The 57,671-nt window shown below is 40.3% G+C and carries 52 protein-coding genes and 1 pseudogene (2 of these 53 only partly in view); 24 read left to right on the plus strand and 29 right to left on the minus strand.

The annotated features are described in order from the left end of the window. On the plus strand, nt 1–593 hold the 3' end of the coding sequence (locus tag FXZ76_RS04200; RefSeq protein WP_079535913.1) for an APC family permease. It extends 994 nt beyond the left edge of the window; the window shows 593 of its 1,587 coding nt (coding positions 995–1,587); the start codon falls outside the window, past its left edge; its stop codon occupies nt 591–593. Nucleotides 594–1,495: 902 nt separating this feature from the next. Here FXZ76_RS04200 and FXZ76_RS04205 read toward each other — a convergent pair. Further along, nucleotides 1,496–2,053, minus strand: a complete 558-nt coding sequence (locus FXZ76_RS04205; RefSeq protein ID WP_157887294.1) for a TetR/AcrR family transcriptional regulator — start codon at nt 2,051–2,053, stop codon at nt 1,496–1,498. Between the two features lie 294 nt (nt 2,054–2,347). Beyond that, nucleotides 2,348–2,980: an MATE family efflux transporter gene (locus FXZ76_RS04210; protein ID WP_197682103.1), complete on the minus strand. Its 633-nt coding sequence runs from the start codon at nt 2,978–2,980 to the stop codon at nt 2,348–2,350. A gap of 735 nt (nt 2,981–3,715) precedes the next feature. On the opposite strand from FXZ76_RS04210, the gene FXZ76_RS04215 reads away from it, so the two are divergent. From FXZ76_RS04215 to FXZ76_RS04235, 5 genes are all read left to right on the plus strand, one after another. Further along, nucleotides 3,716–4,750 (plus strand): hypothetical protein, encoded by a 1,035-nt coding sequence (locus tag FXZ76_RS04215; protein ID WP_147571538.1) that lies wholly within the window; start codon nt 3,716–3,718, stop codon nt 4,748–4,750. 765 nt (nt 4,751–5,515) lie between these two features. After that, nucleotides 5,516–6,028: an FmdE family protein gene (locus FXZ76_RS04220; RefSeq protein WP_197682104.1), complete on the plus strand. Its 513-nt coding sequence runs from the start codon at nt 5,516–5,518 to the stop codon at nt 6,026–6,028. A 679-nt stretch (nt 6,029–6,707) separates the two neighbouring features. Beyond that, a complete protein-coding gene (locus FXZ76_RS04225) occupies nt 6,708–7,118 on the plus strand; it encodes a hypothetical protein (RefSeq protein ID WP_079535916.1) in 411 nt (136 codons plus the stop codon). Beyond that, nucleotides 7,119–7,424: a hypothetical protein gene (locus FXZ76_RS04230; protein WP_079535917.1), complete on the plus strand. Its 306-nt coding sequence runs from the start codon at nt 7,119–7,121 to the stop codon at nt 7,422–7,424. Between the two features lie 1,107 nt (nt 7,425–8,531). Next, nucleotides 8,532–9,302 carry a transposase gene (locus tag FXZ76_RS04235; protein ID WP_079535918.1) on the plus strand — a complete coding sequence of 257 codons (771 nt, stop codon included), beginning with the start codon at nt 8,532–8,534 and terminating at the stop codon, nt 9,300–9,302. 613 nt (nt 9,303–9,915) lie between these two features. Here the strand turns inward: FXZ76_RS04235 and FXZ76_RS04240 are convergent. After that, on the minus strand, nt 9,916–10,098 hold the full coding sequence (locus tag FXZ76_RS04240) for a hypothetical protein (protein ID WP_147571540.1): 183 nt from the start codon (nt 10,096–10,098) through the stop codon (nt 9,916–9,918). Nucleotides 10,099–10,460: 362 nt separating this feature from the next. Next, nucleotides 10,461–11,915: a response regulator transcription factor gene (locus FXZ76_RS04245; protein WP_147571542.1), complete on the minus strand. Its 1,455-nt coding sequence runs from the start codon at nt 11,913–11,915 to the stop codon at nt 10,461–10,463. Nucleotides 11,916–12,438: 523 nt separating this feature from the next. Here FXZ76_RS04245 and FXZ76_RS04250 point away from each other — a divergent pair. The 6 genes from FXZ76_RS04250 to FXZ76_RS04280 all read left to right on the plus strand — a co-directional run bounded on the left by FXZ76_RS04250 (nt 12,439) and on the right by FXZ76_RS04280 (nt 18,280). Further along, nucleotides 12,439–13,473, plus strand: coding sequence for an MBL fold metallo-hydrolase (locus tag FXZ76_RS04250; protein ID WP_079536915.1), 1,035 nt, complete (start codon nt 12,439–12,441; stop codon nt 13,471–13,473). A gap of 512 nt (nt 13,474–13,985) precedes the next feature. Beyond that, nucleotides 13,986–14,444, plus strand: coding sequence for a hypothetical protein (locus FXZ76_RS04255; protein ID WP_079535920.1), 459 nt, complete (start codon nt 13,986–13,988; stop codon nt 14,442–14,444). Nucleotides 14,445–14,603: 159 nt separating this feature from the next. Next, entirely contained in the window at nt 14,604–15,281 is a 678-nt protein-coding gene (locus FXZ76_RS04260) for a TIGR00266 family protein (protein ID WP_079535922.1), read from the plus strand. A 21-nt stretch (nt 15,282–15,302) separates the two neighbouring features. Continuing rightward, the gene (locus tag FXZ76_RS04265) at nt 15,303–15,842 is read left to right on the plus strand and encodes a DUF5067 domain-containing protein (RefSeq protein ID WP_079535925.1); all 540 of its coding nucleotides are present in this window, start codon (nt 15,303–15,305) and stop codon (nt 15,840–15,842) included. A gap of 523 nt (nt 15,843–16,365) precedes the next feature. After that, nucleotides 16,366–16,908: a GNAT family N-acetyltransferase gene (locus FXZ76_RS04275; protein ID WP_079535931.1), complete on the plus strand. Its 543-nt coding sequence runs from the start codon at nt 16,366–16,368 to the stop codon at nt 16,906–16,908. 655 nt (nt 16,909–17,563) lie between these two features. Beyond that, nucleotides 17,564–18,280, plus strand: coding sequence for a DUF5714 domain-containing protein (locus FXZ76_RS04280; protein ID WP_079536917.1), 717 nt, complete (start codon nt 17,564–17,566; stop codon nt 18,278–18,280). Nucleotides 18,281–18,711: 431 nt separating this feature from the next. On the opposite strand, the gene FXZ76_RS04285 is transcribed toward FXZ76_RS04280, so the two are convergent. Beyond that, nucleotides 18,712–19,851 (minus strand): sensor histidine kinase, encoded by a 1,140-nt coding sequence (locus tag FXZ76_RS04285; RefSeq protein ID WP_231961746.1) that lies wholly within the window; start codon nt 19,849–19,851, stop codon nt 18,712–18,714. Between the two features lie 198 nt (nt 19,852–20,049). Then, nucleotides 20,050–20,724 (minus strand): response regulator transcription factor, encoded by a 675-nt coding sequence (locus FXZ76_RS04290; RefSeq protein WP_079535933.1) that lies wholly within the window; start codon nt 20,722–20,724, stop codon nt 20,050–20,052. Nucleotides 20,725–21,072: 348 nt separating this feature from the next. Between FXZ76_RS04290 and FXZ76_RS04295 the strand changes: the two genes are divergently transcribed. From FXZ76_RS04295 to FXZ76_RS04340, 9 genes and pseudogenes are all read left to right on the plus strand, one after another. Further along, entirely contained in the window at nt 21,073–21,225 is a 153-nt protein-coding gene (locus FXZ76_RS04295) for a CD1871A family CXXC motif-containing protein (RefSeq protein WP_231961747.1), read from the plus strand. Then, on the plus strand, nt 21,218–22,171 hold the full coding sequence (locus FXZ76_RS04300; RefSeq protein ID WP_079535936.1) for a 4Fe-4S binding protein: 954 nt from the start codon (nt 21,218–21,220) through the stop codon (nt 22,169–22,171). The genes FXZ76_RS04295 and FXZ76_RS04300 overlap by 8 nt, the downstream gene beginning before the upstream one ends. Before the next feature lie 260 nt (nt 22,172–22,431). Continuing rightward, nucleotides 22,432–23,355: a TlpA disulfide reductase family protein gene (locus tag FXZ76_RS04305; protein WP_231961748.1), complete on the plus strand. Its 924-nt coding sequence runs from the start codon at nt 22,432–22,434 to the stop codon at nt 23,353–23,355. A gap of 702 nt (nt 23,356–24,057) precedes the next feature. Continuing rightward, nucleotides 24,058–25,032 (plus strand): peptide-methionine (S)-S-oxide reductase MsrA, encoded by a 975-nt coding sequence (gene msrA / locus FXZ76_RS04310; RefSeq protein ID WP_079535939.1) that lies wholly within the window; start codon nt 24,058–24,060, stop codon nt 25,030–25,032. A gap of 270 nt (nt 25,033–25,302) precedes the next feature. Continuing rightward, nucleotides 25,303–28,356 carry a VaFE repeat-containing surface-anchored protein gene (locus FXZ76_RS04315; RefSeq protein WP_079535941.1) on the plus strand — a complete coding sequence of 1,018 codons (3,054 nt, stop codon included), beginning with the start codon at nt 25,303–25,305 and terminating at the stop codon, nt 28,354–28,356. Between the two features lie 177 nt (nt 28,357–28,533). After that, nucleotides 28,534–28,857 carry a YdcP family protein gene (locus FXZ76_RS04320; RefSeq protein WP_008704175.1) on the plus strand — a complete coding sequence of 108 codons (324 nt, stop codon included), beginning with the start codon at nt 28,534–28,536 and terminating at the stop codon, nt 28,855–28,857. A 15-nt stretch (nt 28,858–28,872) separates the two neighbouring features. Beyond that, nucleotides 28,873–29,256 carry a YdcP family protein gene (locus tag FXZ76_RS04325; protein WP_079535944.1) on the plus strand — a complete coding sequence of 128 codons (384 nt, stop codon included), beginning with the start codon at nt 28,873–28,875 and terminating at the stop codon, nt 29,254–29,256. 478 nt (nt 29,257–29,734) lie between these two features. Next, nucleotides 29,735–30,135: pseudogene (locus FXZ76_RS04335) on the plus strand (lysozyme family protein). A gap of 53 nt (nt 30,136–30,188) precedes the next feature. Next, on the plus strand, nt 30,189–30,407 hold the full coding sequence (locus tag FXZ76_RS04340) for a (2Fe-2S)-binding protein (protein WP_004843921.1): 219 nt from the start codon (nt 30,189–30,191) through the stop codon (nt 30,405–30,407). A gap of 7 nt (nt 30,408–30,414) precedes the next feature. Here the strand turns inward: FXZ76_RS04340 and FXZ76_RS04345 are convergent, their stop codons facing one another. Beyond that, nucleotides 30,415–30,750 (minus strand): lactate/malate family dehydrogenase, encoded by a 336-nt coding sequence (locus FXZ76_RS04345; RefSeq protein WP_079535947.1) that lies wholly within the window; start codon nt 30,748–30,750, stop codon nt 30,415–30,417. 422 nt (nt 30,751–31,172) lie between these two features. Beyond that, nucleotides 31,173–31,889: an HAD family hydrolase gene (locus FXZ76_RS04350; RefSeq protein ID WP_147571546.1), complete on the minus strand. Its 717-nt coding sequence runs from the start codon at nt 31,887–31,889 to the stop codon at nt 31,173–31,175. Nucleotides 31,890–32,195: 306 nt separating this feature from the next. Between FXZ76_RS04350 and FXZ76_RS04355 the strand changes: the two genes are divergently transcribed. Beyond that, nucleotides 32,196–32,936: a transposase gene (locus FXZ76_RS04355; protein ID WP_231961749.1), complete on the plus strand. Its 741-nt coding sequence runs from the start codon at nt 32,196–32,198 to the stop codon at nt 32,934–32,936. Between the two features lie 456 nt (nt 32,937–33,392). Continuing rightward, nucleotides 33,393–33,866 carry a methylated-DNA--[protein]-cysteine S-methyltransferase gene (locus FXZ76_RS04360; RefSeq protein ID WP_079535954.1) on the plus strand — a complete coding sequence of 158 codons (474 nt, stop codon included), beginning with the start codon at nt 33,393–33,395 and terminating at the stop codon, nt 33,864–33,866. Between the two features lie 685 nt (nt 33,867–34,551). Here FXZ76_RS04360 and FXZ76_RS04365 read toward each other — a convergent pair. Then, nucleotides 34,552–35,010 carry an S-ribosylhomocysteine lyase gene (locus FXZ76_RS04365; RefSeq protein WP_079535956.1) on the minus strand — a complete coding sequence of 153 codons (459 nt, stop codon included), beginning with the start codon at nt 35,008–35,010 and terminating at the stop codon, nt 34,552–34,554. Between the two features lie 85 nt (nt 35,011–35,095). Between FXZ76_RS04365 and FXZ76_RS04370 the strand changes: the two genes are divergently transcribed. Next, the gene (locus FXZ76_RS04370) at nt 35,096–35,470 is read left to right on the plus strand and encodes a VOC family protein (protein ID WP_079535959.1); all 375 of its coding nucleotides are present in this window, start codon (nt 35,096–35,098) and stop codon (nt 35,468–35,470) included. A gap of 153 nt (nt 35,471–35,623) precedes the next feature. Here FXZ76_RS04370 and FXZ76_RS06520 read toward each other — a convergent pair whose 3' ends face one another. The 20 genes from FXZ76_RS06520 to FXZ76_RS04470 all read right to left on the minus strand — a co-directional run. Beyond that, nucleotides 35,624–35,761 (minus strand): hypothetical protein, encoded by a 138-nt coding sequence (locus tag FXZ76_RS06520; protein ID WP_079535962.1) that lies wholly within the window; start codon nt 35,759–35,761, stop codon nt 35,624–35,626. A gap of 645 nt (nt 35,762–36,406) precedes the next feature. After that, nucleotides 36,407–36,847 (minus strand): dUTP diphosphatase, encoded by a 441-nt coding sequence (gene dut / locus FXZ76_RS04380; RefSeq protein WP_079535964.1) that lies wholly within the window; start codon nt 36,845–36,847, stop codon nt 36,407–36,409. Beyond that, complete coding sequence (gene nrdR / locus FXZ76_RS04385; RefSeq protein ID WP_079535966.1) at nt 36,848–37,303, minus strand: transcriptional regulator NrdR; 456 nt, start codon at nt 37,301–37,303, stop codon at nt 36,848–36,850. Nucleotides 37,304–37,403: 100 nt separating this feature from the next. Next, entirely contained in the window at nt 37,404–38,330 is a 927-nt protein-coding gene (gene miaA, locus FXZ76_RS04390) for a tRNA (adenosine(37)-N6)-dimethylallyltransferase MiaA (protein WP_079536925.1), read from the minus strand. A gap of 28 nt (nt 38,331–38,358) precedes the next feature. Next, nucleotides 38,359–39,723 carry a tRNA (N6-isopentenyl adenosine(37)-C2)-methylthiotransferase MiaB gene (gene miaB, locus FXZ76_RS04395; protein WP_079535969.1) on the minus strand — a complete coding sequence of 455 codons (1,365 nt, stop codon included), beginning with the start codon at nt 39,721–39,723 and terminating at the stop codon, nt 38,359–38,361. 1 nt (nt 39,724) lies between these two features. Then, nucleotides 39,725–40,006 carry a stage V sporulation protein S gene (locus FXZ76_RS04400; protein ID WP_079535972.1) on the minus strand — a complete coding sequence of 94 codons (282 nt, stop codon included), beginning with the start codon at nt 40,004–40,006 and terminating at the stop codon, nt 39,725–39,727. A gap of 211 nt (nt 40,007–40,217) precedes the next feature. Then, nucleotides 40,218–41,780 carry a ribonuclease Y gene (gene rny, locus FXZ76_RS04405; RefSeq protein WP_147571548.1) on the minus strand — a complete coding sequence of 521 codons (1,563 nt, stop codon included), beginning with the start codon at nt 41,778–41,780 and terminating at the stop codon, nt 40,218–40,220. Nucleotides 41,781–42,180: 400 nt separating this feature from the next. Further along, the gene (gene recA / locus FXZ76_RS04410) at nt 42,181–43,254 is read right to left on the minus strand and encodes a recombinase RecA (RefSeq protein WP_079535977.1); all 1,074 of its coding nucleotides are present in this window, start codon (nt 43,252–43,254) and stop codon (nt 42,181–42,183) included. 323 nt (nt 43,255–43,577) lie between these two features. Next, nucleotides 43,578–44,726 carry a CDP-diacylglycerol--glycerol-3-phosphate 3-phosphatidyltransferase gene (pgsA, locus tag FXZ76_RS04415; RefSeq protein WP_079535979.1) on the minus strand — a complete coding sequence of 383 codons (1,149 nt, stop codon included), beginning with the start codon at nt 44,724–44,726 and terminating at the stop codon, nt 43,578–43,580. A gap of 8 nt (nt 44,727–44,734) precedes the next feature. Further along, on the minus strand, nt 44,735–46,018 hold the full coding sequence (gene rimO / locus FXZ76_RS04420) for a 30S ribosomal protein S12 methylthiotransferase RimO (protein WP_079535981.1): 1,284 nt from the start codon (nt 46,016–46,018) through the stop codon (nt 44,735–44,737). A gap of 15 nt (nt 46,019–46,033) precedes the next feature. After that, nucleotides 46,034–46,531, minus strand: coding sequence for a YajQ family cyclic di-GMP-binding protein (locus tag FXZ76_RS04425; RefSeq protein WP_079535984.1), 498 nt, complete (start codon nt 46,529–46,531; stop codon nt 46,034–46,036). 42 nt (nt 46,532–46,573) lie between these two features. Continuing rightward, nucleotides 46,574–47,755, minus strand: a complete 1,182-nt coding sequence (locus FXZ76_RS04430) for a helix-turn-helix domain-containing protein (RefSeq protein ID WP_079535986.1) — start codon at nt 47,753–47,755, stop codon at nt 46,574–46,576. A gap of 18 nt (nt 47,756–47,773) precedes the next feature. Then, on the minus strand, nt 47,774–50,239 hold the full coding sequence (locus FXZ76_RS04435) for an FtsK/SpoIIIE family DNA translocase (protein ID WP_079535988.1): 2,466 nt from the start codon (nt 50,237–50,239) through the stop codon (nt 47,774–47,776). Between the two features lie 33 nt (nt 50,240–50,272). After that, the gene (locus FXZ76_RS04440) at nt 50,273–52,153 is read right to left on the minus strand and encodes a ribonuclease J (protein ID WP_079535991.1); all 1,881 of its coding nucleotides are present in this window, start codon (nt 52,151–52,153) and stop codon (nt 50,273–50,275) included. A 28-nt stretch (nt 52,154–52,181) separates the two neighbouring features. Then, nucleotides 52,182–54,356 carry a polyribonucleotide nucleotidyltransferase gene (locus tag FXZ76_RS04445; RefSeq protein ID WP_079535993.1) on the minus strand — a complete coding sequence of 725 codons (2,175 nt, stop codon included), beginning with the start codon at nt 54,354–54,356 and terminating at the stop codon, nt 52,182–52,184. A 110-nt stretch (nt 54,357–54,466) separates the two neighbouring features. Next, a complete protein-coding gene (gene rpsO / locus FXZ76_RS04450) occupies nt 54,467–54,754 on the minus strand; it encodes a 30S ribosomal protein S15 (RefSeq protein ID WP_079535996.1) in 288 nt (95 codons plus the stop codon). A gap of 173 nt (nt 54,755–54,927) precedes the next feature. Then, nucleotides 54,928–55,683 (minus strand): phosphate ABC transporter ATP-binding protein PstB, encoded by a 756-nt coding sequence (pstB, locus tag FXZ76_RS04455; RefSeq protein WP_079535998.1) that lies wholly within the window; start codon nt 55,681–55,683, stop codon nt 54,928–54,930. Then, nucleotides 55,684–56,619 carry a phosphate ABC transporter permease PstA gene (pstA, locus tag FXZ76_RS04460; protein ID WP_231961751.1) on the minus strand — a complete coding sequence of 312 codons (936 nt, stop codon included), beginning with the start codon at nt 56,617–56,619 and terminating at the stop codon, nt 55,684–55,686. Then, nucleotides 56,619–57,485, minus strand: a complete 867-nt coding sequence (pstC, locus tag FXZ76_RS04465) for a phosphate ABC transporter permease subunit PstC (protein WP_079536000.1) — start codon at nt 57,483–57,485, stop codon at nt 56,619–56,621. Before pstC ends, pstA begins: the two co-directional genes overlap by 1 nt. Before the next feature lie 48 nt (nt 57,486–57,533). After that, nucleotides 57,534–57,671: the final stretch of a phosphate ABC transporter substrate-binding protein gene (locus tag FXZ76_RS04470; RefSeq protein WP_079536003.1), read on the minus strand. It continues 711 nt past the right edge of the window; the window shows 138 of its 849 coding nt (coding positions 712–849); its start codon lies beyond the right edge, outside the window; the stop codon is at nt 57,534–57,536.

Below are 57,671 nucleotides of genomic sequence, written 5' to 3' on the forward strand. Positions count from 1 at the left end.
GGACAATCATGGCCTGCATGGCATCTGCTAATGGTTGCATTAATGATGCGAGCACCGCATGGAGCGCGATGTCTAAAGACGGTCTCATACCTTCAGTTTTTGCGAAAAAACATCCTAAATATAAATCGCCTTACCGAGCAATCGTGTTTTTACTCCCAATTTCAATGGCATTTGCATTCACAGGTTTGCTCGACCAAGTTGTAACATTCTCTATTTTTTCAGCATTAATGGTCTATGTTATTACCGTTGTAATGTTTTTCCGCTTTAGAAAAATGTATCCACTCGGGAAAATTAAACGCGGATATGTTGCACCTTTGTTCCCATTGCCAGCTATTATTGCAGCTGTTCTAATTGGAATGACTTTGCTTGGTGTTTACCTCGGCTATTGGGTCAACATTCTTGGCGGCGTTGCTTTCTATTTCCTTGCTTCTGTGTGGTTTTTGGTGCGCAGAAACAAATTTGTTGACAAAAAGACATTCCTTTTGCCTGGCAGAAAACAATGGCCAAAGCCAATTTTGGGAAAGCAAGAGTCTGAAGCAGCTGCTGCTGCCGTTTCAGCAAAAACTGCAGAGCCTGCAACAAGCGAGTCGTAGCTAATTATCGTTGGAGCTTCAACTCGACCTTTGTCGCACTGGTGGCACTGGTGGGACTGGTGCCAGTCATGGAATTGCAACGGTCGACAATGGTGCCAGTCATGAATACCTTCGACATTGGTGTCAGACATGAATTTAGACTGTTAACAATGGTGCCAGAGATGAATTAAGGCTAAGCTGTTGATTGTGCAACACGACATTGATATTATGCCCCTCCGCGACTAACTTTTAGATTAGTCCCTCTCTTTTGCGCGACTGCAACTAAGCGGTCGCCCCTTTAACATAAAAATCCCGTGACTGAGATACGGCCACGGGATTTTTTAGCACTGGTGACAGACATGAATTACATTCCGTCGACATTGGTGCCAGACGTAAATTACATTCCGCCATCATTGGTGTCAGACATGAATTACAACGGTCTACTAAGGTGCCAGACATAAATTACATTCCGTTGACACTGGTGACAGACATGAAATGTAAGCACTGGTGCCAGACATAATTTGAGACTATTGGCACTGGTGACAGACATGAATGCTTTGAGACTATTGGCAATGGTGACAGACGTAAATTGCATTTAGCATCTGAGCCAGTCATCACGCAATGGTGCCAGACATAAATTACATTCCGTTGACACTGGTGACAGACATGAAATGTAAGCAATGGTGCCAGACATAATTTGAGACTATTGACACTGGTGACAGACATGAATGCTTTGAGACTATTGGCAATGGTGCCAGACGTAAATTGCATTTAGCATCTGAGCCAGTCATCACGCAATGGTGCCAGACGTAAATTACATTCCGTCGACATTGGTGACAGACATTAAATGTAAGCACTGGTGACAGACATGAATTCGCAGTAAAAGCATCGCCGTTCCAGACATGAGGTTCTCTCACGTCATTTTAATTTTTCTGATTGTTGATCTCTTGCTGTTGTTTATACTTTTCGCGCATCATCTCTGTGGTTTCTGCTATGAATTCAATTTCTTTCATAAAGTGTTCAGAATCTTCAAAAAGGGTGTAATATAGGCACGCGTTTGCATATGTGAAAAATAGAGGCTGAACTACCTCGTGAGGAAGCCCAATCTTCGACTCGACCGATTTTGTGTAATTGTCATAACGCTCGTCAGTTCGTTTAAATAACTTAAGGCATGAATCGTGGTACTTAGGCGATATATATACGTTCATTACAAATCGATATTTTTTACTATTTCGTTTTAGCTTTGAATAGTCTACATTTAACAGTTCTTCCTTTAGATTTTCAAAATTGTTAGGAAGGATCTTTAAGAAATCGTCGTCAATTAATTGTGCGCAGTAGTTTGTTGTTTCGATGATCAAATCGTCTACGCTATCAAAATAGGTGTATATATTCCCAGCTGAAATTCCAGCGGCTTTAGCAAGTTTACGCACACTCGTTTCCGCCAGGCCTTTTTCACTTAAACAGTCAAAGCATTTTTTCATTATTTCGATTTTTCGCTCACGATGCTGCTCCTCGGTGCGCATATTGTTTTATTCCCTTTACTCGAATTTTCATTTAAAACGCCATCAATAGGATACTCAGAAACGTAACTTCATCGAACCTAAATCGCAAATATTATAAACAGTTATAAGTTAGAAGAACCTTTATTTAATGCTTTAAGCAATAACGCTAACATAGTTGAAATAATTCTTGCAAATACAGTGCTCCACCAGATTGTGATCTGTCCTCCAAACAGCGGTGGCAAAACTAGCATTAATCCAAGCATGAGGACAGGTTCAATAAATGTCAAAACATAGGACAATGCTGCTTTTTCTGTTGCATAAAATCCAGCAGTGGAAATTCTTGTAATTGCTAAAAAATGAAACCGAAACTAGAAAAATTGGGATGATTTTAGCAATCTCAGAATTTACTGTATCTGAAGAACTTAACAATGTTCCTACATGCCATCTGCCAAAATACATGATGGCGCATCCGATAAAAGCAAGATTAACAGGAAAAATGTATGCCATACGTTTTACTTCTGCTAACTCATTTGCTTTTCGTTCACCATAATATTTGCTCATAAGTGGCTGACTACCATCAACTACGCCTTGCAAAACCAAATAGATAATGCAGATGATATAAGAGATGCCTGCATAGGTAGCAATCGCTTCTTCTCCGTCATAGAATGCAGAAAATCGATTGATGATTACCAGTGAAATATTAGGAGTCAGAGCGAGTCCAAAAGGAGCAAGTCCAACTCTGAAAATTGATTTGCAAAGATTCCGAAATTCACCTGAATTTATGCAAATACACAATTTCTTCTTTGACACAGAATACAAAAGAGCAATGAGAAAGGTGACTCCCTGACCAATAATCGAGGCAAGAGCTGCCCTGCCCATTCTTTGATCAAAAACCCATACCAGCAAATAATCAAGAATGATATTTGCAACAAAACCGCCTATTTACACTGGTGCCAGTCATGAATTTCTTTGCGAATAAACTTCTGTGCTCGAGTTGTATTTACACTGGTGCCAGACATGAATGTGTGTCATCAGCATTAGTGCCAGACATGATTTTCTTTAAGTTTGCACTGGTGCCAGACATGAATTTCTTTACGAATAAACTCCTGTGCTCGAGTTGTATTTACACTGGTGCCAGTCATGAATTTCTTTACGTATGTTCTTCCGTGTTTGAATTAAGTTTGCACTGGTGCCAGACATGAATTTCTTTGCGTATGGATTTCAGTGTTATAGCTGTATTCACACTAATTACAGACATTGATGTCATCCATCAGTATTAGTGCCAGACATTAGTTTTATTGCGTATGAATTTCCTTCTTAGATCTGTATTCACACTGGTGCCAGTCATGAATGTGTGTCATCAGCACTGGTGCCAGTCATGAAATTCTTTGCGCATGGACTTCCGTGTTTGATTAAGTTTGCACTGGTGCCAGACATGAATTTCTTTACGAATAAACTCCTGTGTTCTCCTATATTTACATTGGTGCCAGACATGAATTTCTTTGCGCATGGACTTCCGTGTTTGAATTAAGTTTGCACTGGTGTCAGACGTAAACTTCATAGATACAACAAGTCCCTTTAATAGGACGTTTCGTTATTGAGATTGTGTTCAAATATTATTTGAATAGTAAAATTTAGAAATTGATATCTGTCGTATTGAGCGTGAGCATTTTTATGAATGGTGTTTTCGGAAATACTTTCGATTTTAATCGGAATGGAAACATTGACCCTTTTGAGCGCGCTGCAGAATATTCGCTTGTAAATCACATTCTGGATGGAAATGACAAGTTTACCAGGCTGAGTGATAAGCATGAGCATTCTTACAATTCCAGTTTTGAAGGAGAATCCAACACAACCACTGATTTTCCTAGCTCGTCTAGTGACATTGACGAGGACGATACTTGGCTCAATGATTCTGACGATGATGATTTCTGTTTAGATGATTCTGACAATGATAACTGGTTAGATGATTTGGACGATGACGATTGGCCCATTGATACTGATGAGGATGGTTCTTTAGCTGGGAATTACGACTTCAGCGAGGCTACTGACTTTATCTTTAACAAAAAAGAATGCGAGAGTGCGGACAATACTTCAGCTGAGAAGCGCAGCTCGCAAGAAGATGATTTTGGGTATACAGAACCCGATTTTTTAAAAAAATCATGTGCGAGTGACGTATCTTCTGACAGTAAAGTCGCGAATGTCTGCGACGAATCAACTTCAAATGAGTTCGATTCCTTTTGCCTAGATTATGTTAGTTCTGGTATTTCACCGGGTTATTCAAGCTCTTCAAATATTGACAATCAGCCTCCTTCCGATTCTAGTGATTTAGACATTGATGCTTATAACATCGAGAAATATCCCCTTGGATCGAAACTGGGATATTTTAAAGAACCGATAGAAAAAGGCTCAATTGTGCATCCAGACGTAAAGGTTAACTTACTGACGTCTTTGATGTATGGGGTAAAAAAGATTCCGTATGAGGCTCATAAAAAAATGCAAAAAGCAGGTGCTCTTTGTTTTAAGGATCGGATTAAGCTTTGGGAAGAACGCAGAGATTATCTTCTAGAACATCACTTTGATTTTGATAGGCTATCAAAAATGAGTAAAAAGGATGCACTTGATATGATTAAACAAGCTGGCTTAAACCCCTATGACTATTGGGATATGTTCTAGATAGCTAAGTGATTAATCAAAGATTACACATTAAGACAATTTTTACTGGTGCCAGTCATAAAAGAGGGCAGAGTTTTGTACTCTTAGGTTGTTAAGACAATTTTAATTGGTGTCAGTCATGAATCATTGGTGCCAGACGTGTCTCGCTGGCGCTAATCATAAATTAAACAAATTTATATAAGTCTTTTCTTGCTTTATTTGTTTTTTATAAAATGTGTCGTTCATTAAACAATGGTGCCAGTCATAAAAGAGGGTAGAGTTTTGTACTCTTAGGTTGTTAGGACAATTTTCGTTGGTGCCAGTCATGAAACATTGTTGTCAGACGTTTCTCGCTGGCGCTATGCAAAAATTAAGCAAATTTACATAAGTCTTTTCTAGCTTTTTTTGTTTTTTATAAGATGTGTCGGTCATTGAACAATGGTGCCAGTCATAAAAGAGGGTAGAGTTTTGTACTCTTAGCTTATTTCTTGTAGCTGTAAACAAACCTTAGCCGCATCTTTGTTCTGCATAGTTTTAATTAGTACACATAACGGATTTGTTCTTTTTAAGTAAAAATTTTTAACTATACTTTCTTGTTCAATCTGACGCATCAAAAACTTTAACGAACCAGAGTAAATGCCATTTCTTTATGGTGACAGTCATGAATTACAGTCATGAATCGTTGGTGCCAGACATAATATTTAAAGATACCGACAACGACCGATGTATTACATCGTCGTGTTACGATTGTTCAATAAGTATTATTTAGAGTTGAGAGGTGCCAAAATGTTGTCAAGAGAATTGTGGAATCAGGCTGCCAAGTTCCACGGTCATCAATGTCCAGGACTAGCAATCGGTTTTAAAGCGGTTGAGGGTGCAGTTTCCGAGCTTGGGTTAGACATCGATGACCTTTTAGCAACTGACGAAGAATTAGTTTGTGTTACAGAAAATGATGCTTGCGGCGTTGATGCTGTCCAGGCACTTTTAGGTTGTACAGTTGGTAAAGGCAATTTAGTTTTCAGAATTCGCGGCAAGATGGCGTTCTCGTTTTTTTGCAGAGAAACAGGTCAAAGTGTTCGTCTGTGCTTGAAGTCTTCGATTGGAAATGGGCTCTCCCGTGAAGAACATCAAGAGTACATTATCTCTCATTCTTACGACGACTTGTTTGAAGTTTCTAAGCCAAAATATCCTCTTCCTGAAAAGGCACGCAGGTTTCCTTCTCAGAACTGTTCTATCTGTGAGGAGTCCACTGCGGAGTGTTTTTTTGCGAATTCAAAGTGGCAATTTGGTTTGCACTGACTGCTACGATGCCTACGATCGTGAAGGTTTTTAAATTCACATTTGCTGCAATTCACTGCGCTGTGATTTTAATTAGTGTCAGACGTTTTTCGCTATAGCCAAAACAAGTCTCAATGGTTCGACGGTGGTGTCAGTCGTGCATCATTGGTGTCAGACATAATTTTTGTTCTTTTGGGATATTCTCCTAAGGCTTTCGTCTTATTCAGAACTCAGCTGTAAATGGTGACAGTCTTGAATCACTGGTGCCAGACTTGATTTGAAATCTGCAAAACGCTGCAAGTAAGTAGTTTAATTTGCCTAACAGATTCTTATGAAATTAGTTAAGGTTTTAAAAATTGTGATTGAACCAAAAGCTTTTCCCTTCGCTTAGAACATCAACTCAGTACATGAGTGCAAGGGATAATGAAGCAATTTTACATTAGTGCCAGACATGCATCATTGGTGTCAGACATAAACTTTTGACATAAACTTTTTACCTGTGAAAATATGACCTAGATTTTTCTTTGTTATGGACATCCCGAGTGGAGTCAGACATGAGGCATTGGTGCCAGTCATAAGTGACTAACTTGACAAAAGTGCAAAACGTAACTCTTCGTTCACACAAAAAATCAATTTAGTAACACGAAGTTGTGATATTGTTACGAATAGTAAATTTGTAACACGAATTAAGGAGAAGAATATGGCTTGCTTTATCGTTGGTGGGGCTGAGGCTGTTGTTGTTACTGCTGTTCGTTCGGCAGTTAAAAAATCCGAAGAAAGAAGGGGGATAGTTGATGAGTCGGGAAAGCAGATTTCAGATCCAGCTGAACACGGAATTTGCTGGACCAGGAAAATTTCTTGGCTTATGAACATGCTCTGGGGCGGTGTAATCCTGCTTTGCGTTGAACATATGTGGCACGGTGAGGTCGTTCCGTTTACTCCTTTTTTAACGGCTATGTCTGATCCCGCTGAAATTCCCGTAATGCTTCACGAAATGGCGACTGTTGGAGTAGCTATGTGCGTGATGGTCACTGTTGTTTGGTTTGTTGCGACAGTTGTCGCCGACATGGCAGTAAAGCGTTCTATCCATTTCGCGGAAAAGGAGGTCTAGATGACACTTTTTATTACTTTATGTGCAGCCTCGATTGCAACATTAGTTTGGTATTGCACTGCTCCTAGTTCGGGACTAAAAACAGGCGTATTGGCTCTTATGTATTGGGGCGCGGCACTCATGTGGACGGTCGATGGAATAGCTAACCTTATCGAAGGTGAGGCTTTTGTTGAGATAGCCGACACAGCGGTTATGCTTGAAGATGCAATGCTTGGATTTTTTGTAGTCGTTTCTGGGTTAGTTGCTTGGACAATATATCTATGCATTAAAGATCCAAAGAAGGTTTTTCGGAAAGCACTTTCATAGGTTTCCTACAGAATTACGGCACAAGTTTTACATAGGTGCCAGACATCAGTCCCTGGTGCCAGTCATGTTTTACAGTTGCAGGTCAGTCACAGGTGCCAGTCATGTCGCACTAGTGCCAGACATGAATTTAGTGTCAAAGAAAAATCAACTGCAATTAGCAAAAGAGTCAGTCGAACCACATTTGTGCCAGACATGATTTTTAAATTGTTTAATTTACTTATTTCATGGCGTTGACATTATTGGTCAGCGCCTTTTAAGTTATTGCGAAAAGCGTTGTGGCTAGCTTATAGCGTTGGTGTCAGACATGACGCATTGCATCATGGGTTACCAGCTCCAGCTGAATATACTGTTCAAATATCAAATTGATTCAATTCGAAAGGTGCCAGCCGTTAGCCACTGGTGCCAGACATATATTTGGTTCAAACGAATCAGGCTGATCTAAAGTCGCAAAAGTGACAAACGTGTTATATTGTTGACAGACATGAATTCAAGATTGCATGTGCCAGTGCTGCCATTGATGACAGTCTTCAAGCGCTGGTGCCAGACATGAATTCGGGATTAGATAAAAGTCTTTAGTCTTGGTGCCAGGCATGTCTCATTGGTGTCAGTCATGTCGTACCGTTGATCTTGCACTGGTGGCAGGCGTAACACATCGTTCGCAGATGTAATGATTAGTAACTACAGTTGACTTGATTCGTTCAATTATTTTGTGATGTATCGGTAATTTACTGTTGGATTTATCGGGAAATTACCTGTATAAAGGTGTTTTTATTAATTGTTCATTTGTCGCAAAAATTCGTTTTTAATAATTATCTGGATTTTTTTGACTCAATTTTCACAGCTCTGCCTATATATTTCACTGGTGACAGACATGAATGCAGAAATCGTCGGTTGAGCCAGCAATGGTGACAGACATCAATTTCTACTGAAATTTTCTTAGAGATTACCCAGCATAGACTTATTTTTTACAAAATCATCATCTTGACGTTCACTTATTCAACACTTAAATCATCAGTTTTGGATAACCATTTCTTTCTTATTTTTCTTCACTTTTATGACTAGGCTTATTTATCAACAATTAAGACTTCGCGAGAAAGAGGAGACAAGATGTCAAGACCGCCAAGATGCAACTCTCCGATTGGGGTTCTAAATATCGGGCAAAAAGGGCACAATGATCAGGTGATTTTTTATTCTGATGAGGACCGTGGGTATTACATTGAATGCCTGCAAAATGCATGCGATAAGTTTGGGATAGTGTTGCTCGCCTACGTGCTGATGTCGAACCACATTCATGCGCTGTTTTATGGGGACATTAAAAAGTGCGACAAGGTTTTTAGGTCCATTGGGTCGCGGTACGTTAAGTGGTTTAATCGAAAATATGGCCGGTCGGGCACCCTGTGGAATTCGCGTTTTTATTCGAAACCTGTGCAGGATGAGCTGCAATTTTTGCAAACCGCCGCATACATTTTCAACAACCCCGTCAAGGCGGGAATGGTCAAACGCGCAGAAAATTACAAGTGGTCTTCATTCAAGGATTTAGACTCTGAAGAATTCGATGCTAAAGCTAAGGAAATCCTAGACACTACGCTTTCGATTTCGTATCTCAAGCAGTACACACATGACGTTGCCGAGAGTCAAATGAGCCCCGATGACGGGAAAGAATTTGAAGTGATTCCAAGCAGCACACCATCTGATATGTTGGTGATTGATGCGGTGAAAAGAATTGTGAAAGAGAAAAATCTTGGCAGAATATCTGCTCTGTCCAGTTCACTTTTAAGAAAACTTGTGAAGTCGCTTCTAAAACTTGGATCTAATATAAATCAAATTTTTCGGGTCACGGGTCTGACTAGGCATCAAGTTAGTATTCTTGCTACGTAAGGACGTCTTTATAACTTTAGCATTTTTTAAACTAAAAGTTCTGAGCAGGGTATTTCGTTTTGTCATATAAGTTTTTGTGCTGCTGCGTTGCGAGAACACGACCTCTGATACTTACAGTTGACCTAACTCTGTACTAGACGAAAGTTCACTCTAATTGAAGCGTTGTCATTAATTTCACTTGAACTTTTTGGCTAGTTCATGGCTTGTTTTGTTTTGTGGCATTTTCCACCCCTTAAATAATCCTTGCGAGTTCGCTTATTTTGTATTTACTGGCGTTTTTCTCGTGATTTCTGCTTATTCTTTTCGTAATTTGCTATCTCCCTCGCAAAAGTGCCAGTCATGAAACACAAGTGTCAGTCGTGTCTCGCTGGTTTGGTTACGCTGCAAGTGCCAGTCATGAAACAGTTATTGTGAACTTAACGCCAGTGATGAATCTATGCTCATGCTTCATTAGTGCCAGTCATGTATTTTTACGCTAGAAAAACACATGCAGCAATCGTAACAAATACAAATCATTAGTGCCAGTCATGAATTCCCAGCACTGGTGACAGACGCAAAGCATTAGTGCCAGTCATGGATTTCAAAGCATTAGTGCCAGTCATGAATTTCAACGCTAGTAACAGGCATGCAGCACTGACAGACGTGATGCAATGGTGCCAGACATAAACTGAATGTTGTTATATGTGACAGTGCTTGCACGAATCAATTCTAGATAGGTGGTCTCATTTGGTGGGTATGAGTTTGGTTTAATTGAAATGAGTTGAATGCGGAAGTCTGCCACATATAACACCGCCATTATAGAATTCGAATAGGAACCGAGTATATAAGGGAACACCGCCATTCTTGCAAAAGTGACTTTGGCGGAAATCCGCCAAATAACAAATACCAGCTAGAAGCAATTTTCCTTCTAATGTTCAAGAATACGGCTTAATACAGTAGTTGAGTCTGATAGACAAAAAATTAAGCTTAATGCTATCTAAAATTTAGTCGTTTCGTTTAAGAAGCATCCTTTTGATCAGGATGTGTTTACAAATATTTTCCGACTTAATCAATGGTCAGCATGGCTATTGAGCCAACCATCTCTTTTACTCCTAGTTAATATGCTATTCGTCTTAAAAGGTGATTTGATATTAATTCTTGTGCAGTAACAATCACTTTTCACTGTCGCATGTTGTAAAGATTAGCAAGTCCAATTCGAGATTTAATGTTTGTTTTCTCGTATATTGAAGTTATGTGGCGCTCAAGCGTCCTTCTTGAAATAAACAAATTTTCAGCTATCGTTTGAATGCTATCTTCTGTGCTCACAAGTTGCAATAATACTTCCGCTTCGCGATCGGTCAGGGAGTATTTCGCGGTAATTACTTTGAGTTTCTTTTCTTCTGATTTATCTTCGTCAATCTTTTTCTTGATTTCTCGCAATAACGCTATTTTTCTCGTTGTGCAAACAGCTGTAATAACGCTCACGGCAATAAATAAAAGCAACATGAGAATTAACGAAGCAAGGTAGTTATCCGAGGAAAGAATCCACAGAATTGGGTTTGCAATGATGGCAGCTGTTATGTTGTTTAGAGCGCGCCCCATGCCTGCCCAAAGTTCCGGCATTTTCATGTATTGAGAGAGATCCATGAATGTCGTGGTGAAGAACACCGCAAAAAATCCTGTTGAGAGATAGAACACGATCAAGCTCGCTAAGATCGGACCCGAAAGTTTCATTAACAAGATGCAAATTGTTGAAAAAACCATTACGCAGTACATTACTATCCCCATGTACTTGCGTTTTTTGAGGTCAAAAATGAAGCCAGCCCCGAGCCCGCTCAAAGCAAGCAATATTCTTGGCCATTGCCCAACATCCACAACTCCAGTGGCATGTTTTAGAGTGACAGCATTGTCAAGAGAGCTAAAGATGCAGGTCATCAAAGATATGAGCAGGACGGTCATTGCTATGAGCACGTTTTTTGTCTTTTCAAAACTTGCGTTTATGGAGATTGTTTGTTCAAGATGTGTTGAATAAGTTGCATTATTGGAACGGAGCTTTTTATCCGCTTTGATGAGAATGTAAACTAGTAGCACCAAAAATGCGCAATAGACGAATGCTTCGGCGATTTCTTCATGCGCCAAATTATTGTTAGCAAATTGAAGAAGAATGCCAATGGCATAGGATATGCCAGTTATTCTTGCGAGATATTTGTTTGAGTTGAGCATTCGAGCAGAAATGTAGAAAACTGCGCTACCAAGAAATCCCAACAACAAGAAAAGTGCAAATCCAATGACAGATGTCATGGTGTAATCAAGATTTGCGCACAGGAAAGCAATGTATGCAATAGAAACAGCCCCAACTGCGGTATAGACGGCGGAAATGGTTTTTCCATTTCTAAACCTTTTTAATAATGGGAAAAGTAGGAATCCAATGGCACTAATCCCCAGCGTATAGTTTTGCGCCAGAACAACTTCGTTTCCTAGTGCGAGTCTTGATAGCACGTCAACACATAAATATTCGGTTCCCAAAAAAAGGAATGTGAAAATTCCCATTAGGGCAATTGAATATACATATGGCGCAGAATTTTCGTTTAGCAACTTTTTGTTCATTGATATTTCTGGTTTATTAGTTTTCAATCAGGAAATCTTCAGTTTTCCTTATAGCCACTTTCTATTTATAACGCAGTTAGTAACTCAACTGAAAGAATCGTTCGTCATTGGATTTTGGCAATTGGCGGTTGCGACACTGGTGCCAGTCATGAATGTGAAGCTTTTACAACGGTGCCAGACATGAATGTATGTTATCAGCACTGGTGCCAGTCATGAATGTCGAATTCAATTGCTCTTTCATTGGTGTTTTTACACTGGTGTCAGACATGAATTTTACACAGATGACAGACATGAATGTGTGTCATCGGCACTGGTGCCAGACATGATTTGTGATTCCGGACTTATTTGAGCAAACATACGTTCAGAAAACGAGAATTAATTAGACACAATTATTATTCATGAAGGAGTACAATTGCAGTTAGATTCTGTGTGACTATTCTGTAGAGCAATTAACTGCCCAATTTATCATGATTATATCAAGAGATTTTTGCGCTTTTTTTGCGCTGTGAATTGTCATGCAAATAGTGTCGTTTTTAAGGAAAGGATTTAAATGGACACACCAAAAATATCTAGGAGAGGGTTTTTAGGTGGAAGTGCTGCTGCAGTTGCTTCATTGGCATTGGCTGCTTGCTCTTCGAATTCGGGAGAAGAGAAGAAAGAGGGGGAGGAAAAACCATTTACGCCTCAGACTGACTTCAGCGAGACTACTGGGGATAAATTAAAGATTACGACTCTCTCAGAGAACACTAACACGGGCCATGAGTCGCTTTCTGCTGAGTTCGGTTTCTGCGCATTAATCGAACTCGGAGATTCTAAAGTTCTCTTTGATACTGCTAAAAAAGGCGATTTCATCGAGCATGCTCAGGAGTTGCATGCTGATATCGCCAACACAAAGATGATTGTATTAAGCCATGCGCACTACGATCACTGTGGTGGTTTGATGAAATACCTGAATATGTTCGATGGCAAGGGCAGGACTCTCTATCTGAAAGATTGCTTCTTTGATGGTGCAGCAGAGAAGTATTATGACGATATCGCAGGGCAGAAGCTTGATTTTACTGATGGCACGCCTGGCTATTTTAACATCGGTATCAAGTTCGATCAAAAAGATGTAGAGGCTACTGGTGCTAAGGTTGAATATATGACAGGTGATTCAATGGAGCTTGCACCTGGAATTACGCTTTATGGCAACTTTGTTCGCAATCCTCTAGATCCAAAAATGCTAATTAAGAATGACAAGGGTGAATATATTATCGATAATTTCGATGAAGAAGTTGCTATTTCAGTTGAGACTAGCAAAGGAATCATCGTAGTTTCCGGTTGTTCGCACACTGGTATTGAAAACATCGTCAAAGCAATTAAGGACCGCACCGGGAAAGATGTTTATGCTGTAATTGGTGGGTTCCATTTGCTGGACGCTACTGAGAAGCAAATTCAGAATAGTATTGACACATTTAGCGGTCTTGGTGTTTCGCATATGGGAGTTTCGCATTGTATCGGTGAGAAAGCGAAGAAAATGTTCTGTGAACAACTTCCAGATATCGCATTTGTGAACACAACAGGCAGTGTTTTTGAGATGAAATAAACTCCCGTTCTCGTTTTTAAGTTTATATTTTTTTAAACTCGCCTCGCTCCTTTGCGGGGCGGGTTTTTTTATGTTCGTACAACTGTGCCAGACATGAACAAATGGCTTTTTTCACTGGTGCCAGTCATAAATGTACATCATTAGCAACAGTGCCAGACATGAATATAACTGAAGTTTTAATTGCTATTCTTTGCCTGCATATCGATGCTTTTACACTGGTGCCAGACATGAATTAAAGTTGCTTTTACAACAGCGTCAGTCATGAATTTGATGCATTTACAACGGTGCCAGACATGAATTATTGGTCGCATGGCTCATTATTCCGCCAAAAATTTGGCCATGTGTGTCTTCCTCATTTTTGTGATTTCAAATAAAGTCTTCTTAATGGGAAGTCTGAATTTGTTGGTGTCAACTCTACGGAGAATTTTTGTTTACAAATTTCCAATTTTTTCTTAAAAAATGTAATGCCAGCAGACTAGACAACCAAAAGTTTAAACGGAAGGAGGACTCATATGGATTTGAAATTATTGAGGTTCGGGCGTTTTGCAGTTGTTTCGATTTGTGCTTTATTGCTAGCTCTACTTGTTTCACTTTCCGGATGCTCAGGTTCTGAAAATCAGGATTCCGATAAGCAGGAACAATCAAGCGAGCAAACAGAAAACAAAGGTAGTGAGGATTCGAAAAAAGATGGTGAGAAAGAAGCTGATGAGTCAGAAAACCATCCTATGGTTCAAACATACGAAAAAATAAGAAAGCTACCAAAGGAAGAAATCACTTCATTGACCTATGACGACATTGTCGCAACTTATTTTGACGGCGTTGAGGGAACGCTTGCAGGAGAAAAAGATAACGGGGAAGTTGTGTATAAGTGGAAGTCCGATGATGGTAAAGCTTCGATACAGATAACATTCGAAAACGTTGATGGTGTGCTATATTGCACTCGCTATCACAGTCTTTACCAGTACAAGTAATTAATTTAAGTAAGCTTTGCGAAGATTTTGTCGCATTGGTTAATCTTTCCTCGACTTCAAATCTTGTTTTTAACTAAAGTAGACATTCATTACTCAGCTTTTAAACGCCAATTTTAAAGTTTAGCTTCATTTATTTGATTTGTTTAGAAAGGAGAAATTATGAAATACGAAATCGTAGGAGCACCTTTTTCAGTCGTTGTCTGCGAATTGGAAGCGGGAGAGAAAGTAAAAACAGAGATGGGTTCGATGGCCTGGATGGATCCAGTTTTTCAAATGGAGACATCAGGCGGCGGCATGAAAAAGATGTTTGGCAAAATGATGTCAGGCGAGGGACTTTTTGAGAACATTTACACTGCTACCAGCGCAGGTAAAATTGCTTTTGGATCAAGTTTTCCTGGTTCAATCATGCCTGTTGACATTTCACCCGGAAATGAAGTGATAGTACAGAAGAGTTCATTTCTCGCGTCAGATATGGGTGTTGACATTTCAATTTTCTTTAATCGGAAACTTGGGGCAGGCTTTTTTGGCGGTGAAGGTTTCGTTATGCAAAAGCTTTCAGGTAATGGCAAAGCGTTCCTTGAAATAGACGGCAGCTTCATTGAATATGAGTTAGCAGCGGGTCAACAACTGATAGTCGACACAGGCAATGTTATGGGATTCACAGGCGGCGTCACGATGGACATTCAACAAGTAAAGGGCATTAAGAACAAACTTCTCGGTGGCGAGGGTATTTTCAACACGCGTTTGACTGGCCCTGGCACTGTATGGATCCAAACGATGCCAATGGCTTCATTCGTTGAATCTATCATGCCATTCATTCAACCAGGTAATAAATAGAGTTAAAGATTGGAGATTACTATGAGTTTAAAAAGGTTTTCAGTTCTCATTAGCGGAACAATTTGTTTGTTGATTGCATGCACGCTTTTTGGATGTTCAGGAGGGGAGTCCGCTGACAGTGGTTCATCTTCTAACGCAACGACAGAAAATGCCAAAGAGGCCAATAACGTTTTTAATATCGGAGATTATACGGCTGAGTTTACAAAAGCTGAAATTGGTGAGGATGCTGGTGGCGAACCTGCGCTCCTTGTGCATTATAAATTTACTAACAACAGTAAAGATTCCCAGTCGTTTATCTGGGCGTTTACCAACAAGGCATTTCAAAACGGAGTTCAGCTTGACACCGCAACTGTTTGGAAGAGCGAGGGTTCTTTTGACACTGTATCAGATTCAACATTCTCAGATATTCAACCTGGAATTTCTCTCGATGTTTGTGAAACATATGTTCTTCAAGACACTACAACACCAGTGACAGTTGAAGTAACAGGTCTTTTATCGGATAAGAAAAAAAGTTTTGAAATTAATCCTGCCGAGCTCGATGAATTTACACCGGGGGCATAAGTGAACTCTCAAATTTAAAAAGAATACTAGTATTGCAATTAAAAAAGGTGCCGGAATTATCCCCCTCGGCACCTTTATATTTTTTTCTTAACAAATGATTACAAGTGAAATGCACTGTTTACAATGGTGCCAGTCATGAATGTAAACGAGTCATAATTTTTAATCTCTTGCCTGTATATCGATGCTATTACACTGGTGCCAGTCATGAATGTACATTGTTAGCAACAGTGCCAGACATGAATTCAAAAGAAACATTAGCATCAAAAATTTGCCTGCCTATCGAGGTTTTACCCTGGTGTCAGTCATGAATGCGAAGCATTTACAACGGTGCCAGACATGAATTTGAAAGAAACATTAGCATCAGAAATTTGCCTGTATAAAGTTACTATTTACAACGGTGCCAGACATGAATTAAAGTTGCCATTTACATTGGTGCCAGACATATTATTGCTTCATGTAATATATAAAGCAGTAAAGTGTAAAAAAGCTATGAAGCCATTTGAAAACGTTGGCAGTTCTGTTTATGAAGCTTAGAGTTAAAAACATTAAGTGCATTGCAGGGCAGTGTGCAGAAGTGAAAGAGTTGTTCAACTCTGCTTTTCCGCAGTGTGAGCGCATCCCTTATTGGCTCTTGTGTCTGTTCACGCTGCGCAAAAAAGTTCATCTTTTAGCTTTTTATGACGATGAAGCATTCGTAGGGCTAATGCTTACGTATGACCATTGCAGTTATTTTTACATTGCCTACCTCGCGGTCAATCCAAAGATTCGCTCTAAGGGTTATGGAGGGGCGATTCTAAATTTCGCTTTTGAAATAGCAGATAGCAAAACTTTGGTGCTTGAAGTTGAGCTGCCTGAGCCAAATTCCGAGAATCTAGAGCAGCGTAATCGCAGAATTTCTTTCTACAAAAAGCATGGCATTTGCGATTCGGGTTTTAGATATTCCGACAAAGGCGTCACTTACGCAATATTGACTTCAGATCCAGTCAATTTCAGCGCTACAAAATTCAAGAAGCTTCTGCGTGATTTTTATCTTGGTTGTTTCAAAAAGAAGCTGGAGAAGTTTTAAAAGCCCAATCTCTCTTTAACATTTGTGCCGAAATGAATGCGAACAGGCCTCAGACATTCGTCACTATTGCGATACATGAATGTAGACGAGTAATACATTTAGTTATAAATTAAAGTTGTTCTTACATTGGTGTCAGACATGAATACAAATGGAATAATCCTTGCGTATGCACACTTTTACAAAGGTGCCAGGGCACAATGAAAACGCTATTTACAATGGTGCCAGGCTTCAGGTTTGAGTAATAAATTTGAGATCTTAACGGTTTGGTTTCAATGGTATCAGCCCAAATTTTAACAGCGCACGAATTTACGAATAAGCCCTGCGTATGCACACTTTTACAAAGGTGCCAGGGCAAAATGAAAACGCTATTTACAATGGTGCCAGGCTTCAGGTTTGAGTAATAAATTTAAGATCTTAACGGTTTGGTTTCAATGGTGCCAGCCCAAATTTTAACAGCGCACGAATTTACGAATAAGCCCTGCGTATGCACACTTTTACAAAGGTGCCAGGGCAAAATGAAAACGCTATTTACAATGGAGCCAGACATAAATTGAAATCCCTTGAACATGGTGTCTGGCTTAAATTTGTTTCTCATCTTTCCGCACTTAAACTGTGATAATTAAAAAAAGGAGTTGTTGAGGTGGTGGAGTTGCCTATGGCTGACGAGTGTTTGATTTGCGGTGCGCCTTTGAAATATCTTGAGGCGGACGAAAACATACAGTGTTCGCTGTGTTACAAGTGGGAAACCAGCAAGACGTGCTGCGTGAACGGGCATTATGTTTGCAATGAGTGCCACACCAAGGGGATGGGTGCGATAATGAGCATTTGTTTGCGCTCGACCTCGAAGAATCCGATAGAAATTGTGCAGCAAATGATGGACGAACCATGGTGCCACATGCATGGGCCTGAGCATCATGTGATGGTAGGTGCGGCTCTTTTGGCAGCCTATCGAAATGCTGGCGGCGATATTGACCTTGAGACGGCGTTGCATGAAATGATGTCAAGAGGCAAAAAAGTGCCTGGCGGCACTTGCGGCTTTTGGGGTGCGTGCGGTGCAGGCATCAGCACAGGCATGTTCGTAGCGATTGTGACAAAGTCGAACCCTCTCGCGCAAAAACAATGGGCGCTTTCAAATGAGGTGACATCGCAGTCACTCGCATGCATTGCTGAGCATGGCGGACCGCGGTGCTGTAAGCGAGACTCGTTTCATGCTATTCTTAGCGCGATTGATTTTGTAGCTGAAAACCTTGGCGTGCAGATGGAAAAACCAAACATCATCTGCAAATATTTCTCAAAAAACAATCAATGCTTGGGTGAAAACTGCGTGTTCAATCCTAAAGCTGTTAAAGCAAAACAAATAAATTCAAGGTAAAAAAACAAGACGTTTAAAATTAGCTTTGCTCTGTTGATTTCGCATGTTCATCAATTCGGGCTTTCACGTCTTTGAATGCTTTCAACTGTGAGCATTTGTGAATCCTTTTTTGTCACCATAACTTCCAAATTGCTTTTACCTGTTTTAACGGGTGAATTTATTTACGCTTAAAAGAGAGTTCAACTCAACATTCTAATAGGAAATATTCATTATCCATTTACAATGGTCCCAGGGCAAAATGTAAATGCGATTTACAATGGTGCCAGGCTTCAGTTTTTAGCAATAAATTTGAGATCTCGTCGGTCTGGCCTTAAAAGTGTCACCCTAATTTCAACAGAGCATGAATTTGCGAAGAACCCCTGTGTATGTACACTTTTACAAGGGTGCCAGGGCAAAATGTAAATGCGATTTACAATGGTGCCAGCCCTTAGTTATACGGGCAATTCAACCGCAATTGTTGTGCCGTTCTCATCACTTTCTTTTACAAAAACACGGCCACCGTGAAGGCTCACTATCTCCCAGACAAGAGACATCCCCAGACCAACACCACCATTTTCTCGGCTGCGCGATTTATCAACACGAAAGAAGGGCTGAAAGATGCTTCTCTGAAATTCTTTTGGGATGCCGAATCCGCAGTCTTCAACCTCAATTGTCAATCTCTGATCACTTTTTTTATATTCGCGCATTGAGTCAGTTTTCGCTTTAAGGGTTTCATCCTCAATTACTCTTACAAAAACTCCTCCATTTGGTCTATTAAACTTGATAGCATTTTCGCAAAGGTTGTAAATCATGCGGTAGATTAGAGTATCGCTTCCTTTAATTTCTGCATCGCCTTCGAGGCTAAAGGCTATGTCCTTTTTGCTTGCCTCAGGGGATAAATCGGCAAAAATCTCTTCCACTAACGGGGCAATTTGCACCACATCATTTCGCGCTACGCTCTGCATGCTGCTCATGTCAAGCAAAGTTTTTATCGTTTGCGTCAGTCGTTCAGTTTGTTCTTTGATTTGTGTTGTAAATTCACGATATTCTTTCGGAATATCTGGATGTTCCGCCTCAAACAACTCAACTTGAGCCTGCATCAGTGCAACTGGCGTGCGAAGCTCATGAGCCGCATTTCCCGTAAATTGTTTTTGAGCGGAAAATGCATTATTCAGGCGTTCGAGCATCGCATTGAATGACTGTCCAAGTTGTCGAAATTCAGGAACAGTGTTTTCGTTAATTCTAATTTCGGCGATGTTGTGAAGTTGCACAGTTTCAACTTGATTTGTGAATTTGCGAAGTGGACGAAGCGCACGTCCGCTCACGAACCATGCAAGGATCCCGCTCACAATCGTAACAATTGCGGTAATATACCAGTTAGTCATGCAAAACTCTTCTTGGGCATTGCTAATTACAATTGAAAGGCCTCTTTTGTCACTAATTGTGTTGGGATTAAAAAAGCCTGGGCTATCACTTGCAATGGGTGCTGAATCAATAACAGAATTGCCAATTGCGTCCATGTAGTGAATGCCCGAAGAGCATAACAGCACTTTCATCAAGACGCAAGTAATTCCGATTAGCAATGTTGTCATTATCGTTATTCGCCATTGCAGAGAAAGTTTGTTCACTATTTTCCTTCGCTCCTGTAACCTAGCCGAACTGTATAGATTTTGCCCTGGCACCTTTGTAAATAGTTGTTCTACCAATTTCATATTTGCCCTGGCACCTTTGTAAATAGCTGTTCTACCAGGGAACATTTCCATTAAGATTTGCCCTGGCACCTTTGTAAATCAGAACTTTTCTTCTATAACATAGCCTTCGCCAATGCGATTTTTAATCGGGTCATGCTCTAACGTCGCACGCAATTTTTTCCGCAATGCTGAAATGTGCACTCTGATCGAATTACTGAAAGCGTCAACGCTATTGTCCCAAACATGTTCTATCAGTTCTTCTTGGCTGACGGGACGACCTTGGTGAGCCATGAGATACTCCAAAATCCCTGTCTCTTTTCGCGTGAGTGAAAGCTCAATTCCATTAGCAATAGCCTTGCGAGTGCGCGTGTCGAATTCAACTTCACCGCAGGTTAACAGCACATCTTTTTGAGTAAATTGACGCAAAGTGAGACTGCGAATTCTCGCTTCCAGCTCTGCTAGATGGAATGGCTTTGACAAATAGTCATTTGCCCCTGAATCCAAGCCCTCGACTTTGTCAGCGACTTCACTTCTCGCGGAGAGGATGAGAACTTTTGTTTCTTTGTCAAAACTCCGCAACCTTCGAAGAACACTAATTCCATCGATTTTTGGCAAGTTCAAATCAAGAACAACAAGATCAAAAGTTTCATTTCGCAGCATATCTAGCGCACGCTCACCATCATGGCAAAAGTCCACACTATAAGCTTTTCTTCGCAGGCTTCGCACAATTGTATCGCATAACACTCGCTCGTCTTCTACTACTAAAAGGTGCACATTTCTCCTTTTCTCACACTTATTTACTACTTTTACAAAGGTGCCAGGGCAAAATGTAAACGACATTTACAATGGTGCCAGGGTTCACGTTTTAATCCAAATTCATAAGAGGCTTTTTTAAGCTTCTTTTTATCTTTCTAACAGCAATATTTTCTACCTAACACCAGCACTGGTGCCTTTTAACAAAGGTGCCAGGGCAAAATGTAAATGGCATTTACAAAGGTGCCAGGCTTGAATTTTTCTTCTTTAATTATTCCAAACAAGCATAAAGTTCGTGTTAATTTTCGGCTCTTAACGGGGACTTTATTCCGCGCTTGATAAAGTGTTCGCAAGACAGCGGAAAGGAGTGTGAGTTTGAGTCATAAAGTCAAAACTACCGTACAAGTGTTGATGCTGGCAGCGGCAATCGCCATGCTGCTAGCCGGAAGTTTGCAAGGTGAAGTGCAGGTTGTTTTAAGTAAAGCCATCAAATTGTGTTTGGAGTGTGTAGGAATTGGATAGTAAAAAAACTACCGTTTCGAAGTTATTAAGCCGAAGGCGCGGGTGGGTTCAAGCAGGGGCCACTGTTGTGACCAACATCCATTTGCCGAATTTCATCGACGGCAGCCTCTACAAAGGGGCAGGGAAGTCGGTGTGCGTTCCTGGCTTGAACTGCTATTCTTGCCCCGCTGCAACGGGCGCTTGTCCGATTGGGGCGTTTCAGTCGGTGGTTGGTAATTCCAAATTCAGCTTTTCCTACTACGTTACTGGAACACTTATTCTGCTTGGTGTGCTACTTGGGCGATTTATCTGCGGTTTCCTTTGTCCTTTCGGGTGGTTTCAAGACCTACTTCATAAAATTCCCTCAAAGAAGATCTCAACGACAAAACTGAAACCATTACGTCTCCTAAAATATGCAGTTCTCCTATTCTCGGTTGTATTGCTGCCGGCTCTACTTGTAAACGACGTTGGCTTAGGCGAGCCTATCTTCTGTAAATACATATGCCCTCAAGGTGTATTGGAAGGTGCCATTCCGCTGTCAATTGTAGATTCGGGAATTCGCGCAACACTTGGTTTGTTGTTTGAGTGGAAATTTACGATTCTCGTTGTTTTAATTTTGCTTAGTGTTTTTATTTACCGTCCTTTTTGTAAATGGATTTGCCCGCTTGGGGCAATATATGGGCTCATGAATCGCGTTTCTATGACCCAAATGAATGTAGATAAAAACAAATGCGTTTCTTGCGGAAAATGTGCCAGAGCTTGCAAAATGGACGTTGATGTTACCAAGACGCCGAATCATTTTGAGTGCATTAGATGCGGAATGTGCGTGACGGCATGCCCAACTGATGCTGTGAGCATCCGCTTCGGCTTAGGCGACGCAAAAACACCTTCGACAAAGGTGCCAGGGCAAAAAATAAAACATAAAAACGCTATTGACAATGCTGTCGACAAAGGTGCCAGGGCATAGTAAAAATCGCAGGTAGAAGGGCTTTTTACAAAGGTGCCAGGCTTTAATTTAGACGTAATGAAACTTCAGTCTTTTTAATCGGTTCTAGACTTGCATAAAAGTTCTTTGCAATGCTGTCAATTTACAAAGGTGCCAGGGCAAAAAATAAGCAATAAAGAAACGCTGTCGACAAAAGTACCAGGGCATAGTAAAAACCGCAGGAAGAAGACCTCTTTATAAAGGTGACAGGGCAAAATTTTAAATATTTGAAAGGTAAACAAATGAAAATTATGAACAAGCTATCAATCGGACTTGCAGCATTGTTTGCTGCAGTTCTTCTAATAACTCTTTCCGCGTGTGGAAAGCAGCAGGAGAAAATGGGGGGCTCGTCCATGGATTCCATGAGCTATGAAGAAGCTGCAAAAATGTACGATGAACTAACTGAAGAAGAGAACCAGATTCTGACCGAAAACAAGGAGCTTTGGGAAAAAGTCTTCATGGCTGGCACCAAAGACATGGCCAAGATTCAGGAGACTAAAAATTACGGCGATTTTCTGCTGAACACAATAGAAGCTGCGAAAGATGAATTTAGTGACGATGAATACCAAATGATTACTGGTGAAGCGGAAAAAATTAAGGAAATTGAGAACAAACTAATCATGCTGACCGAAAAGTTTCCTGAGCTTGCAAAAAGAAAAACGGATGGAGGAACGAGTGTTCCCGCCGAAAATGGTGAAGTGAAGAAATTCCCAACTTTTGAAGGCAAAGATCTTGATGGAAATCAAGTAAAAAGCGACGAACTTTTTGGTAATAGTAAGGTTTCAGTCATGAATTTTTGGTTTACCACATGCAACCCTTGTGTGCGTGAACTGCCTGACCTAGAGAGTCTCAATGGTGAACTTAAGTCAAAAGGAGGCCAAGTCGTCGGAGTTAATTCATTCACTTTAGATGGAGATCAGCAGGCAATTAACGAAGCTAAGGACGTATTAAACAAGAAGGACGTGACATACAAGAACGTCTATTTTGATAGCAACAGTGAGGCAGGTAAGTTCACTAACAAGATTAATGGTTTTCCAACAACAATTGTGGTTGACAGGAACGGAAATATTGTTGGAGACCCAATCGTGGGACCAATTACGGAACAAAAACAGAAAGACGCGTTAATGAAACTGGTTGATCAAGCTATAGCAAATGACAAAATGTAGCTGGATGAATGACTGTTTTTAAAGGTGCCAGGCTTGAGTTTGAATCGAATTTAATATCGATTAACTCCTTACGAAGAAGATATTTACAAAGGTGCCAGGGCAAAATGAAAATGAGAAAAAAGCAGATCAAACCTATATTTACAATGGTGCCAGGGCAAAATTACAGTTTTAAATCATTAGATTCCCTGGCGCCTGTCCTAACATCGATTTGATAATCGAAAGATTAGTACCTACACAAGTTTTAACTAGCGAAAGGAGCAAAACTATGAGTTTGAAAATATTGGCAATTGCATTTGCAGTCTTGCTTCTTCTTTGTACAGTGGCATTTCTTACTTACGAATTATCTAGTCGCGTATCCTTGGGTGGCGACACTTCTCCTACCATTAAACAGGCTGAAGAGAAAAACCCCCTCCTTGGCTGTTGAATTTTAAAAACTAAAAGAGGATGAGTTCATCCTCGTTAGATTAAATGCAAGCGATTTACAATGGTGCCAGGGCAAATTGAAAGGACAAATAGAAAATAAGAAAAATTAGTTCAAACCTATATTTACAATGGTGCCAGGGGAAACTAAAGGACAAATAATCGTAGTTACTGCCACATTCCAAATGGTGCCAGGCTTCAGTAAATCAGCTCCAGTAAATCGCATTGTCAGCCTGTCTGGTTAATAGTTAAAAATCTACTAACAGGAAGGAGGAGAGAAAAGTGAAACTTAAACACATTCCAATTCTGCTCTCCTTGGGTTTTCTTTTAGGTGGGTGTTCGTTCGTTCAGTCTAATGATTGTTTGAGTGAAACTTTAGGTGATGCTGATTTTAATAGCAAAACAACAGAGGAGGCAAGTGAGGAAAAGATGAAGACTCCAGAATCAACGAATGAAATATATTTAGCAGGGGGATGCTTTTGGGGCATGGAGCTTTTGATGGAGTCGATTCCGGGCGTAGTTGATGCGCAAAGTGGCTACGCGAATGGGAACAGTGCCGAGGCTGCCAACTATAAGTCAGTATGTAGTGGGGATACGGGTTTTCGCGAAACAGTGCGAGTAAAATATGATCCAGGTCAGGTGTCTCTTGATGGAATTTTGCTTGCCTATTTTTATGTCATTGACCCAACGGTCGAAAACAGACAAGGAAATGATCGTGGTTCGCAATATCAAACTGGCATATACTACGTTGACGATGAGTCGAAGGAAACCGTCGAGCGCATCGCCGAAATCGAACGCTGGCGCCATGACAAATTTGTAGTTGAGATTTGCCCATTAAAGAATTACTATCCAGCTGAGGATTATCATCAAGACTATTTAAAGAAAAACCCTCGTGGTTACTGCCACATTCCACGTAAGGAAATTGAGCTGTTTTCAAAGCTGAAAATTGATCCAGGAGACTATCAAAAACCAGCTGAGGAGTCCATTCGAGAAAAGCTTACGAATGAACAGTATCGTGTGACGCAAAACGGCGGAACTGAGACAGCATTTAAGAATGCTTTTTGGAACCAGTTTGAGCAAGGGATTTATGTTGATGTGGTGACAGGCGAACCCTTATTCTCATCTACAGACAAATTCCACAGCGGTTGCGGATGGCCTGCTTTTTCAAAACCAATTGAGACTCCGGCTGTTGTCGAAAAAGAGGATCTTAGGAGTTCCCTGTGGCGGTTAGTATACAGTGGTTCGATTATCCCGTAAGGGACGTTTAACACCCAAAAAAGCAGGAAAAGGGCTTGCACAATGGCTCTGTTAATAAACTCTAATATTCAGTTATATCCTTTAGAGTGTTAGCAGGCTGTTAGCAAACCAACTACTTTTTCGGGAATTACGGACAATACGTACAACCGTATTTTAAATATCATTTATCACAAAGAAACAAGATACCCGTTAGGTTAAATTAGTTTACCAAAGGCGTTCAGAAATGAGCGTCTATTTTTTTACCCAAAATCGAAAGGAGAAAGAGAAAATATGAATAAGCTAGTAAAGCGATTGCTGACAGGAACTCTTGCTTTTGCAACCATTCTCACGGCATTACCAGTGACGGCGGTTCATGCTTCCGGCAATCAATACTGGACAGAATCAGCAGAACGTGTCGGCTACATCGAACACGTTATGAATGATGGTTCTATCAAATCTACATTCAATGAGGGACACATGAAAGTTGAGGGCGAAACTGCCTACTGCGTGGACATCAACACCAATTTCAAGAATGGATATAAAACACGCTCTGACGCAAGTACCCGTATGAGTAGCGATCAGATTGCGGACGTTGCTCTTTCCTTAGAGTACGTCAAGCAATACACCGCTTCTCATACAAACTTGAATTATAAACAAGGTTATCTGTTGGAACAGTGTGTTGTCTGGCAGAGATTGAGTGAACAACTCGGCTGGCAGTGCGACAACGTCAGAGCTTCCTATAATGAAATCTCACAGGCGGTACAGAATGAAGTGTACGCTGGTGCGAAAGCATTTGTGAAAGCAAACAAAGGACGCTATGAATGTGGCGGTTACATCTACACTGGCGAAGGACAGGACATCGGACAGTTCTGGGCGAAGCTAAATGTGGGAAATGCAAAGGTCAAAAAGACTTCTTCCAATCCCACGGTCACAGATGGCAATGCCAACTATTCCTTTGAGGGTGCGACATTTGGTGTCTATTCTGATAAGAGCTGTAACAGCCAGCTTGCCACACTTACTGCCGATGGAAACGGCGATACCAAAGAAGTTGAGGTAAAAGCCGGAACAGTTTACATCAAAGAGCTTTCTGCTCCAAAGGGCTACAAGCTGGATTCTACTGTCCATGCCTTAAATGTGGAAGTTGGAAAAACAGCGACTTTGACTGTTGCTGACACTCCAAAAGTCACAGAAACTTTGATTGATTTATTAAAAATCGACATGGAAACAGGAAAATCCACTCCACAGGGAACTGCTTCTTTAGAGGGTGCAGAGTTCACATGGAGCTATTATGACGGTTACTACAATACAGACAATCTTCCTGCAAAGGCTACCCGTACATGGACAACCAAAACCGTTGCCGAAAAAGAAAGTGACGGAACTATCTATTATGTATCCAGACTTGCTGACAACTACAAAGTATCCGGCGACAGCTTCTATACACAGGACGGTAAAAATGTACTGCCACTTGGTACACTCACTGTCACAGAATCCAAAGCACCAAACGGTTACTTATTAGATGGTGCATATATGCAGGCTGACGAAAGTTCCGAACAGATTAAGGGAACATACCTTACACAGATTTCCGAAGATGGCGAACTTGCCGTACTCTCTGGAAGCAACCAGTATTCCGTATCCGACAAGGTTATCCGTGGAGGTGTAAAAATCCAGAAACGTGACCTTGAAACAAAGGATACCAAAGCACAGGGAAGTGCAACCTTACAGTACACAGAGTTCAATATCATTTCTTTAAATGACAGTCCTGTACTGGTTGAGGGAAAATTATACAACAAGAATGAAACAGTAAAGAAGATTCAGACAGGAATTAACGGAATCGCTTCTACTTCTGCTGACTTGCTCCCTTACGGAAATTACAGATTAGAAGAAAGCAAAGCACCAGAGGGCTACTTAACAGACGGTGCAAAAGCAATCGACTTTTCTATCACGGAAGATGGAAAAATCGTGGACTTGACCGACAAATCCCATTCTGTCTACAACCAGATTAAGCGTGGCGATATTGAGGGTGTAAAAATCGGTGCAGGTACACACAAACGTCTTGCAGGTGTTCCATTCAGAATCACAAGCAAGACAACGGGAGAATCCCATATTGTAGTTACTGACAACAACGGTCAGTTCTCCACTGCTTCAAGCTGGGCTTCCCACAAGGTCAATACCAATGCCGGAAAATCCAGTGAGGACGGTGTATGGTTTGGTACATCTGAACCAGACGACAGCAAAGGTGCATTGCTTTATGATACCTATGTGATTGAGGAATTAAAGTGTGATTCCAACGCCGGATTCAAGCTGATTCCAGCTTTTGAGGTGGTCGTATCCAGAAATAAAGTGACCGTAGATTTAGGGACACTGACTGATGAATACGAAAAAGAAATCACAATCCATACCACAGCTACCGATAAGAAAACAGGCGAAAAAATGATTGTTGCCGGAAAAGACATCAAGATCGTGGACAAAGTCACACTTGATGGCTTGGAAGTTGGAACAAAATATAAACTTTCCGGCTGGCAGATGTTAAAGGAAGAAAATGCCGAACTTCTGATTGACGGGAAACGTGTAGACAGTGATTATACTTTCACTGCTGACAGTGAAAAAATGACGGTTGAGATTACTTACAGTTTTGACGGTTCAGCTCTTGGCGGTCAGAACCTTGTTACCTTTGAGGAATTGTACGATATGAGCAATCCGAAAGAGCCTGTCAAGGTTGCCGAACATAAAGACATCAACGATGATGGACAGACCGTTCTTATTACAGAACGTATCGTCAAAATCCATACGACTGCTACAGACAAGAACGGCAAGAAAGAAATCGAAGCCGGAAAAGATGTAACGATTGTGGATAAAGTCACATTAGATGGTCTGGAAGTCGGAACAAAATACAAACTTTCTGGCTGGCAGATGTTAAAAGAGGAAAATGCCGAACTTCTGATTGATGGAAAGAAAGTATCCAATGATTATGAGTTTACAGCCGACAATGAAAAAATGACGGTTGAGATTGCATTTACCTTTGATGGTTCTTCTCTTGGTGGCAAGAGCCTTGTCACATTTGAGGAATTATACGATATGACCAATCCAGACGAACCAAAGAAAGTGACAGAACATAAGGACATCACAGACGATGGACAGACTGTGACAATCAAAGAAGTGCCGGAAGTTCCAGACACACCAAAGGATACCGACACGCCGGATACACCATCTACGGTTACTAAGACAAGTGACAGCCCAAAAACAGGCGACAATACCAATATCTATGCTTATCTTGCCATGCTCGGTCTTTCCTGCGTAGGGCTTGGCGGTATGCTTTACTTCAAACACCGTAAAAAGAAATCATAAGGCGGTAATGTAGCGGTTGGTAGAGCGTTCAAGGTCGCCACCCTTTTTGCAACTTCACGCTCCCGTGAAGCTCTGATTTACGGGAGCGTGAAGTTCACTAGGGGCGTGGGGAGTGTAGCTCCCCACAAAGTACAGCAGGAAAGAAAATAAAACAGAAAGAAAAGAGGTCAATCATTTATGGAATTAAGATTTGTCGTACCAAACATGGAAAAGACATTCGGAAACTTGGAGTTTGCCGGAGAAAATACTACGGAACAGCAGAGAATCAACGGGCGTATGGCTGTCATTACCAGAAGCTACAACCTGTATTCCGATGTGCAGAGAGCCGATGATGTAGTTGTGACACTTCCTGCCAAAGCTGGCGAAAAACATTTCTCGCCGGAGCAGAAAGTAAAACTTATCAACCCACGAATCACTACTGATGGCTATAAAATCGGGGAACGTGGATTTGTCAATTACATCTTACTTGCAGACGATATGTTACCAGCAGAAAGTAAATAAGGGGGTATTCAGATTATGAGATTAGCAAATGGAATCGTCATTGATAAAGAAAAGACTTTCGGAGTGTTGAAGTTCTCCGCATTACGCCGTGAGGTTCATGTGCAGAATGAAGATGGAACGGTCAGTGAGGAAATCAAGGAACGTACTTACGATTTGAAGTGTAACACACAGGGACGCATGATACAGGTATCCGTTCCGGCTACTGTTCCATTAAAGGACTATGACTACAACGCCGAAGTGGAACTTATCAACCCTGTTGCAGATACGGTAGCCAATGCGAATTACCGTGGTGCAGATGTGGACTGGTATGTAAAGGCAGACGATATTGTTTTGAAGAACAAAGGCTCTCATGCTGGAAATTCACAGAACAATGCTCCACAGCAACCGCCGAAGAAATAAGTTCATAACTTAGATTTTCTGTTGCCACACCTGTTCCAAAACCAGCACAGAACGATACGGTCAAAACGCTGGATATGAAACGTCCTGTTACTTCTCCTGTGATAAAAAATGCAGAAGTCAAGGCTGGAAAAGAAACTGTCCGAACCAATATCAGACAGGAACAACAGGTCAAATCGGTTGCCAGAAAGAACCAGACAAACGTAGCGGAATCCATCAGCAATCATAAGAAATCTATGGTACAGAAAACACAGGTCAATGGGAAATCTGCCCGTAAGACTGTTACGAAACAATCAGAGAAAGGACGGAAGAAATGAGATTAAAACGTATCCTTATCATAGGTACGATATTTCCTGTCCTTTTCTCTATTGTCCTCTTTTTCGGGATATTGATTTCCGGCGAAGATGACGACAGTTCCAACAGCTATTCGCCTGTCTACTCTGGCATGAATCTGTCAGCCGATGTCCTCAAACATCAGTCGATGGTAGAAAAATATGCCAGAGAAAACGGTATCTCGGAGTATGTGAACGTCCTGCTTGCCATCATACAGGTAGAAAGTGGCGGTACGGCTACCGATGTCATGCAGTCCAGTGAAAGTCTGGGACTACCGCCAAACTCATTAAGTACAGAAGAATCCATTAAGCAGGGGTGTAAATATTTTGCGTCCCTGCTTTCTTCCTGTAAAGCCAAAGGTATGAATGACATTAACGTGGCATTCAATCTTATAACTATGGTGGTGGCTATGCAGACTATGTGGCGAAGAACGGGAAAAAGCACAGCTTTAACCTTGCAGAGAATTTCGCAAAGAATAAATCCGGCGGTACAAAAGTGACCTATACGAACCCGATAGCAGTCAGTAAAAATATACGGAAAAAGAGGTAAAGTGAAATAGACTTCGTTTGTGTTGCTAGAAAGAGTAGATTAGGAGGAATTTTATGATGGATAATAATAAGATGATATGTTATTGTGATCAGGTTACAAAAGGAGAGATTATTGAGGCTATGGAAAAGGGAGCCAAAACACTCGCAGATATAAAAAGAATGACAGGAGCTTGTTGTAGTTGCAAGTGTGCAGAATTAAATCCAAGCGGGAAGTGTTGTGCACAAGACATTGCACTTGTGATGAAAGAGTATTTATCAAATAAAAATAGTTAAGATATTTCTATGGAGATTGGGGTCGTGGGTGATACAGAGAGGTGTGTTGTTTTTGAGCGAGATCAAGACGCGATTCTCCAGGTTTTTGATTTGCACCAGCTGTGACTACGGCCACAAGGGCATCTGCGGCGTCATCGTAGTTTCCGCTGTAAATACGCACCGGTCGAGCGAAAGGAATTCCGTGCGCAATGTCAAGTGCTTCACCTTCTGCTCGTTCTTTATCAACATCAACCATTACTATTTCGTTGAATAATCCGCTCAGCATCAACGTGTATGCGGCTGTGGAACCAACAAAACCGCAGCCGATGATTGCAACTTTTCGTCCATTAGCAATGTTTCGCATAATTTCCTCCTGTTGAATCACTTTTTATTTCCTAGGACGATTATATTTTTCTCGCTGGCAACCACTCTGAGACTTGAAATTCTTAACACAAATTGAACAATCGCCGGCATTTATGACGGTGCCTATTTTTATTGCTGCTTTTTACAATGGTGCCAGGGCAAAAATTAATCTGAGAAATTATGCCGACAAAGGTACTGGAAAAGGTGTCAGGGCACATTGAGAGACTTTTATAGATACAACCTCAACAAGACTACGTCGCTGCAAATATGCTTAGAATTCTAAAATAGAGGACATATTAATCTCTTTTTTTCATAGGTGCCAGGGCAAAATTAAGAGTTAAAAATCAATCAAAGAAAAGCTGTCAAAAATGGTAATGGTGACAGAGCAGATTAGAGTGAGTTAATTAAATGCTAAAGAAACCACTATTCCCTCATTAAATTATCGATGTATTGCAAGAGTGAGTTGAAATCCCCGTTTGGATATTCATTAATGTTTTTAGATTTCCTATTAATTAAATTGTCAGTTAGCAAGAAAACTTTCATGCCAGTTTCCTGCGCTATCATATCTTCGTCAACGTTGTTTCCCACCATTAGACACTCGGCGGCCGAGGTCTCCATTCGACTTACAATTTCAAGGTAGTAATCCAAATTCGGCTTGCAGTATCCAATGTTCTCATAGGTAGTATAGATGCTGAAGTCTTCAGGTGCCAGGCCTGCCCATCTAATTCGACTTTCTGTTGCAATCGAAGGGAAAATGGGATTGGTCGCCAAAGCAACTTTTAGTCCAAGCTCTTTGGCATGTTTGACAACTTTCGAGGAAAGATCATTGAATCCACACAAGACCTTTGAATCTTGAAAGGCTGTGGCGTAAAACTTATCAAATATAGGCTTATCAACTCGCCCTTTTTCACCATAAATCGTTGCGAATTTGTTCCAAAAAGCACTCTCATTAGATTGAGAACCATCATTGTTTACCATTTCAGCTGTGGCAGCCCAGACTGCATCTATTAATTCTTTAGATTCATATCCATAAGGTGCCATAAACTTAGCGAGCAATTTAAAATAACCTTTTGTATATTCATCGTTATCCATTGGCAATAAAGTGCCGTCAAGGTCGAACAATACAGTCGAAATACTCAATTTAACCCTTAATTTTCGTTATTTAATATCGCTCTATTTTATATTCATTTAAAAAGGTGACAGGGCAAAAGAAAAGCAATTACAATGGTGCCAGGCATCACTGTTTATATATTTTTTATTCAGTTTTCATTCATCGTTATCTTCAATTTAAGTTCATGTGTTTAATTACACGTTCAACACTGGTTTATTCACTTTTATTGGGCAGTTCTTTCTTAGTTTTTTGGAATGTTCAAGCTAGCCTTAAAAGAAACAAATAACTTGATTGAAGGGGTAGCCATGGGGAGAAAACCGCGAGCTGAATCGCCAATGTTAATTCAAAACATAGGGCAAAAAGGTCACAATAGCCAACTTATTTTTTATGATGACGAAGATCGCGAAAAATATGAACAGTCGCTACGAAAGGCTTGTAAAGAAAATGGTATTGTACTGCTGGCTTTAGTCTTGATGGGGAATCACATTCATGCATTATTCTTTGGTTCAATTGGAAAATGTGCAGGCGTTTTCGAGTCAATTGGAGCAAGTTATGTACGATGGTTTAACCGGAAATATGCAAGGACTGGCTCTTTGTGGAATGATCGATATTATTCAAAGCCTGTAACTAACAAACAGCAACTTTTGGATACTGCTGCCTATATTTTTAACAATCCTGTTAAAGCAGGAATAGTTAAAAATGCTGCGGATTATGCCTGGTCAAGTTATTCAGAATTGGAAAATCCTTCTGACAACTCGCTTGTATACGAACTGCTAGATGAACTTGTTTCAATCGATTATCTAAAGAAATACATTAAAGATAAAGCAAATGCAGAAGTGGCGGATTGCGAACGGAAATGCTGCGAAACCATCCCTGACAATCCGGTGTCTGACCAGCACGTTATTGATGAGGTCATTAAGTTCGTTAAAAAGAAAAATCTGGGCAGAATTCCTCAACTTTCAGAAAATCTTTTAAAGCGTTTGGTAAAAAAATTACTAAAATTTGGCTCAAACATAAATCAGATTTCACGTGTTACAGGGCTTAGTCGTTACCGAATAGTAATATTGTGCAACTAATTTACTCTATTTAATTATTATTAGTTGAATATTGAAACTGAAAAAATGTTTAAATTCATCTTCAGTTCATTTGTTTAAGAGCTTAATTTCGATAAACCATATAGTGATTTGAACAGTTTGAAGTAACTTCATTGAATAGACACTGAATTTATAAATATTTTGTGTTTAGCAGGATCACTAAAGTTCAGTATTAGACATCTGGTAATAGATTATTTCTTTTTAAAAGAATACTCTCATAACTTTCCCTTAGTGAAGAGGCATTTTGTGTTACTTTTTTACAAAAGTGACAGGGCACTATGCTTCATATTTACATTAGTGCCAGGGCACAGTAATAATAAAATATCAGAATATTCCGACTAATATCTTTTCTTATGAGTACCTATCATTCTTTATCATTTATAGGCAGTGCATAAAAATAGAACATACATTACACACCTGAATTTTGAGAATTTTGGAATGATCACCCTTGCTAGCGACGGTGAAATTTTGCTTGGTTGCTGGTTTAAAGAATCCAAGCATTATATGTATGGCATAAAAGGCGAAATTACTGAAAAACCTAATCTTTCTATATTTCTGCTGACTCGCGAGTGGTTAAATGATTATTTCTCTGGGCTAATTCCTCCTAAATACCTCATTCCGTTAGCACCTTCAGAATCACAATTTCAATCACTCGTGCGTGATAATATGTTGTCAATTCCTTATGGCAAAACGCTATCGTATGGCGAAATTGCGAGGTCAATTGAGGCAAACACTGGTAAGCGACAGTCTGCTCAAGCTGTTGGGGGAGCTGTAAGTAGAAATCCGTTTAGCGTTATTGTTCCTTGTCATCGTGTTGTGGGATCTAAAAACAAACTTATAGGTTACAACGCAGGAGTAGATTTAAAGCATAAACTTCTCCAGTTAGAGGGCAACACAACTTTCTTTATTTGATTTTATTCAGAACGTCGTATGACTGTCACAATTGGCTGGAAATAATGGGTTTCTTCAAAGTAACCATTTTACAACGGTGCCGTGTCTACAATGGTGCCAGGGCAAAATTAGAGTTAAGGGAAATTTATGTAAAGGTGCGGCAAAAGTGCCAGGGCAAATATAAGTTCAGCAAGTTAAAGTGGAGGTAATTTAAATTAGCAATGATAGTTTTGCATAAGGGCACGGGAAATCAACTAGGCAATTCTTAGCAGACCCAGAATTTTCAATGGTGCCAGGGCAAAATTAAAGTTAAGGGAAATTTATGTAAAGGTGCGACAAAAGTGCCAGGGCAAATTAAAATGGGGCAAAATAAAGCAAAAGGGAACTCTGTCTAAAGTTACGGCAACGGTGCCAGGCCTGCTTGTGGCCTGCAAGTTACGACAACGGTGCCAGGCCTGCTTGTGGCCTGCTTGCGAAAGTCAGTCTGCGTTGAATGCAGTGTGTGAAAATGTATTATCTAAAAAAGATTTAAAGCCTTTATACAGGCAAGATAGATAAAACAGACTTCAAAATAGGGTAGCTATACTACGTTTTGATATTAATGCCTCAAATCTTCTGTTGACCAAGAAGTTAGCTCTGATGCGATTTATTATGAACACCAAAAAATATCTGTTGTCCAAGAGGGGAGTTGTGCTTCATGTCGATATTAATACTTCAAATCTTCTGCCGACCAATTTTCAATCACTCTTGCATATTCAAACGCAAGTTTTTTTGCGCCATCTAAATTTTGATCACGGTAATTACCGCACTCACGTTCTGTAGCGCCAGGAATTTCCCCAGAATAATTGCTAATAAATTTCATTGAATTTTGCACTAACTTTATTAAGTCAGATTCCGATAATTCCTTTACAACTAGATAAAAACCAGTTCTGCATCCCATTGGCCCTGCATATATTATATTTTCGCTAAATTCTCCGCTTCTAACGAAGGTAGCTAGCAAATGCTCAAAGGTATGCCCTGTTCCAGTATCGAAATAATCACCCGAATTTGGTTTTTTCATTCTAAGGTCGTAGGTTGTGCAATCACCATCAACTCTGCTTAAATAAAGGCCTGGCACCAATTTAGTGTGGTCAACCTGAAAACTTTTTATTCTCTTCAAATCCATTAAATGCCTTTCATTTACTTTGTAGAATTTCGATTACTTAATTTTATAATTCAAGAATAATGTTTATCATTTTTTAGGAGGTAAAATGTCATTTCACATCGCACATTGGTGTATTCATGTTCTCGATTTAGAGAAGTCTCTAGACTTTTACAAAAAGGCTTTAGGCCTTCATGTTGATCACGTCATGGGTCCAGAAGACGGTTCATGGTCGAACACCTACCTAAAGAGCGAAGACGGTGATTTTTTGGTTGAATTAACTTGGAACAAGGATCGCACAGAGCCATATTTGAACGGCGGAAAAGACACTCACCTTGCCTTCGAAACTGATGATTATGAGGCAGCCAAAAAATTGCATCAGGAAATGGGTTGCATTTGCTTTGATAATGAACGCATGGGTCTTCATTTTATTCAAGACCCCGATGGTTCATGGTTAGAAGTTGTTCCAGCTGGAAAATATTAAGAATATATTGGTCGATTTAGGTTTAAAGAGGCACAAACTGGGCCTCTATTTACTTAGGTCAAAATTTTAATTTCTTTATATCTAAGATGTTGATAATATATGTTATGTAAAGCAGTATTCTTCAGCAAATATATTTTTAAACAGTGTTGGTTTTTAACGACCGCTTGAGCCAAACCCTTGGGTTCCTCTGTTTGATGAGCTCAGTTCATTTGTCACTTCAACTTGGATCTCAGATGTTGATAAGGCTTTTGTAATTAAAAGCTGCACAATACGGTCGTCTTTTTGATTAATTAATTGTTTTTACCTGCCGTTTAGTACTTTTGTAATTTATAGATTCACTACGTTTATAAAACAGTTTTATAGAGATATTTTTTATTTAGGTGGAAAGCTATTAATAGAACTCGTTTCTCTTAGTGCCTTGCAAGTCACAAAGAATAAATGTTTATATTGTAATTTTGAGTGACTGTTGGTTTTTAACGACCGCTTGAGCCGGCCTTAGAGTTCCTCTGTTTGATGCGCTCAGTTCATTTGTCACTTAATCTTGAGTATCAGATGTTGACAAGGCTCTTGTAATTACAAGCTGCACAATACGGTCGTCTTTTTGAATAATTATTTGTTTCTACCTGCCGTTTAGTACTTTGTTAATTCTTAAATTCGCTACATTTATAAAGTAGTTTTGTAAAGATATTTTTATTTAGGTGGAAAGCTATTAATAAACTTCAATTCTCTGCAAGCCTTACATGCCCTAATGGATATTGTTTGTATTCTAATTTTGATTGACTGTTGGTTTTTAACGGCCGCTTGATCCAGCCTTAGATTTCCTCTATTTGATGCTCTCAGTTCATTTGTCACTTCAACTTGAGTATCGGATGTTGACAAGGCTCTTGTGATCAAAAGTTGCGCAATTCTGTCGCCTTTTTGATTGATTATAGGTTTTTAACGGCCGCTTGAGCCGAACCCTTGAGTTCCTCTGTTTGATGCGCTCAGTTCATTTGTCACTTCAACTTGGATCTCAGATGTTGACAAGGCTCTTGTGATTAAAAGTTGCGCAATTCTGTCGCCTTTTTGAATGTTAAATGAGTTTTGCTTGTCGGTGTTGATGAGCCCTATCATTATTTCGCCGCGGTAATTCGAATCGATTAACCCTGGAGAATTCATTACTGTTACGCCCTTGTTGATCGCATTCCCACTTCTTGGCAACACCAGCCCGCACCACCCGTTACTAATCTCAATCGCTACATCTGTGTGGACTAAAGCCCGTTCGCCAGGCTTAATGACCAATTCTTCAGCGGAAAAAATGTCCATAGCAGCATCTCCCTCGCGAGAATGCTTTGGAATCATTGCATCAGGATTTAGTTTTTTGAACTTTAGAATCATTTACTTGTGACGAGAATGAATCTTGTCTAGTGCATCTGCAAATTCTTGAGCTGACTGAAAATCTTTATATACACTTGCAAAACGGATGTATGCAACGTCGTCAACGTTGGCTAACTGGTCAAGAACCATTTCCCCTAGCGCAGTTGATTTAATTTGACTTTTGAAATCGCTTCTAATCGAAGACTCAATTTCATCAACTATATTCTCCATCTGCTTTAGAGACACAGGGCGTTTTGTGCATGCTCTAACAATTCCGTTTAGAAGTTTGTTTCTGTCATAGAGTTCAACCGTTCCATCTCTCTTAACAATGGCAATTGCCTTTTCACTAATGCGCTCATAGGTTGTAAAACGGCATTTGCAGTCGTCACACTCTCTTCTTCTTCTGATTGAACCATCGGTGCAAGCCCTAGAGTCAGTGACACGTGTTTTGTCAGATCCACATTCGGGACAAATCATTAAATATTCTCCTCTACAACATATTGAGCTACTAATTGTAGCATGATAGCGCTATAAAGCACCTAAAATAACATGCAGCATACTAAATAAGGTATCTCAATTATAATGCTTTAATGATTTCTAATGATTGTAGTAATAAAGAATCAAAATCTAGTATGTCAGCATTTAACCAATTGATCCTTTTTTCAGCACGAAACCATGTTCGTTGCCGCTTTGCATATCTCCTTGAATTGGTTTTTATGTTTATTACCGCCTGGTCAAGAGAGATTTTGCCATCTAGATATTCGATAATTTCTTTGTAGCCTATTGCTTTTGGCGAGCACAGGGCTTCCCTAAAGCCAACATTACACAAGCTTTTGACTTCTTCTACCAATCCAGAAGAAATCATATTGTCAACTCTGTTCGAGATTCGATTCGCAAGAATTTCTCTGTCAACTTTTAGTCCTATCCAAACAGAATCGATCTTCTCTGGGATGTTTTTAAGAGAGTCTTTATTTTTTGCATAGGACTCGCCTCTTTTGTAGAGCTCAATAGCTCTAATGACTCTCTTTCTGTCGTTAGGTTCAATTACTGAAGCACTTGTTGAATCAAGGTCGTTAAGGAGTTCCCACACTGCTTGATTCGAAAAATTGGAGGTTTCGTTTTGAATTTCCTTACGCAGAGGGTTTTCTTCTTGGTTACCTTCCGAAAAATCATAATCATCAATCACGGCACGAACATAAAAACCAGTTCCACCGCAAAGAATTGGAGTTTTTCCTCTCGATTTAATTTTGTCTATGCTTCTTCTTGCATATTCTTGATAAAGTGCTGCTGAATAGGATTCACCAGGCTCAATTAGATCAATGCCATAATGCAACACGCGTTGCTCAGAAGCTGTCACTTTGCCTGTTCCAATGTCAAGACCGCGATATATCTGCATTGAATCGGCGCTTATCACTTCCCCATCAATCTCTTCTGCAATTCTCTGAGCTAACTCGCTTTTTCCAGATGCAGTTGGGCCAACAATGACGACAACTTTTTCGTTCATTTCATAAATCGTTTCTTGCAACCATCAGCTAGTGATTAATTTCACCCTTTAGATACCATGTCTTTGGGTCAGTGATTTTTACATCAATAATTTTCCCAATGTAGTCGTTTACAGTTTTTCCAGTTTCAATTGGCGCGTGAACGACTTGGGAATGAGCAGAAATACCGCGTAGGATGTTGCTGTCTTTTTTCGATGTCCCCTCAACTAGTGCCTTCACAGTTTTGTTGGCAAATTGTTGATTAAACTCATGCGCCCACACTGCGACTTGATCGGTTAGCATTTCGTAACGCTCATGAATTTCTTCTGTTGTAGAGCAAGGAATCATTTTTGCGGCAGGCGTTCCTTTGCGTTTTGAGTAAATAAACGTAAAGGCAGATGCATATTTCACTTCGTCAACTATTTTGAGCGTTTGTTCAAAGTCTTCCTTTGTTTCGGTGGGAAAACCAACAATAATGTCGGTTGATATGGCGATGTCAGGTCTAACGGCCTTAAGTTTTTTGATTAGTTCAAGATATTGAGCAGATGTGTATTTTCTGTTCATGTCGTGTAGCACTTTGTCGCTGCCACATTGAACTGGCAAGTGTAGTGATGGTGCAAGATTTTCGAGCTCACCAAAGAGCTCTATAACTTCATCTTTAAGGTCTTTAGGATGGCTTGTTAAAAAACGAAGGCGTGGCACTCCAGTTTCAGAAACAGCTCTCAATATGTCGTAAAAACGAGGCTCACCATAGAGATCCCTGCCATAAGAATTCACATTTTGTCCAAGTAAAGTGATTTCCTGAACACCTTTTTTAACTAGGTCTTCTGCCTCAGACACAATGTCTTCTATTGGACGCGACTTCTCTCGACCTCGCACGTATGGAACAATGCAATATGTGCAAAAGTTGTTGCATCCGCTTGTGATTGGCAACCAAGCAGCCCACGAATGTTCGCGTTTGGAAGGAAGGTCGCTTGCAAATTCATCGCTTGCTTCTGGGGTTGAATATCCCCTTTTGCCTTCAACAATGCAATCTTCTAAAAGGCTTGTGAGTTTAGATAGAACTTGAGTTCCAATTACAACATCGATGAAGTCATATTTCTCAAGCAGACTTTCACCATCTCGTTGAGCAATGCATCCGCCAATAACGAAAATTCGCTTCTTTAATGGCATACCTTGACGCAAGGGAACGTTTTTCATGGATTCAAGTTGACCAAACATCCTTGAATCAGCTGCTTCCCTGACACAACATGTAAGCAAAACTACTATGTCGCTATCTTCAATTTTGTTGACTTGAAAACAACCTTTTGAATCAAGCATGCCTGCGACTCTCTCGGAGTCGTGTTTGTTCATTTGGCATCCGAATGCGTGAATGAAATATGTTAGCCCCTCAAGTGGTGAATTTGAATTGCTCATTTTATCTTTTTTCTACAAGAAATCTGATGGCTGTTCTGTATTCCCCATCGATAACAATGTCAGAAAATGATGGAATGCACACAACCTCAATTCCAACTGGAGATAAAAAGCCTCGAGAAATTGCAATAGCTTTTACAGCTTGGTTGACAGCTCCCGCTCCAACAGATTGAATTTCAACGCGTGTTCCGTCTTTTATCATGCCCGCTATTGCACCTGCAACTGAAGCTGGCGATGATTTAGAGGAAACTTTAAGGCAATCAATTGACTGTTTTTCATGTTCCATGTTTTATCTCCGATAGTGTTTCGTTTAGAGCCTATGTTCAATTTTAAAATTATATCTAAAATGGCAAAGCGGACGTTTTTAACTATTCAAATAGCAGTGTCTACCTTGCCATATTTCTACTTTATATTTCTTAAAATTATTTATCTTATTTAGCTTTTTATGTCAATTTACATTGAGTGTAAGTTTTCCCTAAAGCTTTAACAACAATTCACTACTTTGCTATTCCAGTTGCTCTTGTTTCTCTAATAACAATGACTTTAACTTGTCCTGGATATTGCGTTTGCTCCTCAATTTCTTTTGCAATATCATTAGCAAGGACTGTTGCATGCGCATCGTCGATGTTGCCCGGGTCAACCATTACACGAACCTCTCGACCAGCTTGCATTGCATATGTCTTTTCCACACCATCGTGCGAGTTTGCAATCTCTTCTAGCTTTTCAAGACGCTTTGCATAGTTTTCAATAGATTCTTTTCTGGCGCCAGGTCTGCTTGCAGACACTGCATCTGCTGCTTGTATCAATACGTCAAGCACAGTGTTTGGTTCAATGTCTTCGTGGTGAGCTTGTATTGCATGAACGATTTCAGGTTTTTCGCCATATTTTTTAGCAAGCTCTCCACCAATCATTGCGTGGCTGCCTTCTGATTCATGATCAACTGCTTTGCCGATGTCGTGCAAAAGGCCCGCTCGTTTTGCTTGGTATGGATCAAGTCCGAGCTCAGACGCGAGCATTCCAGCTAAATGTGCAACTTCAACTGAATGCTGCAACACATTTTGACTGTAGGATGTTCTGTACAGCAGGCGTCCAAGTGTTTGCTGAAGCTCTGGTTTGAGATCATGAATCCCAGTCTCAAATGTTGCTTGTTCGGCAGCGTCTCTCATCTTCTCACCAATAGTGCGGCAAGCTTTTTCATAAAGCTCTTCAATCTTAGCCGGATGAATGCGTCCATCGGCAACAAGATTTTCCATAGTCAAAACGCCAATCGCACGTCTCACAGGATCGTGGCATGAAATCGTAACAATTTCAGGACTGTCGTCAATGCCAAGGCTTGTGCCAGTGACTTGTTCAAACGTGCGAATGTTTCTTCCCTCGCGTCCAATGATGCGACCTTTAATGTCGTCATTTGGAATTTGAACAGTTGTTACAGTTGCTGTGCTTGTGTGTTCAGATGCAAGTCTTTGGATTGCGATGCTTAAAATTCTTCTTGCGTTTTTGTCACATTCAGCTCTGCATTTTGTTTCTGAATCGCGAATGATTGCCGCAGCGTCGTTTGTTACATCGTCTTTTAAGCTAGTGAGAAGATGCTCACGAGCTTCCTCGCAAGTCATTTTAGAAACGGTTTCAAGTTCGTTTTGGAGATTGTCCAAAGCTTCATCTATTTCGCCTTCGCGCTTGTCTAGTTGAGCAGATTTTGCTGCTAACTTTTGCTCGCGGTTGTCAAGTGAGTTAGATCTTTTGTCAAGCGATTCTTCTCTTTGATTGATTCTGTTTTCAGATGCACGCAACTCACGCTGACGTTCTTTGTTTTCGACTTCAACTTCATGACGATATTGCAAAGCTTCATCTTTTGCTTGAAGTTTTGCTTCTTTTTTGATGTTTTCCGCACTGTTGCGTGCGTTTTCTAGAATTTCGTTTGCTTCTGTTTGAGCAGTCTTTTTGAGCGTGGCAATATCATCCACAGCACCTTTGCTGATGATGTTAGAAACGACCTTGAACGCTATTGCGCCAAGTATTATTCCAAAAATAGCCACGCCAACAACGACAATTACGTCCATTGATGGCACCTTCCTATTTCAAAGTTAAAAAATTTGTAATAAATATACAAATGTGAACTTTTAAATTATAGCATCGATGATTTTATTGCCTTACGCGATTAAATGTTTAGTTAGCTTTGGAAGTAGGCTATATGTTCAGAAAAGCCCGAGTTTGAGTTTTTAGATTGTTTAAGCAGTTTAGAGTATAGTGGAAACACCGGCACCTTTTTTAAGTAGGCGGAAATGGACAAAATATTTTAAAGGTGCGAGTGATTAGTTCGAATTAATAAAAGATAGTCAAAACTCGGGCTTTTCATTGAACGCTTTTTAAAATGAAATATTTCGTTTAAAAATTGGACGAACGTAAACCTATTCATGTTAAATTTTTTAGGTTAGTTATTAGTTGCAAGAACAATATCTTTTAGGATTCAGTCGACTTGCCTGTTGTCTTTGCTGTTTTATCTTTTTCTTTTGGAGTTGAACTTGTCGCACTTTCATCATCTGTTGCTGGAAGATTAAAGGATTTTCTGATGTTTGACTCAATTTCTCGAAGCATTGTCGGGTTGCTGTTTAAGAAAGCCTTTGATGCTTCTCTTCCCTGTCCAAGTCTTGTGTCGTTGTATGAAAACCATGCTCCACTTCTGTTTAAAACACCGCAAGTGATGCCGGCGTCTATAACACACGATGCCTTTGACACACCCTCACCGAAAATAATGTCAAATTCAGCTTTCCTGAACGGAGGCGCAACTTTGTTTTTGACCACTTTAGCTCGAACTTTGTTGCCAATTATCTCATTGTCACTTTTGATTGACTCAACTCGTCGAATTTCTATGCGAACGCTGCTGAAAAACTTCAAGGCTCGACCGCCAGTAGTTGTTTCAGGGTTTCCAAACATTACTCCAATTTTTTCTCTTAATTGGTTGATGAAAATGCAAGTGGTGTTTGATTTAGACAATGATCCTGTTAATTTCCTTAAAGCCTGACTCATTAGTCGTGCTTGCAGGCCAACAGTCGCATCTCCCATTTCGCCTTCAATTTCAGCTCGTGGAACAAGTGCCGCCACTGAATCAACTACAATGCACTCGACAGCACCGGAGTGAACTAACATGTCGCAAATTTCGAGCGCTTGTTCGCCTGTGTCAGGTTGAGAAATTAAAACATTGTCAATGTCAACGCCAAGTCTTGCGGCATATATTGGGTCCATTGCGTGTTCTGCATCAATGAAAGCCACAGTTCCACCTTGAGCTTGAGCTTCAGAAAGAATTTGTAATGCAAGCGTTGTTTTTCCACTTGACTCTGGTCCATAAATCTCAACAATTCTTCCTTTAGGCACGCCACCGATTCCAAGAGCAATGTCAAGGGGCAAAACACCAGTCGGAATTGCGTCAACATTCAGGTGAACGTTGTCGCCCAATTTCATTATCGAACCCTTGCCGAATTTCTTTTCTATTTGCTCTGTTGTGTTTCTTAAAAGTTCTTCTTTGTTTGAATCCATTTGAAACTCCATCTTTCTAGTTCAATTATCGTTTATTTCTTATGAGCTTCTTTTTTATGAAACTCAAATTTTGTGATTCTGATTATTAAATTGAAAAATGAATAAAAAGGTCATTCAATTGTGAATAAATCAGTTATTGAAAAGTGAAAACGAAATGTTTGAATTAGTGAATAGTTTGTGAATGAACTGATGATTAATTACTGATAAATGAACTGAAGGTAAGGTGTTTGAATAGTGTTGCAGGAAATGAACATAAACTGTTCAAATTGCGTTAAATGAGTGAGGTAATGGGTGTTTGAAATGTTTTGAATAAATGAATGTGGCTAGTAGACATTAACTGCATTTTGAAGATGCTTTATAGCTTCTAAAACAGTTTGTTCTCTCACTTCATTTCTGTTTCCGTCAAAGTGAAGCTCAAATGTCTTAGGGGTGTCGCATTTATCAGTTGCAATCCCCATGAACACGGTTCCAACGGGTTTACCAGGCTCTTCACCTCCTGGCCCAGCAATTCCTGTAACTGAAACTGAGATGTTTGCAATTGACAATTTCAGCGCCCCTTTGGCCATTTGTTCCGCTGTTTCTGCGTTGACTGCACCATTTTTTAGGAGACTTTCATAATCAACATTAAGGGCGTCGCGTTTTAGTTCGTATGCATAGCTGGAAACTCCTCCAACTACAACTTCTGATGAACCAGCAATAGATGTCAAAGCAGCACTAATTAACCCTCCTGTGAGGCTTTCTGCCGTAATTACTTTTAAGTTTTTCTTCTTTAGTTGCTCAAGCAGCATGTTAGTTTGTTTACTAATTTCGTCTTCAATGAATTGTTCTTCTGCAGAAGTTTCACTTTTGAGCATTTTTACAAAACCATTAATGTAGTCAAGCATTGAGATGATGGTTAAAACAAGAGCAATAATCATTACTGCCCATGCCACAACATAGAGCGGGTCTAACCAAATTTCTTGTGTAGTAGCTGGACTCATTCCTTCTTTTAGCAAGAACAAAATGATTGCAAGAATTTGAAATGTCATTTTGAATTTTCCATACCAGCTAGCAGCTATAACTGTGCCTTTGCTTGCAGCTAGCATGCGAATTCCAGAAACAATAAACTCACGGGCAATGATTATTATGACGGGCCATGAAGGCAAGACGTTTAATTCAATTAGGGCAAGAAGTGCTGCTATAACAAGCATTTTGTCAGCGAGTGGGTCCATGAACTTGCCGAAAGTTGTCACTTCATTTCTTGAACGAGCAAGATATCCATCAACAAAGTCGGTTAAAGAGATAAGCACAAAAAGAACAGTTGCAATTATTGCTTTTTCATGGTTTCCGATAAAGTTGTCAAGTCCAAAAAGCAATGGCCAAGGCGACAATAGCGCAGCCACAAAGACTGGAATTAAACAAACCCTACAAATCGTGATAATGTTTGCAGGTGTTTTAATTCTGTCTTCTATATTTCTTTTTTCTTGGCTCATGGGTAAATCTATTTCGCTTCCCCTTCAAGGTCATATAGCAAACTGTCAATCATTTCAGCTTCAACAACTTGACCCGGCATACCTTTGTCTACATAAACGAGTCCGTCAACTTCTGGAGCTTGAAAAAGAGCTCTGCCATAAAGCTGGCCGTCCTCTTCTTGTCCTTCTATAATCACTTTATAGGTTTGACCCATGCGCTCACGAATTTTTGAAGCAGCAATTGAATCGACTAAATCTGTAATCTCGCCTAGGCGATATGATTTTTCTTCTTCATCAACTTGATCTGGATAGTCATGCGATGCAGCATCATCTTCGTTTGAATAGGAAAAAACTCCAACATAATCAAAGATTCCAAGCGATGCAAAATCAAGAAGTTCTTGAAAGTCATCATCGGTTTCACCTGGAAAACCGACCATTAAAGTAGTTCTCAGGGTTACGTCAGGAATAATTTCTTTAATTCTATTGATTCTTGCCATGAAATCTTGAGCTGATCCTGTTCGTTTCATGTCTCGCAAAACGTGTTCACTGACATGTTGAAGAGGAATGTCTAGATAGTTGATGATATTGTTGTTTTTTTGAATAGCAAACAATAAATCGTCAGTCACTTCATCAGGCTGAACATACAAAACTCTAAAGTATGTGTCTGGAAATTTTTGTGCAATGAACTCCAAAAGACCAGCTAGGGTTTGTTTCTCACTAAAATCTCTTCCCCAGTGCCCCGTGTCTTGAGCCACAAAATTAATTTCTTTAGCACCAGCATCGACTGCATTTTTAACATCAGATGCAATTTGTTCCATTGTATAGGAATGATATTTTCCTCTAATCAAAGGGATGGTGCAAAATGCACAAGTGCGATCGCATCCTTCAGAAATTTTTACATAGGCACTGATAATTCTGTCAACGTCAGACTCCACTAATTCATTTTTTTTGGTAGGAAGTCCAATGAGACTTGAGACTACCTCAACAACGTTGTGTTCATCGGCACAAGGCAGAAATGCATCAACTTCCGGCATTTGATCGCTTAGATTAGCAGCATACCTCGATGGCATACAGCCAGAGACAACAACAGCGACGTTGCGCTCATTTTTAATGTCGAGAAAATCAAGAACAGTATCAATGCTTTCTGAAGTTGCTGATTCTATGAATGAACAAGTGTTTATAATAAATAGGTCTGCTAGTTCATAGTCGTCGGTGATTTGGTAACCAGCTTTTTTTAGCTTGGTTGCCATTTTCTTAGAGTCAACCTCGTTTTTGGCACACCCAAGTGTGTTGATATAAATTGTTTTATTCAAATTTAGCGCGCCCTTTTATCGATAGTTTACAAACTGCAAAGGCACATCGTAGTCTTGGTTTTTGAGAAAAACAATAACGTCTTGAAGTGTGTCTTTAGAGGCAGACGATATACGAAGCTTATCACCCTCAATTTGAGTTTTAGCTTTAAATTTTTGTGCTTTTATGTCTTTATTAATCTGTGTTGCTTTTTCTTTATCTAGTCCATTAACAAAAGTTCCAACGGAAGTTACGTTGCCGCCTGAAGATGCCAATGGTTTTGAAAAATTGCATGCTTTTAGGTCGATGTTTCGTTTTACCAATTTGCTTGTGAAAATGTCGCGCACTTGACCCAGCACAAAGTCAGAAGGTGCAATTATGGTAACTTTTCCCGCAGCTTTGTCAAAATCGATTGTTGAACCAGAATCTTTTAAATCATAGCGTTGGGACAATTCTTTTTTGGCTTGCTGATATGCGTTGTCGGCCTCTTGAATGTCAACTTGACTAACGCAATCAAAACTAAATTCTTTTGCCATAATAGCCTCCTTTTCTTTTATTTAATTATATAAATAGCTTTTTTAGGATGTGCTAGTTTTTGTTGAAGTGTCTGAAGCAGTTGCCGCTGTGGCACCTGATGTGGAGCTTTCTTGCTTTTCAAATGTGTAGCTAAAAGTGTAATAACCAGTAGAGGTGTCGGCAGTGAGAGTTTGCTCTTTATCGTCTACTGTTAGCTTTATAGGCGATGAATTTGCAGTTTGGAATTCAAAAGAACCTGTTACGTCCCAACTCTTTGTTTCTCCCCCATCAATAATTCCTGCAAAATCCTGTTTTCCGTCAATTGTGACTATACACCAGCTTTGAGAGCCGCTGTCGACTTTAACTTTAATGGTGGCATGATCGGCAACTTTAGAGTCTTCTGCTGTTGCTGTTGGATTATCTTTGTTGGAAGTGTCGGTGAGTCCTGAAATTGGCATAGTTGGAACATCTTCATCTTGCTTATTATTTTTTCCCAGTAATAGTGTTGCAATTGTAATTACAAGAACTAAAACAAGAATAGAAACTCCGACAATTAGTAGCTTTTGAACATCGAAACTTGGAAGGCTAACTCCAGGCTTTTTTCCTAAAGAATAGCTAGAAGACATGTCATTTGTTCGAGGATTGTTTCTTCTTGACGCATTCCTGGTTGTTCGATTAGTGCTTGCAAAATTTGTGCCTATGCTATTTTTGTTTTCTTGTCTGGATTGTTTTCTTGAAGCACGATTTAATCTAGAAGCATCATTAGCTCTGTCTTGTCTGGCTAATTTCGTAGCTCTTCGTGTATTATTCACGTTATCAAAAGACGTTTCATTGCCTTCCTGAATGCTTGATTTTTGTAAACGTGACTTTGTTTCTGAATATCTCCCTGAAGTGTATCTTCTAGATTGGTTCCTTGAGCTTTGGTAACGAGATGAACCACCTCTTCTCGAGGCTCTAGTATCGTACCTCTCACCTTTTCTTAAATATTCTTCATATTCAGAAAGATATTGTTCAGCAATCTCGTTTTGATTTAGACCAACTGTTCGTGCATAGGAGCGAATCATGTTTTTAGCATATCCCGATGCAGGCATCTGCTCGAAATCGCAATTTTCAATTGTTTTTATGATGTCGGCACGAATGTGTAGGCGACGTGAGAGTGTGTTGATATCAAATCCTGCTTCTTCACGCGCTTTCTTTAATTTTGCACCAAATGATTGCGTGTTATATAGAAGATCTTGGTCCATGGTCTCACAACATGCCTTCTAATCATTGGTCTCAAAAGCTTTAATTGTTTCTAATTCTAACGTATCAACCAGGACTTCTCTTGGTTTGGAGCCATTAGCGGGACCCACTATTCCTTTTTCTTCAAGTTGATCCATAATTCTTCCCGCTCGCGCATATCCAACCTTTAGTCGGCGTTGGATGTTTGATGTTGATCCAAATCCTGCCGAAACAATCACATCTGCTGCTTCCCAAAGCAACGGGTCATCATTTTGCCCAGCACCATTAGGCATTGGACTTGAGTCTCCCAAGGTTACAACGTTAGAAGTTAAAATTTCGTTGTTATATTCAGGTTCACCTTGTTCTTTAATAAATTTCACAACAGCATTGATTTCTTCACTAGACACAAAACAACCTTGAATTCGCATTGGCTTTCCGAGTTCTGGCTTAGAAAGAAGAAGGTCCCCTAATCCAATTAGATCCTCTGCGCCGTTTGTGTCAAGAATAACTCTAGAGTCTATTGCTGAGGCAACATTAAATGCGATTCTGTTAGTGATGTTTGACTTGATTAAACCTGTGACAACGTTAGTTGATGGACGCTGGGTTGCAACAATAAGGTGAATTCCTGCTGCACGAGCAAGCTGTGCCAGCCTGCAGATGGACATCTCAACTTCTTTGCCAACGCTCATCATAAGGTCTGCAAGTTCGTCAATGATGATAACAATGTATGGGAGATGAACGTGCTTGCTCTCATCTGATGTGCCGTCGCTTGTTTCTTTTTTAATGTCTTCTAGTGAGCCGTCTTTTACTTTAGCGTTGTATTCTTTGATGTTCCTTGCAGAAACTTCGCTCATTAACTTTAGACGACGTTCCATTTCTGCGACAGCCCACGAAAGCGCACTTGCTGCTTCTTTTGGCTCAGTTACTACAGGAACGTAAAGGTGTGGAATTCCGTTGTAGGGCGTAAATTCGACTCGTTTCGGGTCAATCATAATGAATCTAACATCTTCTGGAGTTGCTCTCATTAAAATCGACATAATCATTGCATTTACAGAAACAGATTTACCAGAGCCCGTCGTGCCGCCTATCAAAAGGTGCGGCATAGTGGCAAGGTTAGTGACAATTGAGTTTCCTTCAACGTCTTTTCCTATTGCAATTTGCAGAGGTCCAGGCTTTGCATGCACAAGTGTTTCTGAAAGATAAACTGTTTGCCGATTTTGATTTGGAACTTCAATGCCAACATAATTTGTTCCAGGAATCGGCGCAAAGATGCGAACTGAGACGGCAGCCAGAGCTAGAGCCAAGTCGGTTCCTAGGTTTTGCACTTTATTAACGCGCACTCCTGCTGGCAATTCGATTTTAAATAAAGTAACAGTTGGGCCTGCCACCCAACCAACAACTTTTGCTTGTACTCCAAAATCTTCAAGCGACTGTTGAAGCTCAGCTGCCACTTCCGCAAGATGAATCTCTGAGTCTTTAGTAGTTTCATTGTCGGATGGCTGCTTTAGCAATGACAATGGAGGAAGCTTAAAATCGCTGTCGGCAATTGAGAGTTGGACGTTTTCTTCCGCTGATGCTGCGTTTAACTTTTCGATGTCATTAACAGAAGGTTTGTGATTCTTCCTAGGATTGTTTGATATCTTTCTAGTTAATTGTCTTGTTTCGGCACTTGAAGGCAAGACGTTTGTTGGACTTTTATCACAACTACTACTCAATCTTGTTTGAGGCTCAGGTCTTTTTCTTGAACTATCAGAACCATTTATTTTGTCCTTTACACTTGATAAAACGGTTGTTTTGCCACCTTCAAATCCTTTAAAAGAAGAAGGGTCAATGTTTCCGTCTTTATCAAGGGAGATGTTAGTTTCCTCATACGTTTTGTAAATCGGTTCTTTTTTCTCGTTTTTTCTAAATTTTAAAGATAATTTTTCCTTTAATTTTTTGTAAGAAAAGCCAGCAACAATCGCACCGATCACCATTATGAGTGTGCAGACAATAGAAGAAATTACTTTTCCAAACAAGGTGATTAAAACCCAACCGAAAGAGTTACCAACATATCCACCATATGAAACAAGATTGATATCAGAAAAAAGCAAATTTGGCTCATCATGCCCTAGCACCGCAATTGGAGCCATCATTGATATGAGAGTAATAAAACCAATCGAAAAAATAATAATTCCAACAATGAATTTCGTTCGCTTGAAATTTTCTGTATTTTTAATGAACAGAGAAACTCCACAGGCAATAAACACAAATGGAATTATGTATGCAAACATTCCGAAGCAAAGATGACACGCCTTGCTAAGAAATATCGACACGCTTCCTTGCACATTCGGCAAAACTACAAGAACAAAAAGGATGATTCCAAGAAAAATTAAAGTGACTCCCCCGATTTGGAGAGCTAGTTTGTTGTCTTTTTGCGCAACAGAACTGGCGGCACGAGAATTGCGCCCACCAGACTGTTTAGAACTTGAATTAATTTTTCTTACTTGTTGCTTTTTTGGTGCCATTTAAACTACATTTTAATTGAAGAAAAACTGTTTTTAGACCTTCAGAACGTTGACAACCACCATCGGTTTTTGCTTTGTTTTGTCCCACATAAATTGAGTTATGGAGTCGCGCACAGTTAATTTTATTATTTTTGGTAAAACATCTTTATCGCGTGCTAGCTTGTCAAGCGAATGTGTGCAATGCAATGCTGCCTCTTTGCAAAGTGCTCTGTCATCCCCGCCTGTAATTCCATGCATTTCAACTACTGGTTTTGTTGCAAGCTTGCAAGTTTTTGAATTGATTGCTATCGCAACTGAGACAAAACCTTGTGTTCCAATTTTGCTGCGCTCATCTAAAACATCTTGCGATGTGTCACCAACAGAAAGTCCATCAACATAAATAATTCCGCTCTCAACGCTTGGACCTCGTTTAACTCCTTTTGAATTCATGAACAGAGAATCACCATTGTCGAGAATAAATATGTTTTTGTCGTCAATTCCCATTTGCCTAGCAAGATTGGCATGAGCTTGAAGGTGCATTGCTTCGCCATGTACAGGCATGAAATATTTTGGTTTTACAAAAGCGAGCATCAATTTTAGTTCTTCTTGGCTTCCATGTCCCGAAACATGAACGCAGGCCCTACTTTTGTCATACACATCGCATCCAATTTTTGAAAGCATGTTAATGACTTTTGTTACTGCTTTTTCATTTCCTGGAACTGGAGTGGCAGAAATAATTACTGTGTCGCCTGGCTCAATTTCAATTGTTTTATGCTCCCCATTGGCAATCCTTGACAATGCACTCAATGGCTCCCCTTGTGAACCGGTGCACATAATAACCACTTTGTCTGGGCGAGTTTTGTCTAAATCATAGGCATCAATTAGATCTTTGTCAGAAATGTGGAGATAGCCAAGCTCTCTTGCAATGTCAGTGTTTTGTATCATCGAGCGACCAGTTACAACAACTTTTCTTTTTGCTGCGATTGCTGCGTCACAAATTTGTTGGAGGCGGTGAATGTGACTTGCAAATGAAGCTATGATGACTTTTCCAGTTGCTCTAGAAATAATCTCACTCAACGTTTTTCCAACTTCTGCCTCAGATTTAGTGAAACCAGGAACTACTGCATTAGTGGAGTCGCTCATTAAAAGGTCAACACCTTGAGTAGCATATTTAGTTATAGCTGCAAAATCTGTACGAACACCATCGATTGGGGTTTGGTCGAGCTTGAAGTCACCTGTGTGCATGACATTTCCAGCTGGACTCTGAATGTATAAACCAACCGAACCAGGAATTGAGTGGTTTACCGCAAAAAAATCAACTTCAAAGCAACCTATTTTTTGGTGGTCTCCAGCCTTTATTTCGCAAAGCTTGGCGTTTTTAATTCCGTGCTCTTTTAATTTGCCCTCGATTAAGCCCAAAGTTAGCTTTGTACCATAAATTGGGACTTCGATGCCAAGGTCTTTTAACAAATATGGAAGAGAACCCGTGTGGTCTTCGTGGCCATGTGTCACAACGATGCCACGAAGTTTTTCTGCATTCTCGAGAATGTAGGTGTAGTCAGGCAAAATGAGATCAATGCCTGGATGGTCGTCTTCCGGAAACATCAAGCCTGCATCATCAAGCAAAATGTCGCCTTTGCACTCAAAAGCCGTCATGTTTTTGCCGATAGCATCGAGTCCGCCAAGTGGAATTACCCTCAAACTCGCCTTAGGGTCAATTCTTGGGTTCTTCTGCGCAGACCTTTTCTGACGCCCGTTTTGAGGATTGCTCCGTTTTGAATTATCAAATTTTCCTCGAGAAAGATGTGGCCTTTCTCGGTCTACTTTTACATGCTTATAATAGCTGGTCTTCTTGCGTTTTCCCTCGCTTGAAGTAGAGTCTGAAGGATTGGCTGCTCTTTTTTGAGCACCATCCTCGGACTGCTTATATGTCATATTTAACCTCGTTAATTTATTTTTTAATTTAGCGCTTTCTAAATGGCTTTCTCTCTGATTTTTCTGGACGCTTTAATTGTTTTTTCTCGCTATTTGAGTTGGCGTCTCCGCCGTTTATTGTTGGCTTGTCGAGGCGGTCAAGCGAGATTTTTCCGCTCTTTGGATCAATGTCGGTTACCTCAACTTTGACAATGTCGCCAACAGACATAATGTCTTCTGGCAAATGTACTCTGCCATTAGCCATTTTTGATACGTGCAAAAGTCCATCTCTGTTTGGTGTCAGGCGAATGAAAGCGCCGAAATCTTTAAGACCGACCACTTCGCCGTCGTAAACCTCTCCTACCTCTGGCTCATGCACGATGTCGTGAATCATTTTTAGAGCAGCATCTGAAGATTCTTTTGAAGTTGCAGCAACGTGAACTGTTCCGTCTTCTTGAATCTCAATTGTTGCTCCAGTTTCGTCCTGGATGCCACGGATTACTTTTCCGCCTGTTCCAATAACGTCTCTAATTTTTTCTGTGTCAATTACAAGAGTTTCGATGCGAGGAACTGTTTCGCGCATCTCACTTCTTGGGGCATCAATTGTTTCAAGCATTGCGTTTAGGATGAAGGCTCTTCCCTCTTTTGCCTGCGCAAGTGCTCTAGCTAAAATGTCGACGCTCAAGCCTTTTGCTTTATTGTCCATTTGAAGTGCCGTGATTCCATTTTTGGTGCCACAAACTTTAAAGTCCATGTCGCCAAGGAAATCTTCCAAACCTTGGATGTCAGTCAAAATAACGATGCCATCGTCTTCTTTAATGAGGCCCATTGCAACGCCTGACACTGGTTCTTTGATTGGAACACCTGCATCCATCAAAGCTAGTGTTGACCCGCATGTTGAAGCCATAGACGAAGATCCGTTTGATTCAAGAACTTCTGAAACAACGCGAATTGCATATGGGAATTCTTCTTCACTTGGGATTACAGGCAAAAGTGCTTTTTCTGCAAGGTTTCCATGACCAATTTCACGGCGCTTTGGAGCACCCATTCTTCCGCATTCACCTGTGCAAAAGGGTGGGAAGTTGTAGTGATGCATGTAGCGGCGCTCTGTCTCAGGATCAATAGTGTCGAGTCTCTGTGCTTCATTTAACATTCCAAGTGTCGCAATTGAAAGCGCTTGCGTTTGACCACGCTGAAAAAGACCTGAGCCATGAACGCGTGGAAGATATCCAGGAACGATGTGAAGAGGCCTTACCTCAGTTGCCTTGCGTCCATCAACGCGCTCGCCTTTTTCTATAATCATGCGACGCATAGCTTTCTTCTCAAGTTTTTTGAGAGCTGCTGCAATGTCGCCTGCCCACTCTTCGCGCTCTTCTTCAGTAAATCCTTCTTCTGTGATTCTTTGTTTTAACTCTTCAACATTTGCAATTCGTGATGCCTTGTCGTCACCTTTAATTGCCGCAGACATTTCCTCGTAGTGAGAAGTAACAACTTCATCAATTTTTGGATCTGGGACGTGAGGTGTATATTCAAGTTTTGTTGGATTAACGCGATCGATGAATCGCTGTTGAGCTTTGCAGAACTCGGCAATTGCCTCTTGACCAAAGTTCATTGCATCTAACATTTCTTCTTCAGAAATCTCATGAGCTCCTGCTTCAACCATTGAAATAAAGTCGGCAGTTCCTGCAATTGTTAGTTCAAGGTCACTTTCTTTTTGCTCATCAAAAGTTGGGTTAACAATGAACTCTTTTGTTTCCTTGTTTCTTCCAATGCGAACGCATGCAGCTGGACCCTCAAACGGTGCTCCACCAACCATCAAGGCCGCAGATGCGGCTCCAATACAAATTACATCAGGTGCATTGTTGGGATCACAAACAAGCGGTGTTGCGACAATTTGAACTTCTTTTTTGAAGTCCTCTGGAAATCCAGGTCGGATTGGACGGTCAATCATGCGAGCTGTGAGCGTTCCTTTGTCGGAAGGCTTTGATTCGCGCTTTAAGAAGCCGCCTGGAATGCGTCCAACAGCATACATTTTTTCAATGAAGTCAACAGTTAATGGAAAGAAATCATAGTTCTTATCGTCTTTTGAGACCACTGCTGTAACAAGGACTGTGGTATCACCACAAGTTGCAAGAACAGCACCTGTTGCCTGCTTTGCAAGTTCTCCCGTTTCAAAGCGATAGGTTTTTCCATAAAGTTCAAATTCTTCTACAATTTTTTCCATTTCTTCTTTTCTTCTTTTCTCTTCGTCTAAAACTTCCTACCAAACTAATTCCATTTATAAATTTGTTTGATTTAAATTAAAACCCGCCATTGCAGCGGGTTTAGTTAAAGCTAAATATTGTCGCGAATACCAAGCTTTGCTATGAGTTGACGATACTCGTCAATGTTCCTGTTTTTGATGTATTTGAGAAGTCCACGTCGTTTACCAATAAGCTTCATGAGACCGCGACGAGTGTGATTGTCTCCCTTGTGAACCTTCAGATGAGCTGTGAGGTTTTTGATTCTCTCGGTGAGTATTGCGACCTGAACCTCTGGAGCACCAGAATCTTTTTCATTTTTGCCATACTCTTTAATGAGTTCAGCAACTTTTTCGTTTGAAATGCTCAAACGTGTAGCCATGTTTGCCACCTTTCTAATTAAACTTCATGTTGTGATTGTTTAAATTACACAACCCTTTTAATAATCGTTTGCGACCGAGAAAACGTGAACGGTGGAGCTCGCGGTTTCTAAGTCGCAAATTGCATGCGCTGCAATTTTGCAACGCGTATGAATTATAAACCAAATTGGTCGATTTATCCAAAATGACCCGAAACATACTCTTTTGTTTCTTCATGAGTTGGATCGTTAAATAGTTGCTGTGTTGGAGCAAATTCTACAAGGTCACCCATGAGAAAAAATGCTGATTGATCAGCAACTCGTTGTGCCTGTTGCATGTTGTGTGTAACCATGACAACAGTGTAGTCTTTCCTAAGCTGCCCCACCAATTCTTCAATTTGACCTGTCGAAATTGGGTCTAGGGCTGAAGTTGACTCGTCAAGCAGCAAAACTTCAGGTTTTACAGCAAGGGCTCGTGCTATGCAAAGTCGCTGTTGTTGACCACCCGATAGTCCAAGTGCGCTTTTCTTTAGACGATCGCTAACTTCGTCCCAAAGAGCTGCACCTCGGAGTGATTCTTCGACGATTTTATCAAGCTCCTCGCGATTTTTGATTCCGTGAATGCGAGGACCATAGGCAACATTGTCATAGATGCTCATTGGGAAAGGGTTGGCTTTCTGAAACACCATTCCCACGCGCTTTCTGATCTCTGTAACATCACAGTTGCCTGAATAAATATCCTCGTCATCAAAAGTAACACTGCCTTGGATTTTAATTCCAGGCACAAGGTCGTTCATTCTGTTTAATGTGCGCAAAAATGTAGACTTGCCGCATCCAGATGGGCCAATTAATGCTGTCACCTGATGAGTAGGGACTGAAATGTTTACGTCATGCAGCGCATGATTTGACCCATACCAAAGGTTTAGGTTGTCGATAACAAAAGTCTCGTTCACTTATTTTTCCTTCTTTTCAAGTTTTGAAGCTGCCAGGTTAGCGCAGAAGTTAAGAATGAGTGTCAATATCATAAGTATTGATGCAACAGCAAATGCTACATTGAGCTGACCGCGTTCAGTTGCATATACATATAGGGCTACTGTGAGAGTTGCACTTGATGACTGAAGTGCTGTCATAAATCCATTTAGAATGAGACCAAACCCTGCTGTATACAAAAGAGCAGCCGATTCTCCAACAATTCTTCCGATTGCAAGAATGCATCCTGTCACGATGCCATCGATTGAGTTTGGCAAAACAACAGTTCTAATCATGTGCCATTTTCCGCTTCCAAGAGCGAGTGCACCTTCTCGATAGCTTTGAGGGACAGTTTTTAGACTCTCAAGAGTGTTCGAGATGATTGTAGGTAACACCATCACAACAAGTGTGAGGCCACCTGCGAGAACACCTGCTTGTAGTCCGAGGAGTTGAATGAACACAAGCATTCCAACAAGACCAAAAATAACTGAAGGAATTCCCGTTAGAGTTTCTACAGCAAAACTGATGACTTTAACTACTTTTTTGTTGGTTGCATATTCGTTTAGATAAACAGCGGCACAAACACCAAGAGGGATTACTATTGCCATTGCAATTAAAACTATGTAAAGAGTGTTTAGGATGTTTGGAAGAATTCCAATTGTGTCTTTTACATAGCTAGATTGTGTAGTCAAAAGTTGAACTGTAATAAAAGGAATTCCTCGATAGAAGATATATCCAATTATCAAAGCAAGAATGGCGCAAACACAAATTCCGCTACCATAGACAAGACCTTTTATAATCTTGTCTTTTCTACGGCGCGAAACGATCATCTTTGGCAATTTAGCTTTCATTTTGACTGTGTTGAGTGAAGGCGTTCCTTCAAGAGCTGGAGTTGTAGCAATAACGCCTGGTTGAGACATTATTTTTCCTCCCTTCTTGCAATTAAGTTGAGAACAACATTGACGAGAATAATGAAAACAAAAAGCACTAAGCCGATGCTAAATAGTGCTTCACGATGAAGGCTTCCATAGGATGCGTAGCTCATCTCAGAGACGATTGCAGTTGTTAGGAAACGAACTGAACCAAAAAGACTTGGCATGTTTGCTACGTTTCCTGCAACCATGATGATTGCCATTGCCTCTCCTAAAGCACGTCCAATGCCCTGGATTACCGCTGTTGCTATGCCACTTCTTGCAGCATGAATTGAAACTTTAAAATATGTCTCAGTCTCTGTAGCCCCCAGCGCGAGTGAACCTTGCTCATATTCTTTTGGAACAGCATCTAGAGCTGTTGTTGACACATTTATGATGTATGGAAGAATCATTACAGTTAAAACAAGAATTGCAGCCAGCAATGTTGCGCCTGATGAGAGGCTAAATATATATTGAATGGCTGGAACTAAAACGATCATTCCAACAAGTCCATAAACAACACTTGGAATGCCTGCAAGAAGTTCAACAGCAGAGCGAATTAAACGCCCCGATTTTTTTCCTGCATATTTTGACAAAAAAACCGCAGTTAAAATTCCGAGCGGTAGACCCAGAATTACTGCGCCAATTGTGCCATATACACTTGTTAATATAAATGGCAAAATGCCAAATTGCCCAGCGCCTGGATTCCAAGTGGTGCCAAAAAGAAAATTAGCAAAACCAATTTTTGTAATGGCAGGCATACCTGAAATAATCAGGTACACCGAGATGCCAAGTACAAAGGCGACTGAGAGCATTCCGAATGCGAAAAACACTCCGTGAAAAATGTTTTCCCATAAATTTAGTTTTTTCTTCATGTCTCTTACCTAAAGTTGATTACTTCACTACAACAACAAACATAAAAACTATTTGGCAACTGGAATTGCGCCAGCTTTTTTAATCAAATCATTTGCTGAAGAGCTTGTTGCAAAGTCGAGGAACGCTTGTGCCTGAGGTGAGAGCTCTTGACCTTCTTTTGTGATGATGTTAAATGGACGCTGGAT

Source organism: Phoenicibacter congonensis, assembly GCF_902386915.1.
Classification (GTDB): domain Bacteria; phylum Actinomycetota; class Coriobacteriia; order Coriobacteriales; family Eggerthellaceae; genus Phoenicibacter; species Phoenicibacter congonensis.

Bases quoted from the DNA above. Each gene is read 5' to 3' on its own strand.
- FXZ76_RS04365 (WP_079535956.1), bottom strand. From the start codon at position 35,010: ATGGATTTGAAGAGAATAAAAAGTTTTCAGGTTGACCACACTAAATTG.
- FXZ76_RS04360 (WP_079535954.1), top strand. From the start codon at position 33,393: ATGATCACCCTTGCTAGCGACGGTGAAATTTTGCTTGGTTGCTGGTTT.
- FXZ76_RS04325 (WP_079535944.1), top strand. From the start codon at position 28,873: ATGAGATTAGCAAATGGAATCGTCATTGATAAAGAAAAGACTTTCGGA.
- FXZ76_RS04280 (WP_079536917.1), top strand. From the start codon at position 17,564: ATGGCTGACGAGTGTTTGATTTGCGGTGCGCCTTTGAAATATCTTGAG.
- FXZ76_RS04370 (WP_079535959.1), top strand. From the start codon at position 35,096: ATGTCATTTCACATCGCACATTGGTGTATTCATGTTCTCGATTTAGAG.
- dut (WP_079535964.1), bottom strand. From the start codon at position 36,847: ATGATTCTAAAGTTCAAAAAACTAAATCCTGATGCAATGATTCCAAAG.
- FXZ76_RS04275 (WP_079535931.1), top strand. From the start codon at position 16,366: ATGAAGCTTAGAGTTAAAAACATTAAGTGCATTGCAGGGCAGTGTGCA.
- FXZ76_RS04240 (WP_147571540.1), bottom strand. From the start codon at position 10,098: ATGGCGGTGTTATATGTGGCAGACTTCCGCATTCAACTCATTTCAATT.
- FXZ76_RS04315 (WP_079535941.1), top strand. From the start codon at position 25,303: ATGAATAAGCTAGTAAAGCGATTGCTGACAGGAACTCTTGCTTTTGCA.
- miaA (WP_079536925.1), bottom strand. From the start codon at position 38,330: ATGAACGAAAAAGTTGTCGTCATTGTTGGCCCAACTGCATCTGGAAAA.
- FXZ76_RS04235 (WP_079535918.1), top strand. From the start codon at position 8,532: ATGTCAAGACCGCCAAGATGCAACTCTCCGATTGGGGTTCTAAATATC.
- FXZ76_RS04320 (WP_008704175.1), top strand. From the start codon at position 28,534: ATGGAATTAAGATTTGTCGTACCAAACATGGAAAAGACATTCGGAAAC.
- FXZ76_RS04230 (WP_079535917.1), top strand. From the start codon at position 7,119: ATGACACTTTTTATTACTTTATGTGCAGCCTCGATTGCAACATTAGTT.
- FXZ76_RS04205 (WP_157887294.1), bottom strand. From the start codon at position 2,053: ATGAAAAAATGCTTTGACTGTTTAAGTGAAAAAGGCCTGGCGGAAACG.
- FXZ76_RS04430 (WP_079535986.1), bottom strand. From the start codon at position 47,755: ATGGACCAAGATCTTCTATATAACACGCAATCATTTGGTGCAAAATTA.
- rny (WP_147571548.1), bottom strand. From the start codon at position 41,780: ATGGACGTAATTGTCGTTGTTGGCGTGGCTATTTTTGGAATAATACTT.
- FXZ76_RS04355 (WP_231961749.1), top strand. From the start codon at position 32,196: ATGTTAATTCAAAACATAGGGCAAAAAGGTCACAATAGCCAACTTATT.
- FXZ76_RS04340 (WP_004843921.1), top strand. From the start codon at position 30,189: ATGATGGATAATAATAAGATGATATGTTATTGTGATCAGGTTACAAAA.
- pstA (WP_231961751.1), bottom strand. From the start codon at position 56,619: ATGTCTCAACCAGGCGTTATTGCTACAACTCCAGCTCTTGAAGGAACG.
- nrdR (WP_079535966.1), bottom strand. From the start codon at position 37,303: ATGATTTGTCCCGAATGTGGATCTGACAAAACACGTGTCACTGACTCT.
- FXZ76_RS04225 (WP_079535916.1), top strand. From the start codon at position 6,708: ATGGCTTGCTTTATCGTTGGTGGGGCTGAGGCTGTTGTTGTTACTGCT.
- pgsA (WP_079535979.1), bottom strand. From the start codon at position 44,726: ATGAGCCAAGAAAAAAGAAATATAGAAGACAGAATTAAAACACCTGCA.
- rpsO (WP_079535996.1), bottom strand. From the start codon at position 54,754: ATGGCTACACGTTTGAGCATTTCAAACGAAAAAGTTGCTGAACTCATT.
- FXZ76_RS04435 (WP_079535988.1), bottom strand. From the start codon at position 50,239: ATGGCACCAAAAAAGCAACAAGTAAGAAAAATTAATTCAAGTTCTAAA.
- FXZ76_RS04255 (WP_079535920.1), top strand. From the start codon at position 13,986: ATGGATTTGAAATTATTGAGGTTCGGGCGTTTTGCAGTTGTTTCGATT.
- FXZ76_RS04285 (WP_231961746.1), bottom strand. From the start codon at position 19,851: ATGACAACATTGCTAATCGGAATTACTTGCGTCTTGATGAAAGTGCTG.
- FXZ76_RS04250 (WP_079536915.1), top strand. From the start codon at position 12,439: ATGGACACACCAAAAATATCTAGGAGAGGGTTTTTAGGTGGAAGTGCT.
- FXZ76_RS04305 (WP_231961748.1), top strand. From the start codon at position 22,432: ATGAAAATTATGAACAAGCTATCAATCGGACTTGCAGCATTGTTTGCT.
- FXZ76_RS04220 (WP_197682104.1), top strand. From the start codon at position 5,516: ATGTTGTCAAGAGAATTGTGGAATCAGGCTGCCAAGTTCCACGGTCAT.
- FXZ76_RS04425 (WP_079535984.1), bottom strand. From the start codon at position 46,531: ATGGCAAAAGAATTTAGTTTTGATTGCGTTAGTCAAGTTGACATTCAA.
- FXZ76_RS04260 (WP_079535922.1), top strand. From the start codon at position 14,604: ATGAAATACGAAATCGTAGGAGCACCTTTTTCAGTCGTTGTCTGCGAA.
- FXZ76_RS04440 (WP_079535991.1), bottom strand. From the start codon at position 52,153: ATGACATATAAGCAGTCCGAGGATGGTGCTCAAAAAAGAGCAGCCAAT.
- FXZ76_RS04445 (WP_079535993.1), bottom strand. From the start codon at position 54,356: ATGGAAAAAATTGTAGAAGAATTTGAACTTTATGGAAAAACCTATCGC.
- miaB (WP_079535969.1), bottom strand. From the start codon at position 39,723: ATGAGCAATTCAAATTCACCACTTGAGGGGCTAACATATTTCATTCAC.
- FXZ76_RS04265 (WP_079535925.1), top strand. From the start codon at position 15,303: ATGAGTTTAAAAAGGTTTTCAGTTCTCATTAGCGGAACAATTTGTTTG.
- pstC (WP_079536000.1), bottom strand. From the start codon at position 57,485: ATGAAGAAAAAACTAAATTTATGGGAAAACATTTTTCACGGAGTGTTT.
- FXZ76_RS04400 (WP_079535972.1), bottom strand. From the start codon at position 40,006: ATGGAACATGAAAAACAGTCAATTGATTGCCTTAAAGTTTCCTCTAAA.
- FXZ76_RS04345 (WP_079535947.1), bottom strand. From the start codon at position 30,750: ATGCGAAACATTGCTAATGGACGAAAAGTTGCAATCATCGGCTGCGGT.
- recA (WP_079535977.1), bottom strand. From the start codon at position 43,254: ATGGATTCAAACAAAGAAGAACTTTTAAGAAACACAACAGAGCAAATA.